We start from the raw sequence: 56,062 nt of genomic DNA on the forward strand, positions 1-56,062 counted from the left end.
TATCCACCGTTTGCGGTGGTCGTCCGGGCTACTTGTTAGCACCCCGCAGCTGAGTTACCGTTTTTGGAAAATTGTTCCTTGAGGCCAATCTTCAACCACAAATTCCCACCTGACTGTATTGAAAGCGCTTTCATCTTTTTTGCCTTGCGCTTCAATATGGATGGTTTCTCGTAATAACCAAATCTTCGCTTGTGCCAGCGTCGGTCTGTCTCGTGCTTTACTTTTTTCTTGAGCTTGCGTAGTGCAACCTCAATTGGCTCACCATCTTCTACGTTGATTGATACTGTCATCTTTGTGTTTTAAGGACTGATACTTTTCCATCTTTGGTTTCTAACACCTTGGCTCGGAGGCCGATTTGGAGGAGGTGGACAGACTTATTTTCAGGCTGGTGGCGCTGTGTCGTAAAATCTGTCCCCATTTTTCCTACGCTTGGCCCCCGCTACGCGAACTACAGAATGGCCAGGGCGGTAGCGCCCACAACAGGCCGGATATACGAATGCAACCGCGCTGTCGATAGGTTCGAAAAGCTATTGCTCACTGCTTGTGGGGTGAGTCCATATACATTGTTAGGCGGGCTCAAAGGGGCCAGTGCTTTTTAATTAACCAGTCGAGGTCATCTCTGTCGATAAAAAAGACGCTACCAGATAGCCTTGGGTCAATTTTGCTGTTGATTTTCTTTACTGCGTTCTCACTAATTTTTCCGCTAGAGATGATGAGCATGTCAGATATATGGTAGGTCTTCGATTGTCCTGCCCCTTGTACTGGCATTGAGAAAGCATCATCAATTTGAGAGATTATTGTGTCAATTAATGAATTTGCGCCGCCTTTAATGTCGCCTACTTTAACTTGTGCCGCTAGTCGGCGGATGTTTCCGAGCTTGTCTGGCTCGCTAAAAAGAATGTCTCGACCATATTCTGATGGGCCGTGGTTGTACCGGACATGCATGAAGCCCATTTTTTGAATTAGTGGAATTACAAGCTCTTTTGTGAAGAGATCTTCGTTAGTGTTGTAATCATTTTTCCACTTGAAGCCAAGGAGGCGGCTCTCAGCGGTATCAATTAACTCCTGAGCCAGAATTAGTGTTTCTGTAATTAATTCGTAAGTGTCTTCCTGGGTGTCGTGAAAATTTGAAAATATATATATCTCACTGTCTGAGTACTCGATACCTATACGCCCATCTAGCTTCTTTTCGGAGAGGATTTCTGAAATTTCTCGATAGATGGCTTTATTAGATAATTTTTCTCCCCAGGCTCCGGGCTCATGGCCAAAAAATATGGTGAATGCAAAGCTTTCAGCCTCTTGATCTCTGTGGATCATAAACATTCTCGCGTTTTGTACGAGTATGCCTGTATCAATATTTACTCTTGCGATTAATAAGTTTGGAAAATCCGAGGTGTTAACTTCTTTTAGATCTGATAGGTTGCACTCAATTTCCGTTTCAATTATCTCGCTGTAATATTTCAGAGTGACTTTTTTGTTGTTTATATATGCTTCAGGAGGGTTTTCTGTTATTCGGAACATAGTAAGCCTAACAGTGATTAGATAGTCTTCCGTACTAATTCAATAGCATGGAGGGCGGTATAACTCCGAAAATTGAAAGCTGAAGAATTAGAAAAGTTTAAATCTTTCAATAGTTTAGAAGGCGGAGCATGCGCCAGCACGTATTCGCTTGACTTCCACACGTCGCGCTTTCATTACTACTGGATAGGTATACACAAAGGCACTGGAAAGGTGCAAGGCGCGCGAGCGACTGTGTCGAAGTTAACGGTCGACACAGAGTTGCTGCGCGTAGGTTGGATGACACTTTTCTCATCCACCGTTGGCAGCGGATGTTCAGGCTACCGACTATCGAAAGCATCGCCGCTGAAGCGCCTCCCACGGTGCGGTGGATGTTCCTGTGCCTGTGGGAGGGGCTTTTGGCTCTGGCATTCTGCTTCGCTCTATCTCCTGCATCCATGCAGTCTCGGCCGTGACTGGTGGCGGGCAAAGCTCCCCGGATTGCATGCGGGCTGCGAAAAATTTTCCGCCTCGCTGTAACGCCCGCACCCCCGCCTCGTCCATTGCTGCGAGGGTGCCAATCCGGCCCCGCATTCGAAACCGATGGAGAGATGCCATGAAACAACTCAATACCCTGACCGCTACCCTGGGCGCCGCGCTGCTGACTTCCGTTGCATTCACCGCTCATGCCGCGAGCAACCCGTTCGCCGCTCAGGAGCTGTCCAGCGGCTATAGCCTGGCAGCTGCCGAGAAGGCGCAGGAAGGTTCCTGTGGCGAAGGCAAATGCGGTGGCGAGATGAAAGCCGACAAGGAAGGCTCCTGCGGTGGCGATAAGAAAGGCGACGCCGAGGGCAAATGCGGCGAAGGCAAGTGCGGCGGCGAAAAGAGCGAGTAAGGGCAGGGGGATAGATCATGCAACTCGCACACCTCACTGGCGCCGGTCTCGGCCTGCGTCGCGGGCTGCTCGCCGAGCTGACCGGCGATGGTGCAAACGGCGCCGACTTTCTCGAAGTGGCGCCGGAGAACTGGATCGGTGTCGGCGGTCGACTGGGCAAGCAGTTGCGTGCCCTGAGCGAGCGCCGGCCGCTGCTGTGCCATGGTCTGTCCCTCAACCTCGGCGGCTTCGCGCCGCTGAACCCGGAGCTGCTGCACGCCATCAAGGGTTTTCTCGACGCGCATGGCGTGCTGGCCTACAGCGAGCATCTGTCGGCCTGTGCCGACGATGGCCAGCTGTATGACCTGATGCCGCTGCCGTTTTCCGAAGAGTCGGTGGCGCGCATCGCCGAGCGCGTGCGCATCGTCCAGGACGTGCTGGAGCGGCCGCTGATCATCGAGAACGTCTCGGCCTACGCGCGTCTGCCTGGCGAGCTGGACGAGGCGGATTTCGTTTGCGCCGTGCTGGAGCGTGCCGATTGCCAACTGCTGCTGGACGTCAACAACGTCTACGTCAACAGCCTGAATTTCGGCTTCGATGCCGATACCTACATTGCCGCGATGCCCAGCGAGCGCATCGCCTATTTGCACGTCGCCGGTCATTACGACCAGGCGGCGGATTTGAAGATCGACACCCACGGCGCGCCGGTCATCGATCCGGTGTGGGCGCTGTTGAGCAACACCTATGCACAACATGGCGTACGCCCGACGCTGCTGGAACGTGATTTCAACTTCCCGCCACTGGCCGAGCTTTACGTCGAGCTGGCGCATATCCGCAGCCTGCAACAGGCCGCGCAACCGCTGAGCAGGTACGGCACATGAGCGGTGTTCAGCAGCAGCGCGACTTCGCCTCGCGTATTCGCCAGCCCGCGGCGCAGCCATTGCTACCGGGCATCAGCGCCGAGCGCATGGCGATTTATGAAGAGCTGTTCTTCAACAATGTCGCCAGCCTGGTCGGTGGCGCCTTTCCGGTGCTGCGCGGCATTCTTGGGGGCGAGCGCTGGCAACGGCTGCTGAAGGTGTTCTTCGCCGAGCACCAAGCAGGCACGCCGTACTTTCTCGAGATCAGCCAGGAGTTCATCGCCTGGCTGCAGCAGGGTTATCGGTCCGAGCCTGGCGATCCTGCGTTCATGCTCGAGCTGGCGCATTACGAGTGGGTCGAGCTGGCGCTGGATGTCAGCGATGCGCAGTTGCCGGCGCGCGGCTGGTCACCACTGGCCTGGCCGTTGGCGTATTGCTGGCCGGTGCAGAGGATAGGTGTCGATCACTGCCCTGAGCAGCCGCCTGCCGAGCCGACCTGTCTTCTGGTTTGGCGCGATCGCCAGGATCAGGTGCGCTTCATGCAACTGACGCCCTTCGCTTATCAGCTGGCGCTGCGCCTGCAGGCCGGCGAGCCACCCGTGCAGGCGCAGCTGGAGTTGGCCACGGCCCATGGCCTGGCCGCCGATCGCGCCTATTTCGACAATGCCCGCGCGCTGCTGGCTGACTGGCAGGCGCGCGATATCTGGTTTCCCCATTCCGAGGACTGACCGTCATGATCGCTTTGCTCAATCGCTTCCAGGATGCGCTGGAGGCTACCCGGCGCCTGGATTTTCTCGGCCCATTGCTGCTACGCCTGTATCTGGTGCCGGTGTTCTGGATGGCCGGCACGCAGAAACTGTCCGACATCGACGCCACCGCCGCCTGGTTCGGCAACCCGGACTGGGGCCTTGGTCTGCCGTTCCCTGAACTGCTGGCGTGGGCCGCTGCACTGACCGAGGCTGGCGGCGCGATTCTGCTGCTGTTCGGCTTTGCCGTGCGTTGGATCAGCATCCCGCTGATCGTCACCATGCTGGTGGCGATTTTCGCCGTGCACTGGCCTTACGGCTGGCAGGCGATTGCCGACCCCTCGGCGCCGTTCGCCAACGAGCGCGTGCAGGCAGCGGCGGAGAAACTCGAGCGGGCGCGCAGCATCCTGCGTGAGCATGGCAACTACGACTGGCTGACCGGTAGTGGCAAGTTCGTGGTGCTGAACAACGGCATCGAGTTCGCTGCCACTTACCTGGTGATGCTGGTGGCGTTGTTCTTCAGTGGGGCAGGGCGCTGGTTGAGCCTGGATTACTGGCTGGCGCGACGCTTCAGGGCGCCACGCTAGCCCAGTGGATTGTCCCGACGCCGGCGCTCGCGGAATTCGCCCGGCGTCTGCCCGGTCCAGCTCTTGAAACTGCGGTGGAACGAGCGTGACTCGGTGAAGCCCAGGTAGCAGGCGATGTCCTGAATCGCCAGGTCGCTGCGCAGCAGGTAGTGCTCGGCCAGCTCCTGACGCAGCTCGTCGAGGATCTGCTGGTAGCTGGTGCCGGCCTGTTGCAGATGGCGCTGCAGGGTGCGCACAGTCATGTCGAACCGTTCGGCTACCCGTTCCTTGCGCGGCAGGCCGTCTTTGAGCAGCAGGCGCAGGGCATTCTTCACCCGATGCGGCAGCGGCTCGTCGTCGTCCAGCCCGGCTATCAGGGTCAGGGCGTGTTCTTCCAGCGTGCGCAGCAGGTTGGCGTCGGCCTGGCGCAGCGGTACGCCAAGGTAGTCCAGCGGCACCAGCAGGGCGTTGCAGCTTTGCTCGAACAATACCGGGCAGCCGAACAGCTGCTGGTATTCCTCCAGCTCGGTGCCGGCCGGTTGCACGTGCTCGAACCAGACTTCGCGCGGCGAATGCTCGGAGTCGGCGATCCAGCGCGCGTACAGCAGCCAGGAGGCGAGCACGTTCTCCACCATGTGCCGGCGCACCTGCGGCGCCTGATGACGGCAGCTCCAGATCAGCCGCACGTGATCCTCGGCGGCTTCGAGACGGCTGGTGCCCATGTCGCCCACCAGTTTCTCGTACGGCACGATGCGGCCCATGGCTTCACCCAGGGTGGCGCAGTTCATGGCGATGTAGCCGAGCACGCTCCACGAACCGGGCTGCACGAAACGCGCGGCGTGCAGGCCGAACAGCGGGTCGCCGGACACCTCCAGCAGATGCGCCAGCAGGCGTTCGTGCACCTCGCTGGGAATCCGCTTGCCGTTGTCGGCCAGATCCTGCGCCTGGACACCGGCGGCCGCCAGCGCACGGTCGATATCCAGACCGAGTTGTTCGGCCTGGCGCAGGTACTTGAGCAGAGCGGGAACCGAGGTGTAGCCGAGGTTTTCCATGGATTCTTCTTGTTCTGGGTGAAATGGTGCTCAGCCTGTCTCGATTGGCGACAGCGACTGTCACGATCCGTCAGTGACGGAATTTGGCGGCTGGCTAGTATAGGCAGCCATGAGCGCTGATCGGAATGGGGAACGCAATGCGACGCTGGAACGGATGGGGTGACGAGGCGACCGAAGTGGAATTGCCGGCGCATGGCGAGGCCTTTCTCGCCGAACGGGTCGGGCCGGGGCAGCGCCTGGCCGATGCCAGCCTGCAGGAGGTACTGGCGCGGGTGCCGGCTTCGCGCTTGCCCCCCAATCCGCTGGTCAGCCAGGATGCCGAGATGCGTGTACGCCACGCCCGCGGCCAGAGCCTGCCGGACTGGCTGGCCATGCGCTCCGGTGACTTCGGCCTGTTTCCCGACGGTGTCGCCTGCCCGGAAAGCGCCGAGCAGATCCGCGAGTTGCTGGCCTGGGTGCAGCACCACGACGTCACCCTGATTCCCTATGGTGGCGGCACTTCGGTGGCCGGCCACATCAACCCGCAGGCCGGGCAGCGCCCGGTGCTGACCCTGTCGCTGGAACGCATGACGCGCCTGCTGGATATCGACGAGGACAGCCTGATCGCCACCTTCGGCCCTGGCGCCAACGGTCCGCAGGTGGAAAGCCAGTTGCGCGCGCGCGGCTATACGCTGGGCCACTTCCCGCAATCCTGGGAGCTGTCGACCCTCGGCGGCTGGGTCGCCAGTCGTTCCAGTGGCCAGCAGTCGCTACGCTACGGACGCATCGAGCAACTGTTCGCCGGCGGCAAGCTGGAAACCTTCGCCGGTACGCTGGAGATTCCGACCTTCCCGGCATCGGCCGCCGGCCCCGATCTGCGCGAGCTGGTGCTGGGTTCGGAAGGGCGCTTCGGGGTGATCTCCGAGGTGCGCGTGCGCATCAGCCGCCTGGCCGAGCAGGAGCGCTTCTTTGCCGTGTTCCTGCCCGACTGGCAGCAGGCGCTGAGCGCCGTCCGCACCTTGGCCCAGGCGCGTGTGCCGCTGTCCATGCTGCGCCTGTCCAACGCCATCGAAACCCGCACCCAGTTGGCCCTGGCCGGCCACCCGCAGCAGATCGCCCTGCTGGAGAAATACCTGGCCCTGCGCGGCGCCCGCGACGGCAAATGCATGCTGACCTTCGGTGTCACCGGTAGCCGCGTGCAGAACGCCGCCTCCTTGAAACAGGCACGGCGCCTGCTGAAAGGCTTCGGCGGTGTGTTCACCGGCACCCTGCTGGGCAAGAAGTGGGAGCAGAACCGCTTCCGCTTCCCCTATCTGCGTCATGGCCTGTGGGAGCGCGGCTACCTGGTGGACACCCTGGAAACCGCCACCGACTGGTCGAACGTCGACAATCTGCTGAACAAGGTCGAGGCCAGCCTGCGTGACGAGCTGGCCGGCGACGGCGAGCGGGTGCACGTGTTCACCCACCTGTCGCACGTCTACGGCGAAGGGTCGAGCATCTACACCACCTATGTGTTTCGCCCCGGCGCCGACTACGCCGCCGCCATGGCGCGCTGGCAGCGGCTCAAGGCGGCAGCCAGCCGTACCATCGCCGAGAATCGCGGCACCATCAGCCATCAGCACGGCGTCGGTCGCGACCATGCGCCGTATCTGGCGGCGGAGAAGGGCGAGCTGGGCATGGCCACGCTGCGCAGTCTGGCCACGCATTTCGATCCCGACCAACGCCTGGCGCCCGGCGTGTTGTTGCAGGACTGAGGATGGAAGCCTGGAGCGCCGCCTGGCGCGAGCGTGCACTGCCTGAGCTGGCCGCGCGCGACTGGGATCTGCTGGTGATCGGCGGCGGCATCTGCGGCGCCGGCATCCTCCGTGAGGCGGCGCGGCGCGGCTGGCGCTGCCTGTTGCTGGAGCAGCGCGACTTTGCCTGGGGCACCTCCAGTCGCTCGTCGAAGATGGTCCACGGCGGCCTGCGCTACGTCGCCAAGGGCCAGCTGGGTTTGACCCGCGACTCGGTGCGCGAGCGCCAGCGCCTGCTCGGCGAGGCGCCGGGGCTGGTGGAGCCGCTGAGCTTCGTCATGCCGCATTATCGTGGCGGGTTTCCCGGGCCGAAGGTATTCGGCGGTCTGCTCAGCCTGTACGACGCCCTGGCCGGCAAACGCAACCATCTGTTTTACCCGCTGCAGCAGCTGCGCTACCTGGCGCCGGGCCTGCGCGAGGAAGGTTTGCTCGGTGGTACGCGCTTCTTCGATGCGGTGACCGACGATGCCCGCCTGGTGCTGCGCGTGCTGGGTGAGGCGCGCGCCGAGGGTGGCGAGGCGCTCAATGGCATGCGCGTGATCGAGCTGCTGCGCGAGGCGGACAAGGTAACCGGCGTGCTTGTCGAAGATACGCAGACGGGCGCGCGCTATCGGTTGCGCAGTCGCGCCGTGGCGCAAGCTACTGGCGCCTGGGCCGATCGCCTGCGTCAGCCCGGCAATGGCCGCATTCGTCCGCTGCGTGGCAGTCATCTGCTACTGCCGGGCTGGCGCCTGCCGGTGGCGCATGCCTTCAGCTTCATGCATGGCACTGATGGCCGGCCGGTGTTCGTTTTTCCCTGGGAAGGCGCGACGGTGATCGGCACCACCGACCTGGATCACGACGGCGATCTGGACGCCGAGGCGGCGATCAGCAGCGAGGAGGCCGATTACCTGCTGGCCGCCTGTGGCCAGCAGTTTCCCACTGCCCAGGTGACGCGTGGCGACGTGCTGTCGACCTGGGCCGGCGTGCGCCCGGTGGTGAGCGACGGCAGCACCGGACTCAAGCCCTCGGACGAGAAGCGCGAACATGCGCTATGGATCGAACCAGGCAGCGTGACTCTGGCCGGCGGCAAGCTGACCACCTTTCGCCTGCTGGCGCTGGAGGTACTGCGCGCCTGCGCGGGCTTCGTCGGCAAAGCGGTGGACGATCAGGGCGGCGCGGTCTTCGCTTCGAGTACACCGACGCCGATGCCGGCATTGACTCCGGCGCAGCAACGCCGGCTGGCCGGTCGCCATGGCCGCCAGCTGGGCGAGGTACTGCGCCTGATCGACGAGGTGGGCGGCGATTGCGTCGCGGGTACGAACGCCCTGTGGGCCGAGCTGGCCTGGGCCGCCGAGGGCGAGCTGGTACTGCACCTGGACGACCTGCTGCTGCGCCGCACGCGCCTGGGCCTGCTCTTGGCCGAAGGCGGCCGCGCCGAACTGCCGCGCATCCGCGCGCTGTGCCAGCCGCGCCTGGGTTGGAACGATGCGCGCTGGCAGCAGGAGGAGGCGGATTACCTGGCGTTGTGGCGGCGTTGCTATAGCCTGCCGGATGACAGCGAATGATGTGCGTAGGGTGCACCGTGGGCAACGGCAATCCGCTGCTACCCGAGCCGGTCGCTTGTAGCCCGGATGCAATCCGGGGATGAACGACGATGCAGCTCCCGGATTTCATCCGGGCTACGTAGCTAGATTGCGGCAACTCCGATCAGCTCCCTCTCCCGCTTGCGGGAGAGGGAACGCGTTTATTCGCAGGCCACCTGGCTCAGACGAAACACCCTCTCCCCCCGCCCCTCTCCCATGAATGGGAGAGGGGAGACATAACAAAAGGGCCACACCTTGAGCGAACCAAGCTACCTGCTGAGCATCGACAACGGCACCCAGAGCGTGCGCGCGCTGTTGTTCGATACCCAGGGCAATCTGCTCGCCAAGGGCAAGGTGGAGCTTGATCCCTATTTCTCCACTCAGCCGGGCTGGGCCGAGCAGGACCCGGAATATTACTGGGCCAGTCTCGGCGAAGCCTGCCGCCTGCTGTGGCAGCAAGTGGATATCGACCGCCGTCTGATCAAGGGCGTGGCCGTGACCACTCAGCGTGGCAGCGTTATTCATGTCGACGAACGAGGGACGCCTCTGCGTCCGGCGATTCTCTGGCTCGATCAGCGTCGTGCCGAGGTGCACGGACGTATCAAGGGTCTTTGGGGATGGCTGTTCAAGTTGGTCCGCGCCGAGGAGGCGGTCGATCACTTCCGTGGTCAGGCCGAGGTCAACTGGGTCGCCCAGCACCAGCCGGACATCGCGAAACGTGCACACAAGGTGCTGCTGCTTTCGGGGTTTCTCACTCATCGTCTGTGCGGCCGTTTCGTCGACTCCACCAGCAGTTGCGTGGCCTACCTGCCGTTCGACTACAAGCGTTTGCGCTGGGCAGCGCCCGGCGACTGGAAGTGGCAGGCGCTGGCGGTGCGGCGTGAACAGTTACCCGAGCTGTTCAAGCCGGGCGAGCACCTTGGTCATGTCTCGGCCCAGGCGAGCCGTCATACCGGTATCCCGGAAGGCCTGCCGCTGATCGCCGCCGGTGCCGACAAGGCGTGCGAAGTGCTCGGCTCCGGTGCGCTGGAGGCCAGCACGGCCTGCCTGTCCTACGGAACCACCGCGACCATCAACACCACGCGCAGCCGCTATCTGGAAACCATTCGGCTGATCCCACCCTATCCGGCGGCGTTGCCGGATCACTTCAACACCGAGGTGATGATCTACCGCGGTTTCTGGATGGTCAGCTGGTTCAAGCGCGAGTTCGGCCTGCGTGAGATGCAGCGGGCCGAGGCGCTGGGCGTGCCGCCCGAGGCGCTGTTCGATGAGTTGGTCAACGCCGTGCCACCCGGCTCGATGGGGCTGATGCTGCAGCCCTACTGGACGCCGGGCATCCGCGAGCCCGGCCTGGAAGCCAAGGGCTCGATCATCGGATTCGGGGATGTACATACCCGCGCGCACCTGTATCGCGCGATTCTCGAGGGGTTGGCCTACGCCCTGCGCCAGGGCAAGGAGCGCATCGAGAAGCGCTCCGGAACGTCCATCGAGCGCCTGCGCGTCTCCGGTGGTGGTTCGCAGAGTGACGCGGCGATGCAGCTGACCGCCGATATCTTCGGTTTGCCAGCCGAGCGCCCACATCTCTATGAGACCAGCGGTCTGGGCGCGGCGATCAACTGTGCAGTAGGCCTGGGGCTGCACGCCGATTACCAGACGGCAATCGCCGCCATGACCCGCGTCGGCCAGGTATTCCAGCCCAACCCGTCTGCGCAGCGCACCTATGAGCAGCTTTACAGGCAGGTCTACCAGCGTATGTATCGCCAGCTGAAACCGCTGTACCAGCGTATTCGCAAGATCACTGGTTATCCGGAGTAGGCTGAAGGTGATGAACATTGTGGGAGGGGCCGGGCGGCGCTCCGCTTTAGTCACGACCGAGCAATACCCAGGTCGCGGCTAAAGCCCCTCCTACAGAAAACAAGTCGCCCTCCAGAGTGGAGGGCGATTGGTTAGGCATCAGGCGACATCTACCAGCACGATCTCGCTGTCTTCCTGTGCCTTGATGCGGATCAGCGCCTCATCGGCGATAGCCACGCCATCACGGGCCTTGACGTCCACGCCGTTGACGCTGAAGGCACCAGTGGCCCCGACGAGGTACGCCTTGCGCCCCGGCTGCAGAGCATATTCGGCGCTCTGCCCAGCCTTGACGGTGGCGGCTACCAGCCGGGCATCGGTGCGGATACGCAGGGCATCGACGTCGTCCTCGTAACCGCTGGCCAGTGTAACGAAGGCCCCCGAACGGTCGCCTTTCGGGAATGGTTTGGCACCCCAGGAAGGCGGCAGGCCAGCCTGATTGGGCTGAATCCAGATCTGGAAGATCTTGGTGGTTTCATCCTCCAGGTTGTACTCGCTGTGGGCGATGCCGGTGCCGGCACTCATTACCTGCACATCACCAGCCTCGGTGCGGCCCTTGTTGCCCAGGTTGTCCTCATGGCTGATCGCCCCCTCGCGAACGTAGGTAATGATCTCCATGTCGCGATGTGGGTGCGGTGGGAAGCCTGAGTGTGGCGCAATCTCATCGTCATTCCAGACACGCAGGTTGCCCCAGCTCATGCGCTGCGGGTCGTAATATTCGGCGAAGGAAAAATGATGGCGGGCGTTGAGCCAGCCATGGTGAGCGCCACCGAGTTGTGCGAACGGACGTACATCGATCATGGTCAATCCTCCTGTCGTGCCGGGGTTGAGTTCTCGGCAGTGTCGATGGCGAGATGATCCGTTTTGACGGGTCGATTTAAAAGCGCAATATTTTCTGTGTTTTTATCTAAAATATCGATTAATTGGGCGAGAGCCAGCCACTAGGCTTTCGCTGAACCTTTCAAGGAGGAGTGTTATGGGCGAGCGCAAGGCGTGGCTGATTCTGCATGGCAAGCAGGCCCTGAACGAAGAGGTCAGGGCTGCGGTGAATGGTCTGCGTGAGCGTGGCTGGGATCTGGCCGTGCGCCTGACTTGGGAAAGCGGCGACGCCGAGCGGCTGGTCGAGGAGGGACTGGCGGCGGGTTATCCGACGCTGATCGCCGGTGGGGGCGACGGGACGCTGCGCGATGTGGTCGAGGCCCTGGTGAAGGCGCAGAGCGATGCGAGCCTGGCCTTGCTGCCACTGGGCACCGCCAATGATTTCGCCCACGCTGCTGGCGTGCCTCTGACTCCCGCCGCCGCGCTGGCCTTGCTTGAGGTCGAACCGGTGGCGGTGGACGTCGGGATGGCAGGCGAGCGCGCTTTCCTCAATATGGCGACCGGTGGTTTTGGCTCCAACGTCACGGCCAATACGCCGGAGGAACTTAAGAAAGTGCTCGGTGGCGCCGCCTACCTGTTGACCGGGCTCAGCCGTTTCTCTGAGGTGCGTGCTGCCACAGGGCATTTTCACGGGCCTGATTTCGAATGGCAGGGTGAGTTTCTCGCGCTGGGTATCGGTAACGGGCGGCAGGCCGGAGGCGGGCATATGCTTTGTCCGGCAGCGACTATCAATGACGGATTGCTGGATGTGAGCATCGTGCCTGCCGCGCAGGATGTGGTGAGCACGCTGGGCACCTTGCTTTCCGGTGGGATGCACGGTCTGCAGAGCGTCGCGATCAATGCACGGTTGCCCTGGCTGGAGGTAGAAGCGCAGGAGGGGCTGGATTTGAACCTCGATGGCGAGCCGATGGAAAGCAAGCATCTGCGCTTCAGCGCACAACCTGGTGCTTTGCGTTTGCATCTGCCCAGGCATTCACCGCTGCTTGCTGGTCAGGGGAGGAGCCCTGAGGCATGATGGCCGTGCGCCAGCAACGCTTCAGTCTGCCGGCAGCCCGCCGATAACCGCAATGGCAGGCTAGACTCACTAAACACAATGGGAGCGCATGATGGCCGGCATTCTTGATTCAGTAGATCAACGCACGCAACTGGTCGGCGAGAACCGTCTGGAAATTCTCATGTTCCGCCTGGGCGGTCGGCAGTTGTTCGCCATCAACGTGTTCAAGGTGCAGGAAGTCCTGCAAATGCCCAAGTTGACGCTGATGCCGCAGCGTCACCGCTTCGTCTGTGGCGTCGTCAATCTGCGTGGCCAGACACTGCCGGTGATCGACCTGTCGCAGGCCATCGGCATGCGCCCGCTGGTGCCGGATGAGCGCAGTACCATCATCGTCACCGAGTACAACCGTTCGGTGCAGGCCTTCCTGGTTGGCAGTGTGGACCGCATTCTCAACCTCAACTGGGAGTCGATTCAGCCACCGCCTGGTGGTGCCGGTCGTCAGCACTACCTGACTGCGATCACCAAGGTCGACGAGCAAATCGTCGAGGTGATCGACGTCGAGAAGGTACTGGCCGAAATCGTGCCGATGAGTACCAAGGTCTCGGCGGAGAAGCTGGCCGATCCGCTGCTGGAGAAAGCGCGTGGGCGTGAGGTGCTGCTGGTCGATGATTCCAGTGTTGCCCTCAGCCAGTTGCGCGACACCCTTTCGCAACTGGGCATCCGTATGCATATGGCCAGCGACGGCCTAAAGGCACTCAACCTGCTGAAGAAGTGGGCCGATAGCGGTGAGGTGATGACTGACAAGCTGCTGATGATCTTCACCGATGCCGAGATGCCTGAGATGGACGGCTATCGACTCACCAGCGAGATCCGCAGCGATGTACGCCTGCGTGATTTGTATGTGGTGCTGCACACGTCGTTGTCCGGCAGCTTCAACGAAGCCATGGTGAAAAAGGTCGGTTGCGACAACTTCCTTTCCAAATTCCAGCCGGACAAGCTGGTCGATGTGATTCGCCAGCGTCTTGAGCTGGACGAGTCCCGCTAGGGATCGTTGCCGTTTCGGTTCGCTGTTGGGCGGGGGCAACCCGCCGAGCGCCGCTGCTGGAGTGGTGGGCTGAAGCCATCCTACGCCTAATGCCAGTCAGTTAAGCCTCAATACGTCGAACATGTAGGAGCGGCGCCCCGCCGCGAACCCGTACGACGCGGACTCTAAGCGCTTCGCCCCGGGGCGGGGCTCTTACGCAAAGCGGCTTGGCGAGCCTTATCTGGTCAGCATTAACCCTACGCCCACTTTGCCGATTCACGTCCACCCGCTTGCCCTGGTGCTTGTGAGCATCGCTGTCAGCTCGTATAACGGCGTTTTGCCGACAGGAGCTGAGCCATGTTGAGTCTTTCGGAGCTGTATCGTTATCCGCTCAAGTCAGGGCGCGGCGAGGCGCTGCAGCGCAGTGCTGTCGACGCTCTGGGCCTCAACGGCGATCGCCGTTGGATGGTGGTGGATGCTGATAACGGTCGCTTCATCACTCAACGCCTGTTGCCACAAATGAGTCAGCTGAGTGCTCTCTACGACGTCCGAGGTGGTCTGACGCTGAGCGCTCCGGGTGTCGACGATCTGTCCGTGGCCCTGCCTGACCCCGAGCAGGCGCTGCGTGGCGTGACTGTCTGGCGCGACAGTCTGCGCGTGCCGGATGCCGGCGATGAGGCGGCCGCATGGCTCAGCGCGCTGTTGGGCAAATCCTGTCGCCTGGTGCAGGTGCCGGAAGAGCGCACTCGCCAGGTCGATACCGCCTATGCACAGCCTGGCGACCGTGTGGCGTTCGCCGATGGTTTTCCGCTGCTGCTGATCGGTCAGGCGTCCCTGGACGATCTCTCGCAACGGGTCGGGCAGCCGCTGTCGATGATGCGCTTCCGCCCCAATCTGGTCGTCACCGGTAGTGAGCCTTACGCAGAGGACAGCTGGAAACGCGTGCGCATCGGTGAGGTGGAATTCGAGGTGGCCAAGGGCTGTTCGCGTTGCATCCTCACCACCATCGATCCGCAGACCGGTGAGCGCAACGCCCAGCGAGAGCCACTGGCGACTCTCAAGACCTATCGCGAGCGCGATGGCGACGTGTACTTCGGCCAGAACCTGCTGCCGCGCGGTGTTGGTGAACTGCAGATAGGGATGACGGTCGAGGTGCTGGAGTAATCCGGCAGCGACACTTTGGCGACGTGAAGCCCCGATCGGATGCGCATCTGATTGGGGCTTCAGTTTTTACTGATCGTCGAAAAAGCGCTCGTTCCACGCCACCAGCGGGTGTGGCGCATCGAGTTTCTGACCATAGATGACCGAGTAGGACAGGACGTTCTGTACGTACTGGCGGGTTTCGTCGAAGGGAATGTTTTCCACCCAGACGTCGTAGCTCAGGTGGTTGGCGCCGCGCAGCCATTGCCGCACGCGGCCGGGGCCGGCGTTGTACGCTGCCGAGGCGAGCACGCGGTTGCCGTTGAACTGGCCGTAGACCTGGCTCAGGTAGGCAGCGCCCAGCTGGATGTTGGTATCCGGGTTGAGTGCCTGTTGTGGCGATGCCAGGGGAATACCGAACTTGCGCGCTGTTTCCCGTGCGGTGGCGGGCATCAGCTGCATCAGGCCCATTGCGCCAGCGTGAGAACGGGCATCGGCCATGAAGGCGCTTTCTTGCCGGGTAATGGCGAACACCCAGCTGGAGTGCAGCTCGCGCCGACGCGCCTCGCGTACCAGTTCATCGCGGTGAGCCATGGGAAAGCGAACTTCCAGGTCGTCCCAGTACTGGGCCTGGCTGATGGTACGAATGGCCGGAAAGTACCACTCCATCTCATAGGCCAGGCGCGCCTGAGCCACCAGTTCATCGCGGCTGAACAGGCGACTGACGTGATACCACTCACGTCGGCCATCGACGATCTGCCCCATGGCGTGAAACTCCATGGCACGGCGGATGCCGGCAGTATTGCGGACTTTCTGGATGACCTTGGGGTCCACGCTCAGTGGCTGGTTGTTCAACTGGTAGGGCGCCTTGACCTGGTCGGCCGCCATGAAGCCGTAGAAGTCCCGCTCCTTGGCCAGGGCCTGGAACAGTACCGCCGGTTGCTGGCTGTTGGGCTGAGCCAATTGCAGGCTGCGTGCATTCCAGTAGCGCCAGCGGTTGCTGCTGGCCAGATCCGAGGGCATGCGCTGGGTCAGCTGGTAGGCCTCTTCCCAGCGACCGTTACGCAATAGCAGACGTGCGCGCCACTCGCTGACGCTGTTGTCGCGCAGCTCCGGGTCGTACTTGGCCATCACCTGCAGCCCGCGCATATCGAAGCGCTTGGCCAGGGTCAGGCCGATCTGCCGGGCGATGGCGACCTTTTCGTCTGCCGAGAACTTCATGCGTTGTGCATAGCTGTCCAGCAGGGGCAGGGCGTCTTCTGGGCTCTGCCGGGCCAGGCGGCGCAGGCCGAGACCGACCACGTCGCCCATGGCCTCATCGGCGGGCGCGAAGCGCGCAGTTTGCTTCAGTATCTGGGGTTTCTGCGCCACCTCGAGCATCAGCTTGCCGTGGCCGCTCAGCGTGGATAGACCCTTGACCAAATAGTTGGCCAGGCCATAGTTGCCGGCCTCGACAGCCAGCTTGGTGCGTTGCCAGCGGCGATTTTCGGTGAGTTGGCCGTTGGCCGCCCAGCGCTCGAACAGCGGGTCGCAGGCATTGGGCTGCGATTTACCCACCAGCCAGAGCTTCTCGGCGGTGGCGTTGCCTTCGGCAACCTGCCCATGGCTCATCTGGTACTGGCCGTAGAGGCAGTCCAGTTCGGTGAAGTTCAGGTCGGGGTCGTAATGTGCGAGAAATGGCTTCCAGTCTCCACGTTCGGCCAGCCAGCGCAGCCAGCGCAGTTTCATCCAGCTGGCTTGCGGCAGATCGCCATGTTCGGCGAGAAATTTTTCGATCTCGGCGTTGCTGGCAGACTTGAGCCGGCTGGTCAGCTCTTCATAGGCCAGATAAGGCGTCAGCGGGTAGTCACGAAGAGCCGCCTGATAATTGCGGTAGGGCCCACTGTCACCCTTGGCCAACGCGCGCCTGGCTTCGTCGTAGTACTGGCGCTGTTGGGCGAGGCTGGCGGCTTCGGCGCTGGCGACGCCTGCAGTGGTGAGGATCAGACAGGAGATGACGGAGAGAAAGCGACTGCGCATGGTATATCCAGGGGCAAGCGGGTGATGGGGCAACACGGTCCGTGTCGTTGCATACCTCTAGCTTAGCGCTTCATCAAGGCAGGGTGAATGGCGCTACGCCGGACGGACATATGCAGCAAATAAAGCGGAGCCCTGCCGCATACCGCTTGAAAAAGTGCAGCGCTGCTGCCGGCGCGAAACGGCAACAGCCTGCCTGCATCTCGGGTAGAATGCGCCCCCTGTTTCTGGAGGTGCCCATGACCCTGCTCAAGTTCGCTGACGTATCCCTCGCTTACGGCGCCATGCCCCTGCTCGACGGGGTGTCGTGGCAGATTGCACGGGGTGAGCGGGTGTGCATCATCGGTCGCAACGGTACTGGCAAGTCGAGCATGCTGCGCCTGGTCAAGGGTGACCAGATGCCTGACGACGGCGAAATCTGGCGCGCGCCTGGGTTGAAGATCGGTGAATTGCCGCAGGAGCTGCCGCGAGCCGATGAGCGCACGGTGTTCGATGTCGTCGCCGAAGGTCTGGCCGGGGTCGGCGAGTTGCTGGCGCGCTATCACCATCTGGCGCAAAACATCCATGGCGATGAAGACCTGGAAAAACTCATGCACGTCCAGCAGGAGCTGGAGGCGAAGGACGGCTGGCGTCTGCAGCAACTGGTCGACAGCACCCTGAGCCGCCTGCAACTGCCGGCCGACAAGACCCTGGCCGAGCTGTCCGGTGGCTGGCGCCGCCGCGTGCTGCTGGCCCAGGCGCTGGTGTCCGAGCCTGATCTGTTGCTGCTCGACGAGCCAACCAACCACCTCGACATCGGCGCTATCGCCTGGCTGGAAGAGGCGCTCAAGGACTTCGGCGGCGCAGTGCTGTTCATCACCCACGACCGCTCCTTCCTGCAGAACCTGGCCACGCGCATTCTCGAGCTCGACCGTGGCGGGTTGATCGACTGGAATGGCGACTACGCCAGCTTCCTCGTGCACAAGGAGCAGCAACTGGCCGCCGAGGAAACCGCCAACGCGTTGTTCGACAAACGCCTGGCTCAGGAAGAAGTGTGGATTCGCCAGGGCATCAAGGCTCGCCGTACCCGCAATGAAGGGCGTGTACGTGCGCTCAAGGCCATGCGCGCCGAGCGCGCGGAGCGCCGCGAGCGTCAGGGCAAGGCAACCATCCAGCTGGAGACTGCAGACAAGTCGGGCAAACAGGTGATGGTGGCGGAGCATGTCAGCTTTGCCCATGCCGGCGGCCCGTTCCTGGTCAAGGACTTCTCCATGGTATTGCAGCGCGGCGACCGTATCGGTCTGCTCGGTGCCAACGGCACTGGCAAGACCACGCTGCTCAAATTGTTGTTGGGTGACCTGCAGCCGAGTTCGGGCAGCATCGAAGTCGGCACCAAACTGGAAGTGGCGTATTTCGACCAATTGCGTCACCAGCTCGAGCCGGAAAAAACGGTGATCGACAACGTCGCCGAAGGGCGTGATTTCATCACCATCGATGGTCAGAACCGTCACGTGCTGAGCTACCTGGGCGACTTTCTGTTCAGCCCGCAGCGTGCGCGTACGCCGGTAAAGGCTCTGTCGGGCGGCGAACGGGCACGACTGTTGCTCGCGAAGTTGTTCAGCAAGCCGGCCAACCTGCTGGTGCTCGACGAACCGACCAACGACCTGGATGTGGAAACTCTGGAACTGCTTGAAGAAGTCCTGCTTAACTTCCCAGGTACCGTGCTGATGGTCAGCCACGACCGGGCCTTCCTCGACAATGTGGTGACCAGCACCCTGGTGTTCGAGGGCGATGGCAAAGTACGTGAGTACGTCGGTGGCTATCAGGACTGGCTGCGCCAGGGCGGCTCGCCGCGTCTGCTCGGGGTCGGTGAAAGCAAGTCGGGCAAAGCCGAGCTGGCCAGTGCCGTCGTCGAGGCGCCGGCGGCAGCGGCGCCGCAACCGGTGCAGGACAGCAGTGAGCCGGCGAAGAAGAAGCTCAGCTACAAGTTGCAGCGCGAGCTCGAAGCAATCCCCGGGCAGATCGATGCGCTGGAGCAGGAGATGGCTGTGTTGCAGGAGCAGATCGCTGACCCTGGCTTCTACCAGCAGCCGTCACCGGTCACCACGGAGGTGTTGGTGCGTTTCGAAAACTTGCAGAAGGAAATGGACAGCTTGCTTGAGCGCTGGGCAGAGCTGGAAGGCTGACGAAGGAACGAACAGGTATGGCCATCGAGTACCGTATCACCCTGGATGACAACCACCAGTTCAGCTACCGGATCGAGCTGAATCGAGAGTACGACCCCGGGCAGGCGCAGCAGGCGCCGGCCTGGACGCGTCTCGGACACCAGCAATGCAGCAACTGCCCGCTCAGCCGTGAGCAGTTCAGCAATTGCCCGGCTGCGGTGGATCTGCATCGGGTCATCGAGGATTTTCGCGGTCTGCCGGCGTTCAAGAAGGCCAGCGTCTGGGTACGCACACCTGAGCGTGAATACACCAAGCACCTAGGGCTGGAGGAGGGGTTGCGCGCTTTGCTGGGGGTGATCATGGCTACCAGCGCCTGCCCGCTTCTGGGGCGGCTGCGACCAATGGCTCAAAACCACTTGCCGTTTGCCAGCAACCAGGAGTTCATCCTGCGTGCGGTGTCGCTCTACCTGACGCGGCAGTATTTCAACATGCGTGAAGGACGCCTGGCGGATTGGGAGCTCAAGGGACTGGTGCGACTGTTCCAGCAACTGAAACTGGTCAACCAGGCGTTCTGGCAGCGTATTCACGATACCTGTGAAGGTGACTCCAACCTCAAGGCCTTCCTGACCTTCTTCTCCATGTCGTCGAGCATGACGGTGTCGCTGGAGACCCAGCTGCAAAAAATTCGCCCGCTGGTCATGAGTGCGGGCGAGTCGTTCGAATAAGGCATCGGCGGCTTACGCAGGGTGCGCCGCGCGCACCGCTGCTGCGAAGGTCCCGAGTGTCAGTGCTGTGTCCGGTGCGCATGGCGCACCCTACGCTTAAGCGCCTTTTTCCGGTTTCTTCAGACGTACCGCGAGCACGTCGCAGGGGGCGCCATGCAGCACGTCGTTGGCTGTGGAGCCCAGTAGCAGTGCCAGGCCGTGACGGCCATGGCTGCCCACCACGATCAGATCGCAACCTTGTTCTTCGGCCAGGCGATGAATCTCCTGGCGCGGCTGTCCGTAGGCCAGGTGACGCTGATCTGCAGTCAGTTCGGGGTATTTGCCGGAGAAGCTGTCCAGGCGTTCGCGGGCCTGTTCGAACTGCTGTTGCTGCAGCATCGACAGGTCCATCGGTACGTCGCCGCCGAAGGCCATGGCCATGGGCTCGACTATGTGCACCAATGACATTTTCGCTCCGCTGGCTTGTGCCAGTTTCTGCGCGCGGACCACTACGGGATCGCACTCTTCGGTCAGGTCTACGGCGACCAGAATATGCTGGTAGGGCATGGTGAACTCCTCCTTAAGGGGCAAATAGCGCTGTATCAAGTATGGCCCCATTGCGTGAGATAGGGCGACCGAACATGAAAAGAAAAGCCCGGTGCGAGCACCGGGCAGAGGGGGCCAGGCAGGCCGGAATGCAGGGCATCAATGCTGGCTGGCGGCATATTGCGCTGATACGCCTTCCAGACCTTCGATGATGCTGTCGGAGTACTTGCTGATCAGAAAGGGCACGGTGTTTTCGTTGTAGTTGTGCAGGGATTTCTCGATGTAACGCCATTTGGTGCCAATGGCGTTCAAGGCTGCACTGATCTGCGGAGTGTTCTGCTGCGCGCTGCTAAGGCTATCGAGCTTGTTGGCGAACTCTCCGGCCAGTTCGTCGATTGCCCGCTCCTCGCCGCCGCCAAAGAAGCTGGCGCCGACCGACGCGCTACGCGAAGCATAGTCTAGGGCGATGTTTTGCATCAGCAGGCTCTGCTCGCGGCTCTTCTGAGTAAGCGGTGGGACGGCGTGACCGCTTTCCTGTTGAATTTTCTGATACAGCTCCTGACTAATGGCCATGAGGTGTTGATTGCTGTCAGCCAGGTCTGCGACGGGTTGAAGGTCGGTATAGCCTTTCGTGCGCATGGCGTCCATCAAGGCTTGCAGCGAGTTTCGGTACGTCTGCCAGTTGTGCTGTAGCTGCGCACGCAGTGCTTTGCTGGCATCGCCGGGCATGTCGCCCAGCGCATTGAGGTGCGCCTCAACCTGCTGCAGGGATTCGCCAATCATGCGCGCATAGCGCTGGTCGCCCTCCATGCCGTTGTACATGTAGAAGTCGCCGAGACTTTTCTGGGTTGCCAGGCGCAATTGGTGCAGGCGCAGCAAATCGTCGGCTGGCGCGGCCTGGAGCGCGGAAGAGGAGAGCAGCGTGATAATCAAAACGAGCAGTGTGCTCAGTGGAAATGCAAGCGAACGGCGGCTCGACATTGGCAACTCCGTTTGGCCCGTCATGGGGCTCGATTTGTTGTTGTATTAGCAGACGGGTGGCGCTGTGCCAGCCGAAAGTGAGACGACTGTACCCGGAGCATGGGCGTTTGGCTAGGCATCCGGGAGTGCCCTCAACGGGCACGAAAACGCCGGCAATGGCGCGATATTGACGCTATTTATCGGAGTCGCCTGGAGGCCGCGCGTGACCGGGGTTGCAGAAATCGTCGGAAAAACGTCGAAACGAGGCCAATTGACAAGCGCGGGCTTTTCCCCGAAGGTGTGCACACCCAAATCAAACGGGCGTATGAATTGAGCGTTTGCCTGGTCAGGCGCGCCAACACAGCCCGAATATCGCGTCGGCGGGTGTGTCGTACCGATTGGGGCTATGCTCGACGGCTGTGTCGCGGGCAGGCCTGCCGGTTGGCTCCGATGTGTACTGTTCAGCTTCCATACCGTGGAGATCAGTTGATGATTTACGAAGGTAAAGCCATCACGGTTAAGGCTCTTGAGAGCGGCATCGTCGAATTGAATTTCGACCTCAAGGGTGAGTCCGTCAACAAATTCAACCGTCTTACCCTCAACGAGCTGCGCGCTTCCGTCGACGCGATCAAGGCTGACGGTTCGATCAAGGGCGTGATTGTCACCAGTGGCAAGGACGTATTCATCGTCGGCGCCGATATCACCGAGTTCGTCGACAACTTCAAACTGCCCGACGAAGAGCTGGTGGCTGGCAACCTGGAAGCCAACAAGATCTTCAGCGATTTCGAAGACCTCGCCGTGCCGACCGTGGTCGCCATCAACGGCATCGCCCTGGGTGGCGGCTTCGAAATGTGCCTGGCCGGTGACTACCGGGTGATGAGCGAGACCGCCAAGATCGGTCTGCCGGAAGTCAAACTGGGCATCTACCCGGGCTTCGGCGGCACGGTGCGTCTGCCGCGCGTGATCGGTACCGATAACGCGGTCGAGTGGATCGCCTCGGGCAAGGAAAACCGTGCTGACGATGCGCTGAAAGTCGGCGCCGTCGACGCCGTCGTCGCCCCTGCCAAGCTCAAGGATGCTGCACTGGACCTGGTCAAGCGCGCCATCTCCGGCGAGCTGGACTACAAGGCCAAGCGTCAGCCCAAGCTGGAAAAGCTCAAGCTCAACGCCATCGAGCAGATGATGTGCTTCGAAACCGCCAAGGGCTTCGTCGCCGGCCAGGCTGGCCCGAACTACCCGGCTCCGGTCGAGGCGATCAAGTCGATTCAGAAAGCTGCCAACTTCGGTCGTGACAAAGCGCTGGAAGTCGAGGCCGCCGGCTTCGTCAAACTGGCCAAGACCTCGGTTGCCGAGAGCCTGATTGGTCTGTTCCTGAATGACCAGGAGCTGAAGAAGAAGGCCAAGCACCACGACGAAATCGCCCGCGACGTGAAACTGGCTGCCGTACTCGGCGCCGGTATCATGGGCGGCGGTATCGCCTACCAGTCGGCCTCCAAGGGTACGCCGATCCTGATGAAGGATATCCGTGAAGAGGGTATCCAGATGGGCCTTTCCGAGGCGTCCAAGCTGCTCGGCAAGCGCGTCGAGAAGGGCCGCATGACGCCGGCGAAGATGGCCGAGGCCCTCAACGCCATTCGTCCGACCATGTCCTACGGTGATTTCGGCAACGTCGATATCGTCGTCGAAGCCGTGGTCGAGAACCCCAAGGTCAAGCAGATCGTGCTGGCCGAAGTGGAAGGCGTGGTGCGTGAAGACGCCATCCTGGCTTCCAACACTTCGACCATCTCCATCAGTCTGCTGGCCCAGGCGCTCAAGCGTCCGGAAAACTTCGTCGGCATGCACTTCTTCAACCCGGTGCACATGATGCCGCTGGTCGAAGTCATCCGTGGCGAGAAGTCCAGCGAAGTGGCCGTGGCCACCACCGTTGCCTACGCCAAGAAAATGGGCAAGAACCCGATCGTGGTCAATGACTGCCCAGGCTTCCTGGTCAACCGCGTGCTGTTCCCGTACTTCGGTGGCTTCTCCAAGCTGCTGGGCTTCGGTGTCGACTTCGTGCGTATCGACAAGGTGATGGAGAAGTTCGGCTGGCCCATGGGCCCGGCGTACCTGTCCGACGTGGTTGGTATCGACACCGGTCACCACGGTCGTGACGTGATGGCTGAAGGCTTCCCGGATCGTATGGCCGTGGAAGGCAAGACCGCCGTCGACGTGATGTACGAAGCCGACCGCCTGGGCCAGAAGAATGGCAAGGGCTTCTACGCCTACGAGGCCGACAAGCGCGGCAAGCCGAAGAAGGTCTCCGACCCGGCTGCCTACGAGCTGCTCAAGTCGATCGTGGTCGAAGAGCGTGAAGTCACCGACGAGGACATCATCAACTTCATGATGATCCCGCTGTGCATGGAAACCGTTCGTTGCCTGGAAGACGGCATCGTCGACACCGCAGCTGAGGCCGACATGGGCCTGATCTACGGCATCGGCTTCCCTCCCTTCCGTGGCGGTGCGCTGCGCTACATCGATTCCATCGGTGTCGCCGAGTTCGTCGCCCTGGCCGACAAGTACGCCGACCTGGGCGCGCTGTACCACCCGACTGCAAAACTTCGCGAAATGGCCGCCAACGGCCAGAAGTTCTTCGGTTAAGCGCGCAACGACTAGAGCGAGAGTGAATTTATGAGCCTGAATCCTAGAGATGCAGTGATCGTCGACTTCGGTCGTACCCCGATGGGTCGTTCCAAGGGCGGCATGCACCGCAATACCCGCGCCGAGACCATGTCTGCGCACCTGATCAGCAAGCTGCTGGAGCGTAACGCCAAGGTCGATCCGGCCGAAGTCGAGGACGTGATCTGGGGCTGCGTCAACCAGACCCTGGAGCAGGGCTGGAACATCGCGCGCATGGCGTCGCTGATGACCCAGATCCCGCACACCAGTGCCGGCCAGACCGTCAGCCGTCTGTGCGGTTCGTCCATGAGCGCGCTGCACACTGCCGTGCAGGCGATCCAGACCGGCAACGGTGACGTGTTCGTCGTCGGTGGTGTGGAGCACATGGGCCACGTCGGCATGATGCATGGTGTCGACCCGAACCCGCACCTGTCGCTGTACGCCGCCAAGGCGTCCGGCATGATGGGCCTGACCGCCGAGATGCTGGGCAAGATGCACGGCATCAGCCGTGAGGCGCAGGACGCCTTCGGTGAGCGTTCGCACCGTCTGGCGCACAAGGCCACCGTCGAAGGCAAGTTCAAGGATGAGATCATCCCGATGCAGGGCTACGACGAGAATGGTTTCCTCAAGATGTTCGACTATGACGAAACCATTCGTCCGGAAACCACCCTTGAAAGCCTGGCTACTCTGAAGCCTGCCTTCAACCCGAAAGGCGGCACCGTAACTGCGGGCACCTCCTCGCAGATCACCGACGGCGCTTCCTGCATGATCGTCATGAGCGCCCAGCGTGCTCAGGATCTGGGTATCCAGCCGATGGCCGTGGTACGTGCCATGGCCGTTGCTGGTGTCGACCCGGCGATCATGGGTTACGGCCCGGTGCCGTCCACGCAGAAAGCGCTCAAGCGCGCAGGTCTGAGCATGGCCGACATCGACTTCGTCGAACTCAACGAAGCCTTTGCAGCACAGGCCCTGCCGGTGCTGAAGGACCTGAAACTACTCGACAAGATGGAAGAGAAGGTCAACCTGCACGGCGGCGCGATCGCCCTGGGTCACCCCTTCGGTTGTTCCGGGGCCCGTATCTCCGGTACCCTGCTCAACGTCATGAAGCAGAACGGCGGCACCCTGGGTGTCTCCACCATGTGCGTGGGCCTTGGCCAAGGCATCACCACCGTCTTCGAGCGCGTTTAAGCGCTAGCGGACACGAAACCGGGGCCCAGTGCCCCGGTTTTGCTTTTTAAGGCTTTTTTATCGGGAACCTCTCAATGCAGTTGCAGCCAGGACTCTATCGCCACTACAAAGGCCCGCAATACCGTGTATTCGGTGTGGCACGTCATTCCGAAACCGAGGAAGAGGTGGTGGTTTATCAGGCGCTGTACGGCGAATTCGGCCTTTGGGTGCGGCCGCTGAGCATGTTCTGCGAAGAGGTCGAGGTGGACGGCAAGCGCGTTCCACGCTTTGCTTTGATTCAGGCTGAGGCCAGCCCCATTGGGGCGCATCAAGTCTGATTGCGCAGACCCTGCGCTTGACCTTCGCTTGGTCACCACTATATATAGCGGGGCCTTGGAGGGCGTCTACAAATCGCTGCACTCGGCCATGCTGCGCTGAAACCAGCCTCAAAATGCTCATGTACAACCCGTACACTGCGCTTTTTCGACTGTTTTCGCCTTGCCTGACCTTCGCTCGCTGCTTTGTAAACACCCTCGGCTCCGTGCCTTCTATATTTCGCAATTCAGGAATTTTCTGATCCATGGGCAAATCGCTGGTCATCGTGGAATCCCCGGCCAAGGCCAAGACCATCAACAAGTATCTGGGCAGCCAGTACGTGGTGAAGTCGAGCATCGGCCACATCCGTGACCTGCCTACCAGCGGCTCGGCAAGCGCCGCCAAGGAGCCAGCCAAGCGCGGCAAGGCCGCTGCTGGCGAAGCACCGGCGCTGTCGCCCAAGGAAAAGGCCAAACGTCAGCTGTTCGCCCGCATGGGCGTCGACCCCGAGCACGGCTGGAAGGCCAAGTACGAGATCCTGCCCGGCAAGGAAAAGGTGATCGACGAGCTGCGCCGCCTGGCCAAGGATGCCGACACCATCTATCTCGCGACCGACTTGGACCGCGAAGGGGAAGCCATCGCCTGGCACCTGCGCGAGTCCATCGGTGGTGATGACGCCCGCTACAAGCGCGTGGTGTTCAACGAAATCACCAAGAAGGCGATTCAGGATGCCTTCTCCAAGCCTGGTGATCTCGATATCAACCGCGTCAACGCGCAACAGGCGCGGCGCTTCCTCGACCGCGTGGTGGGCTACATGGTTTCGCCGCTGCTGTGGGCGAAGATCGCCCGTGGCCTGTCTGCCGGCCGCGTGCAGTCGGTTGCGGTGAAGCTGGTGGTAGCGCGTGAGAAAGAAATCCGCGCTTTCGTACCGGAAGAATACTGGGAAGTGCACGCCGACCTTGGCACCGCGAAGAACGCTAAGGTGCGTTTCGAGGTGGTACGCGAGAAGGGCTCGGCCTTCAAGCCGGTCAACGAAGCCCAGGCCATGGCCGCGCTGGAGAAGCTCAAGGCTTCCAGCTACAGCGTGGCCAAGCGCGAGGATCGTCCGACCAGCAGCAAACCATCGGCGCCCTTCATCACCTCGACCCTGCAGCAGGCCGCCAGCAACCGCCTGGGCTTTGGTGTGAAGAAGACCATGATGATGGCCCAGCGTCTCTACGAGGCCGGCTACATCACCTATATGCGTACCGACTCGACCAACCTCTCGGCCGATGCCGTGGAGATGGTGCGCGGCTTCATCGGCAGCGAGTACGGCGACAAGTACCTGCCGGGCAAACCCAACCTCTACTCGAGCAAGGAAGGCGCTCAGGAAGCGCACGAAGCGATTCGTCCGTCCGACGTCAACCTGCGTCCGACCCAGCTGTCCGGTATGGAACGCGATGCCGAGCGCCTGTATGACCTGATCTGGCGCCAGTTCGTGGCCTGCCAGATGCCGCCGGCCGAATACCTGTCCACCAGCGTCACTGTGGCGGCTGGCGACTTCGAGCTGCGCGCCAAGGGCCGCATCCTCAAGTTCGACGGTTACACCCGTGTGCTGCCGCAGCAGAGCAAGCCCGGTGAAGACGACGTGCTGCCGGAAATGAAGGAAGGCGAGGGCCTCAAGCTGATCCAGCTCGACCCCAGCCAGCATTTCACCAAGCCGCCGGCGCGCTACTCCGAAGCCAGCCTGGTCAAGGAACTGGAAAAGCGCGGCATCGGCCGGCCTTCCACCTACGCGGCGATCATTTCCACCATTCAGGACCGTGGTTACGTGACGGTGCACAACCGCCGTTTCTACGCCGAGAAAATGGGCGACATCGTTACCGAGCGTCTCGACGAGAGCTTCGCCAACCTGATGGATTACAGCTTTACCGCGACCATGGAAGAGCATCTCGACGATGTGGCTCAGGGTGAGCGCGAGTGGAAGCACCTGCTCGACGAGTTTTACGCCGACTTCAAGAAGAAACTTGAAGTGGCCGAAGCAGGCGAGGGCGGCATGCGTGCCAACCAACCGACCCTGACCGATATTCCCTGCCGCGAGTGCGGTCGGCCGATGATGATCCGTACCGCTTCCACTGGCGTGTTCCTCGGCTGTTCCGGCTATGCATTGCCGCCGAAGGAGCGCTGCAAGGCCACCATCAACCTGGTGCCGGGCGACGAGATCGCCGCAGACGACGAGGGCGAGTCCGAGTCCCGCGTGCTGCTGGGCAAGCATCGCTGCCCGATCTGCTCCACAGCCATGGATGCCTACTTGTTGGACGAAACCCGCAAGCTGCACATCTGTGGCAATAACCCGGATTGCACCGGTTACGAGATCGAGCAGGGCCAGTACCGCATCAAGGGCTACGAAGGGCCGAGCCTGGAATGCGACAAGTGCGGCAGCGAAATGCAGCTCAAGACCGGTCGCTTCGGCAAGTTCTTCGGTTGCACCAATGCCAGCTGCAAGAACACCCGCAAGCTGCTCAAGAATGGTGAAGCGGCGCCGCCGAAAATGGACAAGGTGGAGATGCCTGAGCTCAAGTGCGAGAAGGTGGATGACACCTACGTGCTGCGCGACGGCGCCTCGGGCCTCTTCCTCGCGGCCAGCCAGTTCCCGAAGAACCGCGAGACCCGTGCTCCGCTGGTGTTGGAAATCGTGCCGCACAAGCAGGAGATCGATCCCAAGTACCATTTCCTCTGCGACGCCCCGCAGAAGGACCCGGACGGCCGCCCTGCAGTGATTCGCTACAGCCGCAAGACCAAGGAGCAGTACGTGCAGTCTGAGGTCGACGGTAAGCCGACCGGCTGGCGTGCCTTCTTCGATGGTGGCAAGTGGAAGGTCGAGGACAAGCGCTGATTTCAGCGCCCTGACGAAATGCGCGCCGGCACGAGCTGGCGCGCGTACCATGGCTCGATCTGCAGTGGAGGTCGCCGCAATGGCAAAAGAAATCTATACCCGCACCAATCAGAAGATCTTCTTCGCTGGCCTCGCCCTGGATAACTGGCGCAAGGCCGAAGCTTCGGCGGCGTTCAATGTGCAGGCGCTGGTGCAGGCTGAACGAGAGGCAGCGCTGTTTCATCTGTATGGCGCGGTTCTCAGTCTGTGCCATGAGATCGCCGGCTATTACCGTATGAACGACCTTGCGCCTTCGCGCGTAGATGCATTTGTTCATCAGGTGGTACTTGATGGCGCGCCCAGTCCGGAGCTGGCTGAGCTGATCGAGTTCGCGCAGCAGCGTGAAACCTGGCTGGCGCAGCTGCTGGCAGCATACAGCGAGTTGTTCCTGCCGCCACGCGAGGAGCGCAAGGCCAAGGTCGATCCGGCGATGCCTTTGATCACGGCGGTCAGTGTTGGTGAAGAGCCGGTGGTGCTGACGCCAGGCGTCGATGACATCGACGCCTGGCGTCAGCAGCTCAAGACCCTGGTCTTGCGTTTTCGCGAAGGCCTCAGTGAGTGCTGATTGGGTTTAACTGGACCAGTGGGCTGGGGATGATCCCTGCTGGCTGTTACAATGTCGTGTTTTCGTACAGAGACTGAGCCATGCCTACATCCTTTCTGGAAATCGTCGAGCTGCCTGATGGGCGTATTGCCCTGCGTCGTGCAGAGGATGAGGAGGCGTTGGTGACTCTGGATTTCTCCGCCGATGCCAAGGCTTTCCTGCAGGGGCAGCACATTGAAGTTGCCAAGGCCATGCTGAACGTGGGTGTGCAGATGGCCGGCCGAATGGCTGAAGGCGATTTCGTCAGTGAAGAAGAGGAACCGCGCGTCTTGCATTGATCGCTGGCGGTGAATCAACGAAAACGGGGCTCCAATGGAGCCCCGTTTTCGTTGTGCTTGGGTATCTAACCCAGGCTGATATTCAGGCTTTGTGCCTCGCCGGCGTGAGCGGCCTGCGCAAGTCGCTGACGGGTGCTGCGTTCCACTGGGTGCAACCAGCTGATCACCGTATGGCTTCGGCCGAGCCTGAGGGCTTCCTCGGCAAGCTCCAGGGCGCTTTGGCCAAGGCGTGGCTGCAGCAGTAGGATGCATTCGCGATTCAGGCCAGCATCACGCAGCCAGGTTTGTGTAAGAGCTGCTGGCGGTGCGACCAGCGTCAGCCAGCGCGCGTCCTGGTTCTGGCTCAATTCACGCAGAATGGGGGCTAACAAGTGCAGGCAATGACCGGCTGTGCCTCGGAGTGCCAGCTCGCTGAATGCCTGATCGTCCTCACAAGGAGCCGTTCCAGTGGTTTCCAGGGAGGGCTCACTTGGGGCGTCGGCGAGAAAGGCGTTGAACAGGGGAAGCTGCGAACGCTCGAACGACTGCTGCACTTGCATGGCGTCTCCTTTAGCGGCGAATTACGCCGACACTCAAGCCTTCGATGACCAGATCCTGATGTTCCAGGTCCACCTCGATCGGGGCGAATTCAGGGTTCTCCGCGATCAGCCAAACCTTGCTGCCTTCGCGCTTGAAGCGTTTGACCGTCACTTCGTCATCGATGCGGGCGACCACGATCTGCCCGTTACGTGCTTCGCGGGTGGTATGCACTGCAAGCAGATCACCGTCGAAGATGCCGATGTCCTTCATGCTCATACCGCGTACGCGCAACAGGTAGTCGGCCTTGGGTTGAAAGAAGGCTGGGTTGATCTGGCAGGATTCTTCGACATGTTGCTGGGCCAGAATCGGTGCGCCTGCGGCAACCCGGCCAATCACTGGCAGGCCTTCGTCTTCGTTGGCAGCGCCGGCCTCGAAGCCTGGAATGCGAATGCCGCGTGAAGCACCTGGGGTCATTTCGATCGCGCCTTTGCGAGCGAGAGCCTTAAGGTGTTCCTCTGCTGCATTGGGCGACTTGAAGCCCAGTTCCTGGGCGATCTCCGCTCGAGTCGGTGGATAGCCGTTATCTTCCAGGCAGCGTTTGATGAAGGCGAGAATCTCGGCTTGGCGGGGCGTCAGTTTCAGCATGGCTGGGCTCTGTCTTTATATACAGTGACTGGGATTATATACAGTAAGCCGTGGTTAGCAACGATCAATTTTTCTATCGCGCTCGCGCAGTCTGTTACCCGTGCGAAGCCATAAGCGTCTGTGCTGTTGTAAGCTGTGACCGGTCGGCCAAAAGGCGGCTCATGCGGCTTGACAATTCGATGGGCTGAAACGTATGTTTCAAACAAGTGTTTGTCAGGTGATAGCTCATGGCCCAGTCGGAAACCGTTGAACGCATTCTCGATGCTGCAGAACAGCTGTTCGCGGAAAAAGGTTTCGCCGAGACCTCACTTCGTCTGATCACCAGTAAGGCTGGGGTCAACCTGGCCGCCGTCAACTATCACTTCGGTTCCAAGAAGGCGCTGATTCAGGCGGTCTTCTCGCGTTTTCTCGGGCCGTTCTGTGCCAGCCTGGAAAAGGAACTGGATCGTCGCCAGGCCAAGGCGGAAGGCCAGGCCACACTCGAAGAGTTGCTGGAGCTTCTGGTCGAGCAGGCCCTGGCGGTGAAGCCGCGCAGCGGTAACGACCTGTCCATCTTCATGCGTTTGCTTGGCCTGGCTTTCAGTCAGAGCCAGGGGCACCTGCGCAAGTATCTGGAAGAGGTGTACGGCAAGGTATTCCGCCGCTACATGTTGCTGGTGCATGAAACCGCGCCACGCATTCCTCCGTTGGAGCTGTTCTGGCGCGTGCACTTCATGCTGGGTGCGGCAGCGTTCAGCATGTCGGGTATAAAGGCACTGCGTGCGATGGCCGAGACCGATTTTGGCGTGAACACTTCCATCGAGCAGGTGATGCGCATGATGGTGCCGTTCCTTGCGGCTGGCATGCGTTCTGAAACCGGAATCAACGATCCCGCACTGGCTGGAGCGCAGCTCAAGCCCCGCAGCAAGACGCCGAGCGCTACCGCCAAGGTTTGACGCCTCGGCAGTTGGGCTTGGCTTGGCCCTTCGGCTAAGCTAGCGGCCCATGTCCGATCTCGATTTACTCCATATCTCCATTGCCGATCAGGCGCTCTATGGCCTCAGCGACGGGCAGGTCCTACTACGGGTGCCCGTCTCCACCGCCTTGAACGGCGCTGGTGAGCGCAACGGCTCCGGCTGTACGCCACGCGGCCTGCATCAGGTGCGGGCAAAGATCGGCGCCGGCCTGCCGCTGGCTGCAGTGCTGCGCGGCAGGCGCTGGACCGGTGAGGTCTGGTCCGCGCAACTGCATCAGCAGTTTCCCGGCCGCGACTGGATTCTCACCCGTATTCTCTGGCTCAGCGGCTTGGAGCCCGCCCGCAACCGGCTCGGCGAGGTGGACACCTTTCGTCGTTATATCTATCTGCATGGTACGCCGGATACGGAACCCATGGGCACGCCGCTGTCCCATGGCTGCATCCGGCTGCGTAATGCCGACATGTTGGCGTTGTTCGAGCGTGTACCCGTGCATTGCCGGGTGCGTATCGACGAGGCGCCATGCCCGCAGTGGGCTGCGGACCACGATTTTCAGTAAGGAATACCTGCATGCAAGGCTCGTTGATGATGGATGTTGCTGGCACCTGGCTGACCGCCGAGGATCGCCAGATGCTGCGCCAGCCCGAAGTGGGTGGCCTGATCATTTTTGCCCGCAATATCGAATCGCCGCGCCAGGTGCGTGAGCTGTGCCAGAGCATCCGTGCCGTGCGCCCGGACCTGCTGCTGGCCGTGGATCAGGAAGGCGGGCGGGTGCAGCGCCTGCGCCAGGGCTTTCTGCGCCTGCCGGCGATGCGCGCCATCGCCGATAATCACAGCGCCGAGGAGCTGGCCGAGCATTGCGGCTGGCTGATGGCGACCGAGGTGCTGGCCGTCGGTCTGGACCTCAGCTTCGCGCCGGTGCTCGACCTCGATCACCAGCGCAGCGCGGTGGTCGGCAGCCGTGCCTTCGAGGGTGATCCGCAGCGTGCCACGCAGCTGGCCGGCGCCTTCATTCGCGGCATGCACCAGGCCGGCATGGCCGCCACCGGCAAGCATTTCCCCGGGCACGGCTGGGCCGAGGCCGATTCCCATGTGGCGATCCCGGTCGATGAGCGCAGCCTGGAGGACATTCGCGCCTGTGACATGCAGCCGTTCAAGCAACTAGGTGGCCAGTTCGATGCGGTGATGCCGGCGCATGTGATCTACCCTCAGGTGGACGAGCAGCCGGCCGGTTTCTCTCGCCGCTGGCTGCAGGACATCCTGCGCGGTGAGCTGGGTTTCGATGGGGTGATCTTCAGCGACGACCTGTCCATGGCCGGGGCGCATGTCGCCGGGGATGCGGGCAAGCGTATCGAGGCCGCGCTCAGCGCCGGTTGCGACATGGGCCTGGTGTGCAACGATCGTGGCTCGGCCGAGTTGGCCCTTGCTGCGCTGCAGCGTTTGCAAGTGCGGCCGGCCGAACGACTGCAACGAATGCGCGGACGTGCTCATGCGTGCACCGACTATCGCCAGGCGCCGCGCTGGTCCCGGGCGGTAGCGGCGCTCAGAACCGCGCAGTTACTGGATTGAGGGCGCTGCCATGAGCGTTCTTGCCATCATCGGCGGTACCGGCCTGACCCAGTTGCCGGGCCTTGAGATCCGTCAGGCGGTTTCCGTGGATACACCTTACGGAGCTCCCTCGGCCGATATCCTGCGGGGTGAGTATGCCGGGCGTGAGGTGCTGTTTCTTGCCCGGCATGGTCAGCCGCATCGCATTGCGCCGCATCAGATCAACTACCGCGCCAATCTCTGGGCGCTGAAGCAGGTCGGCGCCAGTGCTGTCGTCGCGGTCAATGCGGTCGGCGGCATTCACGCGGCGATGGGCGCAGGGCATTTCTGCGTGCCGCACCAGATCATCGACTACACCTACGGGCGGGCGCACACCTTGTTCGAGGGTGAGCTGGAGTACGTGACCCACGTGGACTTCAGCCATCCCTATGACGAGGCATGGCGTGAGCGGTTGATTGCTGCGCTGCGTGATGAAGGGGCCGCCTGCAGCAGTCATGGCGTCTACGGCTGCACCCAGGGGCCGCGTCTGGAGACAGCGGCGGAGATCGTCAGAATGGAGCGTGATGGCTGCGATCTGGTCGGCATGACGGGCATGCCCGAGGCGGCCCTGGCGCGTGAGTTGGCGTTGCCCTATGCCTATCTGGCGCTGGTGGTCAATCCGGCTGCGGGCAAGGCGCCGGGGTTGATCACCATGGCGGAGATCGAGCGCGTGCTGGAGCAGGGGATGGGAACGGTCAAGGCCGTGTTGGCGCGAGTGTTGAGCGCCTAGTTTTGATCCTTGTAATAAGAAAGGGCCGCTTAGCGGCCAATGCCAGTCAGTTAAGCCTCAACGTACCAAACCTGTAGGAGCGGCGCCCCGCCGCGAACCTGTACGACGCTGCTCTCGAAGTGCTTCGCCCCGGGGGGGGCTCCTACGGAAAGCGGCTTGTGCAACCTTATCTGATCAGCATTATGCTTAGCGGCTCTTTTGCGTTGTGCGCTCACAGTGGGCTGATGCGTACCAGTGCGCCAAGGCTGCCATGGTCCAGATAGGTCAGGCTGTTGTCCTTCAGGCGCTGGGCGACTTTCATGTGTTCGCTGCTGTCGAGCAGGCCGTCGGCGCTGAAGTGGTTGATCCACAGCTCCAGATCCATATCGGCGAAGCGCTCCTGAGTGAAGGTCAGCGTACCTTCGACCGGATGGTGGCCGAAGTGCCCGTCGCCAGTGCTGACGGCGACGCGGCTCGGGGTGCTGCCCAGCGTCTGGCTCCAGGCCTTGTGCAGCAGGACCTGATAGCCGTTGCCGGGGTTGAGCTTGGCGGCCTCGTTGTTGAGGGCGGTGGCGCGTTCGTTGCCGTCGATCGGCAGAGCGGTGCCGGCCCAGTCGTCGGGGGCGATCTTCGGCGCGATCACGGGTTCGCCGGCCTGGCGAAACACCAGCAGTTCGACCTGGTAGAGGCGTTCGGCGAAAGCGCTCGGTGCCAACAGGCAGAGCAGCAGGGCGATCAGGTGCAATGGGCGCATGGTCAGGTCCTTCAGGTGGTGGGCGCGAGGCGCTCGAACAGGGCTTCCAGGGTATTGAAGCGCTCTTCCGCGCGCTCCATCGGCACCTGGATCTTGAAGACGGTAGCGCCTTCGAATTTGTAGCGTTTCGGTTGGGCCTGGATCAGTTTGATCAGCGTCAGCGGGTCGACGCAGGTCTCTGCGGCGAACTCGATACGGCCGCCCTGCGGTCCCGCGTCGACCTTGCTGATGCCGAGCTTCTCGGCCTGCAGCTTGAGCAGGGTCAGGCGCATCAGATGCTTGGTTGGCTCCGGCAGCAGGCCGAAGCGGTCGATCATCTCGACCTGCAGCTCCTTCAGGCCGTCTTCGTCAGAGGCTGAGGAAATGCGTTTGTAGAGGATCAGGCGTGCATGCACGTCGGGCAGGTAATCCTCGGGGATCAGCGCCGGCACACGCAGGTTGATCTCCGGGCCGCCGCCCAGCGGCTGGTCGAGGTTGGGCTGTTCGCCTTTCTGGATCGCCTTGACCGCGCGTTCGAGCATTTCCATGTACAAGGTGAAGCCCACGGCCTGAATCTGCCCACTCTGGCCGTCGCCGAGCAGCTCGCCGGCGCCACGGATTTCCAGGTCGTGGGTGGCGAGGATGAAGCCGGCGCCGAGGTCCTGGGCGCCGGCGATGGCTTCCAGGCGCTTCTGCGCATCTTCGGTCATGTTCTTGCGTGGCGGCGTTAGCAGGTAGGCGTAGGCCTGGTGGTGGCTGCGGCCGACGCGGCCACGCAGCTGGTGCAGCTGGGCCAGGCCGAACTTGTCGGCGCGCTCGATGATGATGGTGTTGGCGCTGGGCACGTCGATGCCGGTCTCGATGATGGTCGAGGCTACCAGCACGTTGAAGCGCTTGTGGTAGAAGTCGCTCATCACCTGTTCCAGCTCGCGCTCGCGCATCTGCCCGTGGCCGATGCCGATACGCGCTTCCGGCACCAGTTCGGCGAGGTCGGCGGCGCACTTCTCGATGCTCTTCACGTCGTTGTGCAGGTAGTACACCTGGCCGCCACGCAGCAGTTCGCGCAGCAGCGCTTCCTTGATGGTCGGCTTGTTCTCCTCCATGACGAAGGTGCGTACCGACAGGCGGCGTGCCGGCGGGGTGGCGATGATCGACAGGTCGCGCATGCCGGCCACGGCCATGTTCAGGGTGCGCGGGATCGGCGTGGCGGTCAGGGTGAGGATGTCCACCTCGCTGCGCAGCGCCTTGAGCTGTTCCTTCTGGCGCACGCCGAAGCGGTGTTCCTCGTCGATGATGACCAGGCCCAGATTGTGGAACTTCACATCGTCCTGCAGCAGCTTGTGGGTGCCGATGACGATGTCGACCTTGCCTTCGGCCATCTGCTGCACCGCGCCTTCGACTTCCTTGGCGCTCTTGAAGCGGCTCATCACCTCGACCTTGACCGGCCAGTCGGCGAAGCGGTCGCGGAAGCTGTTGTAGTGCTGCTGGGCGAGCAGGGTGGTGGGCACCAGCACCGCCACCTGCTTGCCGCTGTGCACGGCGATGAAGGCGGCGCGCATGGCCACTTCGGTCTTGCCGAAGCCGACATCGCCGCAGACCAGGCGGTCCATCGGCTTGCCGGCGAGCATGTCGCCGCGCACGGCGTCGATGGCGGTCTGCTGGTCCGGGGTTTCCTCGAAGGGGAAGCCGGCGCTGAAGGTGGCGTAGTCCACCGCTGGGTCCTGGAAGGCGAAACCTTCGCGGGCGGCGCGGCGGGCGTAGATGTCGAGCAGTTCGGCGGCCACATCGCGCACCTGTTCGGCGGCCTTGCGCTTGGCCTTCTGCCAGACCTCCGAGCCGAGCCGGTGCAGCGGCGCGAGGGCATCGTCGCTGCCGCTGTAGCGGGCGATCAGGTGCAGGCTGGCCACCGGCACGTAGAGCTTGGCCTCGTCGGCGTACTGCAGGGTGAGGAACTCGGCGGCCTGGCCGTCGAACTCCATGGTCACCAGGCCCAGGTAGCGGCCGACGCCGTGATCGATATGCACCACCGGTGCGCCTTCGCGCAGCTCGGTGAGGTTCTTGATCACGTTGTCGCCACCTTCGCGGCCTTTCTCACGGCGCCGGCGCTGCATCACGCGCTGGCCGAACAGCGGGCTTTCGGCGATCAGTGCCAGGTCATCGAGCAGCAGGCCTTCATCCAGCGGGGCAATACAGATATTCAGGCGCTCGCCGCTTTCGACGAAGGCTGGCCAGCCGTCGACTTCCTTGGGCTTGAGCTTGAGGCGGGCGAGCAGTTCCAGCAGTACTTCGCGGCGGCCGGCCGACTCGGCGCAGAACAGTACGCGGCCCTGATATTCCTCGATGAAGCGGCGCAGTGCGGCGAGTGGCTCGCCGGCCTTGGCCTGGATCGCCAGGTCGGGCAGGGCGCGGGCGTCGAAGCGGGTGTTGCCGACGCCGGGCTCGATGTCTTCGGGGTTGACCACTACGCGTGGCCAGCTTTTCAGCTGGGCGAAGCAGTCTTCCACCGGCAGGAAGATGTCGGCCGGCGGCAACAGCGGGCGCTCCGGATCGACGCGACGGTCTTCATAACGGTTGCGCGCGTCCAGCCAGAACTGCTCGGCGGATTTTTCGATGCCGGGCAGGGAAAATACCTGGGTGTCGCCGGGTAGGTAGTCGAACAGAGTGCCGCTGGCTTCGAAGAACAGCGGCAGGTAGTACTCGATGCCGGCCGGGGTGATGCCGGACGACAGATCCTGGTAAATCGGGCAGCGGCGGAAATCGACGTCGAAGCGCTCGCGAAAGCGTCCGCGAAAATCGGTGACGGCTTTTTTCTCCAGCGGGAACTCGCGTGCCGGCAGCAGGCGGATCGATTCGACCTTGTCTACCGAACGTTGGGTTTCCGGGTCGAAGGTACGCAGGGTTTCGATCTCGTCGTCAAACAGATCGATACGGTACGGCGTGTCGCTGCCCATCGGGTAGAGGTCGATCAGTGCGCCACGCACGGCGAACTCGCCATGTTCGTAGACGGTGTCGACGCAGCGGTAGCCGGCGGCCTCCAGGCGTGTGCGCGTTTCTTCCACATTGAGCTTCTGGCCGATGTCGAGTACCAGGCTGCTGCCAAGCAGAAAGTTCTTCGGCGCCAGGCGGTGTAGGGCGGTACTGATCGGCACTACCAGAATGCCGCGCTTGAGTTGCGGCAACTGATACAGCGTGGCTATGCGCTGGGAAATGATGTCCTGATGTGGCGAAAAGACGTCGTAGGGCAGGGTTTCCCAGTCGGGAAAATGCAGCACAGGCAGGCTTGGGGCGAAGAAAGCCAGTTCTTCCTGCAGGCGTTCGGCACTCTGGCTGCCCTCGGTCAGCACCAAGGTGAAACGCTCAGCGTTGCTGGCTGCCTCGGCAATGGCCAGGGAGAGGGCGGCGCCAGGCAGGTTGCCCCATTGCTGTTTGCCGGCGCTGGCCGGCAGAGACGGAAGACGCAGTACGGACACGGGCGGCTCGCGGTCGTGACAAAAGGCCGGGAATTGTAGCGGGGCTTTAGGGTCAATGTCAGTCGCGACAGGCGCGCATTGCTCCCGCACGCGAGCGCCGTCATAATGTAGCCCCTTTTTTCAGCCCCTACATGTGGAAGGTACTGCCCGTGACTCAGAAGCCCGACCAGTGTCTCGGTGAATGGATCGATCGTGAAGCCCTCGCGGAAGCGATGATTCCGCTGATTGGTCAGCTCTATCGCAACAACAATGTGGTGACCTCGATCTACGGCCGTGGCCTGATCAACCGTTCGGTCATCGACATCCTCAAGGCTCACCGCTTCGCCCGTCATCGTCTGGCTGACGAAGTCGAGCTCTCGGTGCACGACACCTTCCCGATGCTCAAGGCCATGAGCGAGCTCAAGCTGGGCGCCGCTTCCGTGGATCTGGGCAAGCTGGTTGCCAAGTTCAAGGCCGAAGGCGCTGGTCGCAGCGTCGAGCAGTTCGTCAAGGACGAGCTGGAAGAGGTCGTTGGCAAGCAGAATGGTGCCGCTCGCGAAGGCACCGACGTGGTTCTGTACGGCTTTGGCCGTATTGGCCGTCTGCTGGCGCGCATCCTGATCGAGAAAACCGGTGGTGGTGATGGCCTGCGTCTGCGTGCCATCGTTGTGCGCAAGGGTGCCGAAAACGATCTGGTCAAGCGCGCCAGCCTGCTGCGCCGCGACTCGGTACACGGCAAGTTCAATGGCACCATCACCATTGATGAGGCCAGCAACACCCTGACTGCCAACGGCAATCTGATCCAGATCATCTACTCCAACGACCCGGCGTCCATCGACTACACCCAGTACGGCATCAAGAATGCCCTGCTGGTGGATAACACCGGTAAATGGCGTGATGCCGAAGGCCTGGGTCAGCACCTGCAGTGCCCGGGCGTTGATCGTGTGGTTCTGACCGCGCCTGGCAAGGGTGCGCTGAAGAACATCGTGCACGGCATCAACCATGGCGAGATCAGTGCTGACGACAAGATCATCTCTGCGGCCTCCTGCACCACCAACGCCATCGTGCCGGTGCTCAAGGCGGTGAATGATCAGTACGGTATCGTCAACGGTCACGTGGAGACCGTTCACTCGTACACCAACGACCAGAACCTGATCGACAACTTCCACAAGGGCAGTCGTCGTGGTCGTAGCGCCGCGCTGAACATGGTCATCACCGAGACTGGTGCTGCCACCGCAGCTGCCAAGGCGCTGCCGGTACTGAAAGGCAAACTGACTGGCAATGCCATTCGCGTGCCGACGCCGAACGTGTCGATGGCCATCCTGAACCTGAATCTGGAGAAGGCCACCACTCGCGAAGAGATCAACGAGTACCTGCGCCAGATGGCCATGCACTCGGATCTGCAGAAGCAGATCGACTTCGTCAGCTCGCAGGAAGTGGTTTCCACCGACTTCGTCGGTTCGCGCCACGCCGGTGTGGTCGACGCCGAGGCGACCATCGCCAACGACAACCGTGTTGTCCTGTACGTCTGGTACGACAACGAGTTCGGTTACAGCTGCCAGGTGGTTCGCGTGATGGAAGACATGGCTGGGGTCAACCCGCCGGCCTTCCCGCGCTAAGCGCAGGCTGATGAAAAAACGGGAGCTTCGGCTCCCGTTTTTTTTGCTTCGGCTTGCCGGCCTGGATCGCCGAGGGCGCAGGGGGATCGTCTGTTTCACGTTGCGCGACCATAGTCGTATGTACAGCTGTAGTCGCTAATGCATGGCTCCGCTGGTGGTCGTCCGGGGTGCGACAATCTGTTGCTTGCTGTTACTGAAAGGTCAAAAAAAGCAAGCGCTTGGGTGGCCAGTCCAAGGGGCCATCTTTATAATCGAGCAGATTTTTTACCCAGGACCGGCACCTTCATTCACGCCAGCGACACGCTGGGGTGGCTGACCCTATTGGGTTCGCGAGTGTTGCCCCCTGTCCTATAAAAAGCTTTCTAAATCAGTGGTTAGGCAAACCTATGATCAAACTAAAGCATGGGCTCGATTTGCCCATAACGGGTGCGCCGGCGCAGCGTATCGAGGCCGCAAGGCCCGTACGCAGTGTCGCCGTCATCGGCTTCGACTATCACGGGATGAAGCCGACGATGGAAGTGCAGGTCGGTGATCGGGTCAAGCTCGGTCAATTGCTGTTTACCGACAAGAAGACAGCAGGTGTGCGTTATACCGCTCCCGCTGCTGGCGTTATCAGCGCCATTCACCGTGGCGAGAAGCGTGTCCTGCAATCGGTGGTCATCGACGTCGATGGCGACGAGCAGGAAGTCTTTACTCAGTATGCTGCCGACAAGCTCGAGTCGCTGAGCGACGCCGAGGTTCGCGAGAACCTGCAGCAGTCAGGTCTATGGACCGCGCTGCGCACACGTCCGTTCAGTAAAGTACCGGCGCTGGATGCAGTGCCCAGTTCGATTTTCGTGACAGCGATCGATACCAGCCCCCTGGCTGCTGATCCAGCGGTCATCATTGGCGAGCATGCCGCTGACTTCGAGAATGGCCTGAAGGTGCTCGGCAATCTGGCCAAGATTTTCCTGTGCAAGGCCGATGGCGCCAATCTGCCCGGCGAGAAGCTGGCGAAGGTGCAGGGCGAGGCCTTCGCGGGTCCGCACCCGGCGGGGCTGCCGGGCACCCATATTCATTTCCTCGATCCGGTCAGTGCCAGCAAGAGCGTATGGCAGATCGGTTACCAGGACGTCATCGCCGTTGGCAAGCTGTTCACCACGGGTCAGCTGTTCGTCGAGCGCGTCGTTGCACTGGGCGGCCCGGTTGCAGAGCAGCCGCGTCTGCTGCGTACCCGCCTTGGCGCCAACCTGGAAGAACTCTGCGCCGGTGAACTCAAGCCCGGCTTCAATCGGGTGATTTCCGGCTCGGTGTTCGGTGGGCGTACCGCTCAGGGCGCTTTCGCCTTCCTCGGTCGCTACCACAACCAGGTGTCCTGCCTGGGTGAGGGTAATGAGCGCGAAATGCTGCACTACCTGCGTGCCGGCGTTAACAAGCACTCGGTGCTGAACGTCTTCGTTTCCAAACTGGCAGGCGGCCGCCTGTTCAACTTCACCACCACTACCAACGGCAGCCCACGCGCCATGGTTCCGGTCGGCAACTACGAGGCGGTGATGCCGCTGGATATTCTGCCGACCCAACTGCTGCGCTACCTGATCGTCGGTGATACCGAGATGGCGCAGAAACTCGGCTGCCTCGAGCTGGACGAAGAAGACCTGGCGCTGTGTACCTATGTGTGCGCCGGCAAGTATGAATACGGCCCGATCCTGCGGGATAACCTCGCCCGTATCGAGAAGGAGGGTTAATCCGTGGGTATCCGTGCATTCCTCGACAAGATCGAGCACAACTTCGAAAAGGGCGGCAAGTACGAGAAGTGGTACGCCCTCTACGAAGCCATCGACACCTTCTTCTACCGTCCTGGCAGTGTGACCAAGACCACCGCTCACGTGCGTGATGGCATCGACCTCAAGCGCATGATGATCACCGTGTGGCTGTGCACCTTCCCGGCCATGTTCTTCGGTATGTGGAACACCGGCTACCAGGCCAACCTGATCTTCGCGCAGAACCCTGAGCTGTTGGCGGCTCAGGAAGGCTGGCGCTTCGCGCTGATCGGCTCGCTGGCTGGCTTCGATCCGAGCAGCCTGTGGGACAACTTCATCCAGGGTGCAGCCTACTTCCTGCCTGTCTACGCGGTGACCTTCATCGTCGGTGGCTTCTGGGAAGTGCTGTTCGCCTCGATCCGTCGTCACGAGGTCAATGAAGGCTTCTTCGTCACCTCCGTGCTGTTCGCCCTGATCCTGCCGCCGAGCATTCCGCTGTGGCAGGTCGCCCTGGGCATCAGCTTCGGCGTAGTGATCGGCAAGGAAGTGTTCGGTGGTACCGGCAAGAACTTCCTCAACCCGGCGCTGACCGGCCGTGCCTTCCTGTTCTTCGCCTACCCGGCGCAGATGTCGGGTGACGCGGTGTGGACTGCTGTCGATGGTTTCGCTGGCGCTACTTCGCTGAGCCTGGCGGCTTCCGGCGGCGTGGAGAACGTGATCAACAACGGCATCACCTGGATGGACGCCTTCGTTGGCACCATTCACGGTTCGATGGGCGAAACCAGCACCCTGGCCATTGCCATCGGTGGTCTGGTCCTGCTGCTGACCCGCATCGCGTCCTGGCGCATCGTCGTCGGTGTGATGCTCGGCATGATTGGCCTGAGTCTGCTGCTCAACGCCATCGGCTCGAACTCCAACCCGATGTTCGCCATGCCCTGGTACTGGCATCTGGTCGTCGGTGGTTTTGCCTTCGGCATGTTCTTCATGGCCACCGACCCGGTGTCGGCTTCCATGACCAACACCGGCAAGTGGATCTTCGGTGCCCTGATCGGCGTGATGGTGGTGTTGATCCGTGTGGTCAACCCGGCCTTCCCAGAGGGCATGATGCTGGCGATTCTGTTCGCCAACCTGTTCGCACCGCTGATCGACCACTTCGTCGTTCAGGCCAATATCAAGCGGAGGCTGGCACGCAATGTCTAGTCAAAAAGAATCCACCGTCCGCACGCTGACGGTGGCCGTGCTGGTGTGTCTGGTGTGCTCGGTGTTCGTCGCCGGCGCGGCCATTGCACTGAAGCCGACCCAGGTCGAGAACCGTCTGCTGGACAAGCAGCGCAGCATCCTGGCCATCGCTGGTCTGGGGCAGCCAGGCATGTCGTCCGCGCAGGTCAAGGATCTGTTCGATGGCACCATCACTGCCAAACTGGTTGATCTGGAGAGCGGCAAGTTCTCCGACGCCTTCGACCCGATCACCTTCGACCCGCTCAAGGCTGCCAAGGACCCTCAGCTGTCCACTGCGCTGAGCAGCAGCGAGGATGTCGCCGGCATCAAGCGTCAGGAGCGTTACACCACCGTCTATATGGTGGAGAAGGACGGCCAGGTGGAAACCCTGATCCTGCCGGTGCGTGGCTACGGCCTGTGGTCGACCCTGCACGGCTTCATCGCGGTCAAGGGTGATCTCAATACCGTGGTCGGCATGGGCTTCTACCAGCACGGCGAAACGCCGGGCCTGGGTGGTGAAGTCGATAATCCGAAGTGGAAAGGCCAGTGGCCGGGCAAGACCCTGTTCGACGAAGACGGCGAGCTCGCTGTGCAGGTCGTCAAGGGTGGTGTCGACCCACAGAGCCCGCAAGCGAACCATCAGGTCGATGCACTCGCTGGCGCCACGCTCACCAGTAACGGGGTGGATCATCTGTTGAAGTTCTGGCTCGGCCAGAACGGCTTCGGTCCGTTTATCGCTAACCTGCGCGCAGGGGAGGCCTGATCATGTCGCAGCCGACTATCAAAGAAGTCCTGCTCAACCCGATCTTCAATAACAACCCCATTGGCCTGCAGATCCTTGGTATCTGTTCGGCTCTGGCGGTCACGTCCAACCTGCAGACCGCGCTGGTGATGTCCGCCGCGCTGACGCTGGTGACCGGGTTCTCCAACCTGTTCATCTCGATGATCCGCAGCCAGATCCCGGGCTCGATCCGCATGATCGTGCAGATGGTGATCATCGCGTCCTTGGTGATCGTGGTCGATCAGGTGCTCAAGGCCTACGCCTTCAGTCTGTCCAAACAGCTGTCGGTGTTCGTCGGTCTGATCATCACCAACTGCATCGTGATGGGTCGTGCCGAAGCGTTCGCCATGCAGAACCCGCCCGTGCTGTCGTTCTTCGACGGTATCGGTAACGGTCTGGGCTACAGCGCCATGCTGATTGCACTGGGTGTGATCCGCGAGTTGTTCGGCGCCGGCAAGCTGATGGGCTACGAAATCTTCTCCGTGGTCAACGACGGTGGCTGGTACCAGCCTAACGGCATGCTGCTGCTGCCGCCTTCGGCATTCTTCCTGATCGGCCTGTTCATCTGGGCCATTCGTAGCTGGAAGAAAGACCAGGTCGAGGCCAATGCCTACAAGATGGCGCCTCAGGTATCCAGCAAGGAGGCCTATTAATGGAACATTACATCAGCCTGTTCGTCCGTGCGGTGTTCGTCGAGAACATGGCGCTGGCGTTCTTCCTCGGCATGTGTACCTTCATCGCCATCTCCAAGAAGGTGGAAACCGCCATCGGCCTCGGCATCGCCGTGGTCGTGGTGCTGGGTATCACCATGCCGGTGAACAACCTGATCTACGCCAACATCCTCAAGGATGGTGCGCTGGCCTGGGCCGGTCTGCCTGATGTCGACCTGTCCTTCCTCGGCCTGCTGACCTTCATCGGCGTGATCGCGGCCATCGTGCAGATCCTGGAAATGACCCTGGATAAGTACGTGCCCTCGCTCTACAACGCCCTGGGTGTGTTCCTGCCGCTGATCACCGTGAACTGCGCCATCATGGGTGGCTCGCTGTTCATGGTCGAGCGTGACTACAACCTCGCCGAAAGCACCGTCTACGGTGTCGGCGCGGGCGTGTCCTGGGCACTGGCCATCGCCGCACTGGCGGGCATCCGCGAGAAGCTCAAGTACAGCGATGTACCGGCTGGCCTGCAGGGTCTGGGCATCACCTTCATCACCATCGGTCTGATGTCGCTGGGCTTCATGTCCTTCTCCGGCGTGCAGCTGTAAGGAAAGGATGAACAGATGAATTACGAAATTTTCCTCGCCATCGGCATGTTCACCGCCATCGTGCTCGCGCTGGTGCTGATCATCCTCGCTGCGCGCGCCAAGCTGGTCTCCAGCGGCGACGTGAGCATCGAGATCAACGGCGAAAAAACCATCGTGGTACCGGCCGGCGGCAAGCTGCTGCAAACCCTGGCCGACAACAACATCTTCCTGTCTTCCGCCTGCGGTGGCGGCGGTACCTGCGCGCAGTGCAAGTGCGTCGTAGAGAGCGGTGGCGGCGAGATGCTGTCCACCGAGGAGTCGCATTTCACCCGTCGCGAGGCTCGCGAGGGCTGGCGTCTGTCCTGCCAGACGCCGGTCAAGCAGGACATGAAGATCGAAGTCCCGGAAGAGGTCTTCGGTGTCAAGAAGTGGGAGTGCACCGTCGAGTCCAACCCCAACGTCGCGACCTTCATCAAGGAGTTGACGCTGAAACTGCCGGAAGGCGAGAACGTCGACTTCCGCGCCGGTGGCTATGTGCAGCTGGAATGCCCGCCGCACACCGTCAACTACAAGGACTTCGACATTCAGGAGGAGTACCGCGGCGACTGGGACAAGTTCAACCAGTGGAAGTACGTGTCCAAGGTCGACGAGACCGTGATCCGTGCCTATTCCATGGCCAACTACCCGGAAGAGCGCGGCCTGGTGAAGTTCAACATCCGTATCGCCTCGCCGCCTCCAGGCAAGGACGATCTGCCGCCGGGCAAGATGTCTTCCTACGTGTTCAGTCTCAAGCCGGGCGACAAGATCACCGTGTACGGACCGTTCGGTGAGTTCTTCGCCAAGGACACCGATGCGGAGATGGTCTTCATTGGTGGTGGTGCCGGCATGGCGCCGATGCGTTCGCACATCTTCGATCAGCTCAAGCGCCTGAAATCCACGCGCAAGATCAGCTTCTGGTACGGCGCGCGCTCCATGCGCGAGTCCTTCTACAACGAAGAGTACGACCAGCTGCAGGCCGAGAACCCGAACTTCCAGTGGCACCTGGCGCTGTCCGATCCGCAGCCGGAAGACAACTGGACCGGCCTCACCGGCTTCATCCACAACGTGCTGTACGAGAACTACCTGAAGGACCACCCGGCTCCGGAAGACTGCGAGTTCTACATGTGCGGCCCACCCATGATGAACGCTGCGGTGATCAAGATGCTGACCGACCTGGGTGTCGAGCCGGAGAACATCCTCCTCGACGACTTCGGCGGCTAAGCATGAGGTCAGCTGTACTTCAGCCCGTTATTGCTGTCGCCCTGGCGGCAGCCCTAACGGGCTGCTTGCATTCTGAACGGATCGAAGAGTTCGGTGGCCCGACCATGGGCAGCACCTATTCGATCAAATACGTCCGCAGTGAAGGTGTCGCGCCACAAGCCGAACTCAAGGCCGCGACCGAGGCGATCCTCGCCGAGATCGACCTGCAGATGTCCACCTACCGTGACGACTCGCTGATCGAGCAGTTCAACCGTGCACCGGCCGGGGCCTGTCAGGCCATGCCGCAGGGTGTGCTGGATCTGGTGCGCGCCGGTGATCGTCTGCACGAACAGAGCCAGGGCTATTTCGACCTGACCCTCGAACCGCTGCTCGATCTCTGGGGTTTCGGCCCGAGAGGGCAGGGCGAGGCGGTGCCGAGCGAGGAACAGCTCGCCGAAGTGCGTCAGCGCGTCGGCCAGCAGCACTTGCGCATCGACGGTGAGCGGCTGTGCAAAGACGCTGACGTGCAGGTCGACTTCAACAGCATCGCCGCCGGCTATGCGGTCGAGCGTATCGTTGCGCGCCTACGCGAACTGGGCGTCACCAGTTATCTGGTCGAGGCCACGGGTGAGCTCAAGGCAGCCGGCTTCAAGCCAGATGGCAGCCACTGGCGCATTGGCCTGGAGGCGCCACGTGACGACAAGCGTGTGGCGCAGCGCGTGCTGCAACTCGATGGCTACGGTATTTCCACCTCGGGTGATTACCGCAACTACTTCGAGGAGAATGGCCAGCGTTACTCGCACACGCTCGATCCACTCACCGGCAAGCCTGTCAGTCACAAGCTGGCAGCTGTCACGGTGGCCGATCGATCGACCTTGCGCGCCGATGGCTTGTCTACCCTATTGATGGTGCTTGGACCCGACGCCGGTATGGCGTTTGCCGAGCGCAACGCTATCGCGGCGTTTTTCGTGACGCGTGAGGGCGAGGGTTTCGTCACACATGGCACGGCCGCATTCGAGCAGCTATTCGCTGCAGGAGATGAGCAATGACGTTTCTAGTGGTATTTCTGACCATGGTTCTGGTCGTCGGCATGATGGCCGTCGGCGTGATCATGGGGCGCAAGCCCATCGCCGGTTCGTGCGGTGGTATCGCCAATCTGGGCATCGAGAAGGAATGCTCGATCTGTGGCGGTAGCCGCGAGAAGTGCGAAGAGGTCAACCGCGAAAACGGCGAAGCGCCGAACAGCGACCTGGCTTACGACGCGAGCAAACGCTGAGCGAACCAGTCGTTAGAGATTGACAGCCGGCAGCCGTATCCGTTGCCGGCCCTGCCGAGGGTGCGCCACAAGCGCTCCGGCCTGATCTGAGGAGTAAACATGGCGGTCTACAACTACGATGTGGTGGTGCTGGGCTCCGGCCCGGCGGGTGAGGGCGCGGCGATGAACGCGGCCAAGGCCGGGCGCAAGGTGGCGGTGGTGGACAACCGTCCGCTGGTCGGCGGTAACTGCACCCACCTGGGCACCATTCCTTCCAAGGCGCTGCGCCATTCGGTGCGGCAGATCATGCAGTTCAACACCAACCCGATGTTCCGCCAGATCGGCGAGCCGCGCTGGTTCTCCTTCCCTGACGTGCTGAAAAGCGCTGAGAAGGTGATCGCCAAGCAGGTCACCTCGCGCACTGGATACTACGCGCGCAATCGCATCGATACCTATTTCGGGACAGCCAGTTTCGCTGACGAACAGACCATCGAAGTGGTCTGCCTCAACGGCGTGATGGAAAAACTGGTAGCCAAGCAAATCGTCATCGCCACGGGCTCGCGTCCCTATCGTCCGGCCGATATCGACTTCAACCACCCGCGTATCTACGACAGCGACACCATCCTCAGCCTAGGCCACACGCCGCGTCGGCTGATTATCTGCGGCGCCGGGGTGATCGGCTGTGAATACGCCTCGATCTTCAGCGGTCTGGGCGTGCTGGTTGACCTGATCGATAACCGCGATCAGTTGCTCAGCTTCCTCGACGACGAAATCTCCGATGCGCTGAGCTACCACCTGCGCAATAACAATGTGCTGGTTCGCCACAACGAGGACTACGAGCGCATCGAAGGCCTGGAGAACGGTGTCATCCTGCATCTGAAGTCGGGTAAGAAGATCAAGGCCGACGCCCTGCTGTGGTGTAACGGCCGTACCGGCAATACCGACAAGCTGGGTCTGGAGAACATCGGCATCGGCGTCAACAGCCGTGGCCAGATTCAGGTCGACGAGCACTACCGCACCGAGGTCAGCAACATCTACGCGGCCGGTGACGTGATCGGCTGGCCGAGCCTGGCCAGTGCCGCCTCCGACCAGGGCCGTTCGGCTGCCGGCAGCATCGTCGACAACGGCAGCTGGCGTTTCGTCGATGACGTGCCGACCGGCATCTACACCATTCCGGAGATCAGCTCGATCGGCAAGAATGAGCGCGAACTGACTCAGGCGAAAGTGCCATACGAAGTAGGCAAAGCCTTCTTCAAGGGCATGGCACGTGCGCAGATTTCGGTCGAGCCGGTGGGCATGCTGAAGATCCTCTTCCACCGTGAAACCCTGGAAGTGCTGGGCGTGCACTGCTTCGGCTACCAGGCCTCGGAGATCGTGCACATCGGTCAGGCGATCATGAACCAGAAGGGCGAGGCCAATACGGTCAAGTACTTCATCAACACCACCTTCAACTACCCGACCATGGCCGAGGCCTATCGCGTCGCCGCGTTCGACGGCCTCAACCGGCTTTTTTGAGCGGCACCGGCCGGCGGCCTGAGCCGGTCGGGGAGTCAGGCTGGATAGCGGCTTCCGAATGGCGCTGGCCGAATCGGGAGAGCTTCTAGCGTCTCAGGCGGCAGCAAACGACAAAACCGGCCCTTGGGCCGGTTTTTCGTTGTTGGGCGTTGTATTCGCAGCCCGGATGCCGAGCTAGAGCATCCCCGGATTGTATCCCGCTGCACGGCCTCGATACGTCACTCGGGATGCTTGTGCGTTAGGTGTTGGCCGCGTATCGCGGATAAATCCGCTCCTACAGAGTCAGAGCGCCTCAGTCCGTAGGGTGCGGCGCGCACCGCTCGTTCGAGCGAGGCCAGGTGCGCATGGCGCACCCTACGAGTTTCAAGCTCGCAGCGTCTGTACGGCCAGACCGGGGAAGTCGGTGATGATGCTGTCGGCGCCGAAGTCGGCGAGGCGGCGCATCAGCGCAGCCTCGTTCACTGTCCACACCGATACGTGCAGGCCCTGTTTCTGCGCCTTGAGCAGACGTTCCGGGGTGCACAGCGTCCAGTTCAGTGCCAGCAGGTGGCAGTCGTAGTGTGCTGCAACCTTGAGCGGGTCGAGCCAGGCATATTCGGCCACCAGGCCCACCTGCAGTTGTGGTGTCAGTTCGCGGGCGGCCTTGAGTACCTCGCGGGAGCTGGAGGTGATGGTGACGCGCTCGCGCAGGCCGAAACGCTCGGCGAGTTCGGCGATGGCCAGCACGGTGCGGGCCGAACGGATTTTCGAGGCGCTTTTTACCTCCAGTTGCCAATGTTCGAACGGGCATTGCTCGAACAGCTCGGCGAGGCGCGGAATCGGGCAGGGACGAACCCAGCCTGGCCCGCCTTTGCGCGCATCGTACTTCACCAGTTCGGCCGCATCGTGTTCGACCACCTTGCCACGCAAGCCGGTGGTGCGTTTGAGGGTAGGATCGTGAATAACCATCAGCTCGCCATCGCGTGACAGGTGCAGGTCCAGTTCGCAACGGGTGACGCCGTGTTCCAGGCAGCGCTGGAAGCTGGCGAGGGTGTTTTCCGGGGCTTCGCCCTTGGCGCCGCGATGGCCGTAGATGAGGGTCACTGTTGCTCCTTGGCGGTCTCTGGGTGGCGTGGCTGATGATGGCGCACGCTGTTGATCACGTGATCGTATTCGAAGTAGACACTGAATTCGCGGTAGTCCCAGCGGGTGATTGGCGGCTGCCCGACGGGCTTGTGCTCTTCATCTGCCAGGCCGAAGCGCTCCAGTACCGCGCGCTTGGACTGGCCCTTGTGCGGCAGGTTGGCGTTATCGATATCGGCGCCTTGGCTGCCGACTGGGATGGTCAGCGTCTCGGCGTGAAGAGAAACGGGGGCGAGCAGGGCGATCAGCAGAGCAAGACGATGCATGTGGATTCCTTGGCGGCGTTCATTCGCGGGCCTGGCGACGTTCCAGAGCCTGTTTCTGCAGGATATGCCTGGCGAGCAATTGGCGCTGTGCGTCGGTCAACGCTTCGAACTCCGTACCTATCTCGTACTGGCCATCGGTGCGCTGGCTGCAGTGTACGACTTGGGCGCGCAGTAACAGGCCGAGTGCCTGTGGCATCAGCACCATCTTGATCGCCAGGTGGCTGCCGGGCGCCAAGGCCTGCGCATGATTGAAACTGATGCCGCCTTCGGACAGCGAGACCTGGCGTGGTGCGCCGATATCGCGCAGCAGGCTCTGTGCTACGGCCTGGCCAAGCAGGTCGATGCGCTTGTTGATCACCTTCAGGTAGTTGGCCAGGGTACGGTCGCGCTCGCTGATGTGGCGCAGCAGATGCTGCGACTCGAAGTCCATCAGGTGCAGATCGCTAAGCAGGTTGAACAGTGGTGAGGGATCGTGAAGCTCGTCGCCGGCCAGGGCTTCGGCGCCTGACAGCAGGGTGAATTCCAGTGCGATCGTATCTTCGATGCGATAGTATTCGCGGCGATCTTCTACATCGTTTGTCGACATGGCGAACCCATGAAAGCGGTGGTGGTCGAAGACCCTGTTGAAAGTCTCGCGAGCTGGATGCATGCAAGGCCAGAGTCGCTGAGGATGCGCAGTTCACTCAGGTGAACCAGCCTTCGAGTCGACTTCAACACAGCAGGCTCGTCATGCAGCGGACTTTGACTTGTTTCTGAGTGTAAGGCCGCTGATCAGACCCCGCCACAAGGACGTTTTTCTTTCTCCCGAATCTCTCCGACATGTTCAGACCTCTGTTCGTATTCATCGGTACGCGTTACACGCGGGCCAAACGGCGCAGCCACTTCGTTTCCTTCATCTCCCTGACATCCATGCTCGGCCTCACGCTCGGCGTGATGGTGATGATCCTGGTGCTGTCGGTGATGAATGGTTTCGACCATGAAATGCGCACGCGCGTGCTCGGCATGATTCCTCATGCCACCGTCGAGTCGCCGACTCCAGTCAGCGATTGGCAGGCGCTGGCGCGTCAGGTCGAGCAACACCCGCGCGTCGAGGCGCTGGCCCCCTTTACCCAGATGCAGGGGCTGCTGACGCATGACGGCAAGGTGCAGAAGGTGCTGATCAATGCCGTCGACCCGGAGCAGGAGCGCAAGGTGTCGATCATCGACGGCTTCTTCCAGCAGGGCAGCCTGGACAGCTTGCAGCCCGGCGATTTCGCCATGGTCATCGGCGACAAGGCTGCGGCCAAGCTGGGGGTGAAGCTGGGCGACAAGATCACCTTCGTCGCGCCCGAGGTGACGGTCACACCGGCCGGCATGTTCCCGCGGCTGAAGCGTTTCACCGTCACCGGCATCTTTCATGTCGGCGCCGGCGAGATCGACGGTGCGCTGGCGCTCGCCAATATCACCGACCTGGCGCGCCTGCATCGCTGGAAGCCGGATCAGGTGCAGGGCCTGCGTCTGAAGTTCGATGATCTGTTCCAGGCGCCACGCAGTGCCTGGGAGATCGCCCAGACCCTCGACGGCGACTTCTATGCCCGCGACTGGACCCGGACCCACGGCAACCTGTACCAGGCCATCCGCATGGAGAAGACCATGATCGGCCTGTTGCTGCTGCTGATCGTCGCCGTCGCCGCCTTCAACATCATCTCCACGCTGGTGATGGTGGTGACCGACAAGAAAGGCGATATCGCCATCCTGCGCACACTGGGCGCGACGCCGCGGCAGATCATGGCCATTTTCATGGTCCAGGGCACGGTCATCGGTGTGGTCGGTACCTTCATTGGCGCACTGCTGGGTATCCTCGCCGCACTGAATGTCAGCGGCCTGATCGCTGCCATCGAGAAGCTGCTGGGTATCAAGTTTCTCAACGCCGATGTCTATTTCATCGACTACCTGCCTTCGCAGTTGCAGAGCGCTGACGTGATCATGGTTTGTACCGCGGCGCTGCTGCTGAGTTTCTTCGCCACCCTGTATCCAGCCTGGCGTGCCGCGCGCACCCAGCCCGCCGAGGCCCTGCGTTATGAGTGAGTCCATCGCCATGAAACAGCAAAATGCCGTGCTCAGCTGTCGTAACCTGAGCAAGCGCTATGACGAAGGCCCCGAGTCGGTGGTCGTGCTTGACGGTCTGGAACTTGAGCTTTTTGCCGGTGAACGCGTGGCCATCGTCGGCAGTTCAGGTTCCGGCAAAAGCACCCTGCTGAACATGCTTGGCGGTCTGGATACGCCCAGTGAAGGCAGCGTCTGGCTGGCGGGTGAGCAACTGTCGGCGCTGAGCGAAACCGCGCGTGGTCTACTGCGCAATCGCGCGCTGGGCTTTGTCTACCAGTTTCACCACCTGCTGGCCGAGTTCACCGCGCTGGAGAACGTCTGCATGCCATTGCTGATCGGCAAGACGCCGATCGCCGAGGCGCGTGAGCGCGCTACCAAGCTGCTCGAGCGTGTCGGTCTGGGCCATCGTCTCAACCACAAACCAGCCGAGCTGTCCGGGGGGGAGCGCCAGCGCGTGGCGATTGCCCGTGCGCTGGTCAACCGTCCGGGGTTGGTGCTGCTCGATGAGCCCACCGGTAACCTCGATCAGCACACCGCCGAAGGCATCCAGGAGCTGATGCGCGAGCTCAGTCGCGACTCCAACACTGCCTTCCTGGTGGTGACCCACGACATGCAACTGGCACGGCAGATGGATCGTGTGCTCAGCCTGCAGGATGGCAAACTGGTGAGCATCTGATGTTTCGTCCGCTGAGTATCTTCATCGGCGCTCGCTACACACGGGCCAAGCGCCGAAATCATTTCATCTCCTTCATTTCACTGACTTCGATGATCGGTCTGGGCCTTGGCGTGCTGGCGATGATCGTGGTGCTGTCGGTGATGAACGGTTTCCAGAAGGAAATGAGCTCGCGCATCCTCGGCATGGTGCCGCACGCCATGCTCTACGGTGAGCAACCTGTGGCGGACTGGCGCGCCCTGGCCAACAAGGCCATGACCAATCCGCAGGTGTTGGCTGCCGCACCCTACGCGGAACTGGAGGGCATGCTCTCGCATCGCGGGGTGATGCAGCCGATCCAGATCCACGGCATCGACCCGGCGGAGGAGGGCAAGGTGTCGATCCTGCCCGAACATATCCGCCAGGGCAGCCTGAGCAATCTGCAGCCTGGAGAGTTCGGCGTGGTGATCGGCGATATCACTGCGCACCGTTTCGGCCTGCAGGTCGGCGACAAGCTGACGCTGATCATCCCTGAATTGAGCAACGCACCAGGAGGCGTAACACCGCGCATGCAGCGTTTGAACGTGGCGGCGATCTTCAAGGTTGGCGCTGAACTGGACAGCTCGCTGGCCCTGATCAATGTCGCCGATGCTGCCAGCATGCAGCGCCTGCCGGAAGGCACGGTGCCGGGCATCCGCCTGGCGCTGAAGGACCTGTACCAGGCACCACAGGTGTCCAAGGCGCTGGTCGCCGATCTGGGAGGCGGGTACCGTGCCGATGACTGGACTCACACCCAGGGCAGCCTGTTCAGCGCAATGAAGATGGAAAAGACCATGATCGGTCTGCTGTTGCTGCTGATCGTCGCGGTAGCTGCCTTCAACATCATCGCCACGCTGATCATGGTGGTGGCCGACAAGGGCGCCGATATCGCCATCCTGCGTACCCTGGGCGCCACGCCGCGGCAGATCATGGCCATCTTCATGGTGCAGGGTTCGGTGATCGGCCTGGTGGGCACGCTGATCGGTACCGTGCTGGGTGTGCTGGCCGCACTGAATGTCAGTGCGCTGGTGGCCTGGCTGGAGTCTTTCGCCGGGGAGCAGGTGCTGAGCTCCGACGTGTACTTCATCAGTAGCCTGCCATCGGAGCTGCAGTGGCTGGACGTCGTGCTGATCTGCTCGGCGGCACTGATCCTCAGCTTCCTCGCCACGCTATATCCATCCTGGCGAGCCGCGCAGGTGCAGCCTGCCGAAGCGTTACGTTACGAGTGAAAGCAAAAAAGCCGTCGATCCGACGGCTTTTGTTTTTCTAGCTCTGGACTTCCCGACGACGCTCCTGGCGCTTGCGCCAGCTACGCTGTACCCACCAGCGCCAGTACAGCATGGTCAGCACGTAACCGAGTGCCGCGAGGATCAGGCCGGAGACGAACGAACCCAGCAGCAGTGGCTTCCACAGCATCGACAGCTCGGCGGTTATCCACTCCAGGCTGAGATGACTGGGCAAGCGCACAGCGGGTGAGTTGCTCAGCCAGGCGCCGAACTTGTAGGTGCAGTAGAACACCGGCGGCATGGTGATCGGGTTGGTCAGCCAGACCAGGCCGATGGAGATCGGCAGGTTGGCGCGCAGGGGAATGGCCACCGCAGCGGCCGCCAGCATCTGCATGGGCATGGGAATCATCGCCCAGAACAGGCCGATGGCCATACCCCGGGCAACCGAATGACGATTGAGATGCCAGAGATTGGGGTCGTGAATGAGTTTGCCGAGAAAGCGCAGGGACTTGTTACCCTTGATACTGTCGGGAGTGGGCAAGTAGCGCTTGAATAAACGACGCGGCATGAAGAGTCTCTGGGCAGGCAAAAGCGCCGATATTATGCACTGATTCCTCATCGCCAGCGTTTCCATATTGTGACGGAAGGTGAGCGCTGGATGCGCTCGGTGAAACAGGGGGAGCGATGCGTACAGGGATGTTGGCGCTGGCCTTGGGCTTGTTGACGCTACGCTTTCTGCCAAGCCTGCCGCCGGGCTGGTTGCTGCTCGTCGCGGCCTGTTGCGGGCTGGCACTGCTGTTTTCGCGTCTTTTCCCCCTGGGCTTCTTTCTGCTCGGGCTGGCCTGGGCCTGCTGCTCTACGCAATGGGCGCTGGACGATCGCCTGGCTGTCGAGCTGGATGGCCGGACGCTGTGGTTGGAGGGGCGGATCGTCGGCCTGCCCGAGGTCGCCGATGGCGTCGTGCGTTTCCAGTTACAGGACGCTCATTCGCGGCGCGCTGAATTGCCGAAACGCTTGCGTCTGGCCTGGTATGGCGGGCCGCCTCTGCACGCAGGTGAACGTTGGCGTCTGGCGGTCAATCTCAAACGTCCGCATGGCCTGGTCAATCCGCAGAGCTTCGACTACGAGGCCTGGTTGTTGGTGCAGCGTATTGGCGCCACTGGCACGATCAAGGCTGGCGAGCGGCTGGAGGCGGCCAGCGGAGTCGCGAGCTGGCGCGATGCCTTGCGTCAGCGCTTGTTGGCAGTGCCGGCCTGGGGGCGTGAAGGTGGGGTCGCTGCATTGGTCCTTGGCGATGGTTCCGGCCTGACGGCCCAAGACTGGCGGCTGTTACAGCACACCGGCACCGTCCACCTGATGGTCATTTCCGGGCAGCACATCGCCTTGCTGTCCGGTTTTCTCTATGGATTGGTCGCGCTGCTGGCGCGGTTCGGCGCCTGGCCGCGACGTTGGCCCTGGTTGCCCTGCGCTTGTGCATTGGCATTGAGTGGTGCGTTGCTCTACGGCTGGCTGGCAGGATTCGAAGTCCCGGTGCGCAGAGCCTGTGTGATGGTCGCCCTGGTCTTGCTGTGGCGTCTGCGCTTTCGTCATCTGGGCCCTGGTTGGCCTCTGCTGAGCGCCATGCTGGTGGTCTTGTTGCTGGAGCCTCTGGCGTCCCTGCAGCCAGGTTTCTGGTTGTCGTTCTCGGCTGTCGCCATTCTTGCGCTGGTGTTTGCCGGTCGCCTGGGCGTATGGGGTTGGTGGCGTGGGCTGACGCGTGCGCAGTGGACCATGGCCCTCGGGCTTTTGCCGATGATGTTGATCCTTGGTTTGCCGGTCAGCAACAGCGGGCCGCTGGCGAATCTGTTCGCCGTACCCTGGGTGGGACTAGTAGTGGTGCCGTTGGCGTTGCTGGGCACGCTGTTGTTGCCCGTGCCCTGGCTTGGAGAAAGCTTGCTGTGGTTGGCCGGTGGGGCATTGCACCTACTCTTCGAGCTGCTAGGCATGATTGCCAGTTGGCTGCCTGCCTGGCTGCCCAGCGAGTTACCGCTGTGGGCCTGGGCATTGGCTGCCCTGGGCGCCTTGTTATTGTTGCTGCCAACTGGTGTACCGCTGCGCCTGCCGGGTGTGGCGCTGTTGCTGCCGGCCTTGCTGCTGCCGGCGCAGCACCTCGAGGAGGGCAGGGCCGAAGTCTGGGTGCTTGACGTCGGCCAGGGGCTATCCGTCCTGGTGCGTACCCGTGAGCACAGCCTGCTGTATGACGCCGGGCCTCGTTTCGGCGATTTCGATACGGGCGAGCGTATCGTCCTGCCTTCATTGCGCGCTCTGAACCTGCGCCGTCTGGACGTCATGCTGCTCAGTCACGC

At 61.8% G+C, this 56,062-nt stretch carries 51 protein-coding genes (1 of these 51 cut by a window edge); 36 read left to right on the forward strand and 15 right to left on the reverse strand.

Going from position 1 to position 56,062, the window contains the following annotated elements:
• Positions 1-35: 35 nt before the first annotated feature.
• Complete coding sequence (gene rpsU / locus ACJRW5_RS09460) at positions 36-290, reverse strand: 30S ribosomal protein S21 (protein ID WP_484570272.1); 255 nt, start codon at positions 288-290, stop codon at positions 36-38.
• A gap of 286 nt (positions 291-576) precedes the next feature.
• Complete coding sequence (locus tag ACJRW5_RS09465) at positions 577-1,521, reverse strand: hypothetical protein (protein ID WP_484570273.1); 945 nt, start codon at positions 1,519-1,521, stop codon at positions 577-579.
• Positions 1,522-2,113: 592 nt separating this feature from the next.
• On the opposite strand from ACJRW5_RS09465, the gene ACJRW5_RS09470 reads away from it, so the two are divergent.
• The 4 genes from ACJRW5_RS09470 to ACJRW5_RS09485 are packed head-to-tail and all read left to right on the forward strand — an operon-like array spanning position 2,114 to position 4,564.
• Positions 2,114-2,392 (forward strand): HvfA family oxazolone/thioamide-modified RiPP metallophore, encoded by a 279-nt coding sequence (locus ACJRW5_RS09470; protein WP_484570274.1) that lies wholly within the window; start codon positions 2,114-2,116, stop codon positions 2,390-2,392.
• A gap of 17 nt (positions 2,393-2,409) precedes the next feature.
• A complete protein-coding gene (locus ACJRW5_RS09475) occupies positions 2,410-3,252 on the forward strand; it encodes an HvfB family MNIO-type RiPP peptide maturase (RefSeq protein WP_484570275.1) in 843 nt (280 codons plus the stop codon).
• A complete protein-coding gene (locus ACJRW5_RS09480) occupies positions 3,249-3,959 on the forward strand; it encodes an HvfC family RiPP maturation protein (protein WP_484570276.1) in 711 nt (236 codons plus the stop codon). The genes ACJRW5_RS09475 and ACJRW5_RS09480 overlap by 4 nt, the downstream gene beginning before the upstream one ends.
• A gap of 5 nt (positions 3,960-3,964) precedes the next feature.
• Positions 3,965-4,564 (forward strand): HvfX family Cu-binding RiPP maturation protein, encoded by a 600-nt coding sequence (locus ACJRW5_RS09485; RefSeq protein ID WP_484570277.1) that lies wholly within the window; start codon positions 3,965-3,967, stop codon positions 4,562-4,564.
• Here the strand turns inward: ACJRW5_RS09485 and gliR are convergent.
• On the reverse strand, positions 4,561-5,595 hold the full coding sequence (gene gliR, locus ACJRW5_RS09490; protein ID WP_484570278.1) for an AraC family transcriptional regulator GliR: 1,035 nt from the start codon (positions 5,593-5,595) through the stop codon (positions 4,561-4,563). The genes ACJRW5_RS09485 and gliR overlap by 4 nt on opposite strands.
• Before the next feature lie 137 nt (positions 5,596-5,732).
• Between gliR and ACJRW5_RS09495 the strand changes: the two genes are divergently transcribed.
• From ACJRW5_RS09495 to ACJRW5_RS09505, 3 genes are all read left to right on the forward strand, one after another.
• On the forward strand, positions 5,733-7,328 hold the full coding sequence (locus ACJRW5_RS09495) for an FAD-binding oxidoreductase (RefSeq protein WP_484570279.1): 1,596 nt from the start codon (positions 5,733-5,735) through the stop codon (positions 7,326-7,328).
• Positions 7,329-7,330: 2 nt separating this feature from the next.
• Positions 7,331-8,914 carry a glycerol-3-phosphate dehydrogenase/oxidase gene (locus ACJRW5_RS09500; RefSeq protein WP_484570280.1) on the forward strand — a complete coding sequence of 528 codons (1,584 nt, stop codon included), beginning with the start codon at positions 7,331-7,333 and terminating at the stop codon, positions 8,912-8,914.
• 273 nt (positions 8,915-9,187) lie between these two features.
• A complete protein-coding gene (locus tag ACJRW5_RS09505) occupies positions 9,188-10,747 on the forward strand; it encodes an FGGY-family carbohydrate kinase (protein ID WP_484570281.1) in 1,560 nt (519 codons plus the stop codon).
• A gap of 138 nt (positions 10,748-10,885) precedes the next feature.
• Here ACJRW5_RS09505 and ACJRW5_RS09510 read toward each other — a convergent pair whose 3' ends face one another.
• Complete coding sequence (locus ACJRW5_RS09510) at positions 10,886-11,584, reverse strand: pirin family protein (protein ID WP_484570282.1); 699 nt, start codon at positions 11,582-11,584, stop codon at positions 10,886-10,888.
• A gap of 175 nt (positions 11,585-11,759) precedes the next feature.
• Here ACJRW5_RS09510 and yegS point away from each other — a divergent pair, with 175 nt between their 5' ends.
• From yegS to ACJRW5_RS09525, 3 genes are all read left to right on the forward strand, one after another.
• The gene (gene yegS / locus ACJRW5_RS09515) at positions 11,760-12,677 is read left to right on the forward strand and encodes a lipid kinase YegS (RefSeq protein ID WP_484570283.1); all 918 of its coding nucleotides are present in this window, start codon (positions 11,760-11,762) and stop codon (positions 12,675-12,677) included.
• A 91-nt stretch (positions 12,678-12,768) separates the two neighbouring features.
• On the forward strand, positions 12,769-13,701 hold the full coding sequence (locus tag ACJRW5_RS09520) for a chemotaxis protein CheV (RefSeq protein WP_484570284.1): 933 nt from the start codon (positions 12,769-12,771) through the stop codon (positions 13,699-13,701).
• 336 nt (positions 13,702-14,037) lie between these two features.
• Positions 14,038-14,844 carry an MOSC domain-containing protein gene (locus ACJRW5_RS09525; protein ID WP_484570285.1) on the forward strand — a complete coding sequence of 269 codons (807 nt, stop codon included), beginning with the start codon at positions 14,038-14,040 and terminating at the stop codon, positions 14,842-14,844.
• Positions 14,845-14,910: 66 nt separating this feature from the next.
• On the opposite strand, the gene ACJRW5_RS09530 is transcribed toward ACJRW5_RS09525, so the two are convergent.
• Positions 14,911-16,839, reverse strand: a complete 1,929-nt coding sequence (locus ACJRW5_RS09530; protein WP_484570286.1) for a transglycosylase SLT domain-containing protein — start codon at positions 16,837-16,839, stop codon at positions 14,911-14,913.
• Positions 16,840-17,075: 236 nt separating this feature from the next.
• On the opposite strand from ACJRW5_RS09530, the gene ACJRW5_RS09535 reads away from it, so the two are divergent.
• Together ACJRW5_RS09535 and ACJRW5_RS09540 are read left to right on the forward strand one after the other, a co-directional pair.
• Positions 17,076-19,001 (forward strand): ATP-binding cassette domain-containing protein, encoded by a 1,926-nt coding sequence (locus ACJRW5_RS09535; RefSeq protein WP_484570287.1) that lies wholly within the window; start codon positions 17,076-17,078, stop codon positions 18,999-19,001.
• Between the two features lie 17 nt (positions 19,002-19,018).
• Positions 19,019-19,705: a DUF6901 family protein gene (locus ACJRW5_RS09540; protein WP_484570288.1), complete on the forward strand. Its 687-nt coding sequence runs from the start codon at positions 19,019-19,021 to the stop codon at positions 19,703-19,705.
• A 96-nt stretch (positions 19,706-19,801) separates the two neighbouring features.
• Here the strand turns inward: ACJRW5_RS09540 and ACJRW5_RS09545 are convergent, their stop codons facing one another.
• Complete coding sequence (locus ACJRW5_RS09545; RefSeq protein ID WP_484570289.1) at positions 19,802-20,251, reverse strand: universal stress protein; 450 nt, start codon at positions 20,249-20,251, stop codon at positions 19,802-19,804.
• Between the two features lie 138 nt (positions 20,252-20,389).
• Entirely contained in the window at positions 20,390-21,211 is an 822-nt protein-coding gene (locus tag ACJRW5_RS09550; protein ID WP_484570290.1) for a hypothetical protein, read from the reverse strand.
• 468 nt (positions 21,212-21,679) lie between these two features.
• On the opposite strand from ACJRW5_RS09550, the gene fadB reads away from it, so the two are divergent.
• The 6 genes from fadB (at position 21,680) to ACJRW5_RS09580 (ending at position 29,123) form a co-directional block, all read left to right on the forward strand.
• Positions 21,680-23,827 (forward strand): fatty acid oxidation complex subunit alpha FadB, encoded by a 2,148-nt coding sequence (gene fadB / locus ACJRW5_RS09555; RefSeq protein ID WP_484570291.1) that lies wholly within the window; start codon positions 21,680-21,682, stop codon positions 23,825-23,827.
• A gap of 30 nt (positions 23,828-23,857) precedes the next feature.
• Positions 23,858-25,033: an acetyl-CoA C-acyltransferase FadA gene (fadA, locus tag ACJRW5_RS09560; protein WP_484570292.1), complete on the forward strand. Its 1,176-nt coding sequence runs from the start codon at positions 23,858-23,860 to the stop codon at positions 25,031-25,033.
• 74 nt (positions 25,034-25,107) lie between these two features.
• Positions 25,108-25,350 (forward strand): DUF1653 domain-containing protein, encoded by a 243-nt coding sequence (locus ACJRW5_RS09565; protein WP_484570293.1) that lies wholly within the window; start codon positions 25,108-25,110, stop codon positions 25,348-25,350.
• Between the two features lie 242 nt (positions 25,351-25,592).
• Positions 25,593-28,202 carry a type I DNA topoisomerase gene (topA, locus tag ACJRW5_RS09570; protein WP_484570294.1) on the forward strand — a complete coding sequence of 870 codons (2,610 nt, stop codon included), beginning with the start codon at positions 25,593-25,595 and terminating at the stop codon, positions 28,200-28,202.
• A gap of 79 nt (positions 28,203-28,281) precedes the next feature.
• Positions 28,282-28,806: a DUF6586 family protein gene (locus ACJRW5_RS09575; RefSeq protein WP_484570295.1), complete on the forward strand. Its 525-nt coding sequence runs from the start codon at positions 28,282-28,284 to the stop codon at positions 28,804-28,806.
• A gap of 80 nt (positions 28,807-28,886) precedes the next feature.
• Positions 28,887-29,123 (forward strand): hypothetical protein, encoded by a 237-nt coding sequence (locus tag ACJRW5_RS09580; RefSeq protein ID WP_484570296.1) that lies wholly within the window; start codon positions 28,887-28,889, stop codon positions 29,121-29,123.
• A gap of 65 nt (positions 29,124-29,188) precedes the next feature.
• On the opposite strand, the gene sulA is transcribed toward ACJRW5_RS09580, so the two are convergent.
• Positions 29,189-29,662 (reverse strand): SOS-induced cell division inhibitor SulA, encoded by a 474-nt coding sequence (gene sulA, locus ACJRW5_RS09585; RefSeq protein WP_484570297.1) that lies wholly within the window; start codon positions 29,660-29,662, stop codon positions 29,189-29,191.
• Between the two features lie 10 nt (positions 29,663-29,672).
• Positions 29,673-30,287 (reverse strand): transcriptional repressor LexA, encoded by a 615-nt coding sequence (lexA, locus tag ACJRW5_RS09590; protein ID WP_310544471.1) that lies wholly within the window; start codon positions 30,285-30,287, stop codon positions 29,673-29,675.
• A 227-nt stretch (positions 30,288-30,514) separates the two neighbouring features.
• Here lexA and ACJRW5_RS09595 point away from each other — a divergent pair, with 227 nt between their 5' ends.
• From ACJRW5_RS09595 to ACJRW5_RS09610, 4 genes are read left to right on the forward strand one after another with little or no spacing between them, the layout of a single operon-like run.
• On the forward strand, positions 30,515-31,222 hold the full coding sequence (locus ACJRW5_RS09595) for a TetR/AcrR family transcriptional regulator (RefSeq protein WP_484570298.1): 708 nt from the start codon (positions 30,515-30,517) through the stop codon (positions 31,220-31,222).
• Positions 31,223-31,271: 49 nt separating this feature from the next.
• Positions 31,272-31,799, forward strand: coding sequence for a L,D-transpeptidase family protein (locus ACJRW5_RS09600; protein WP_484570299.1), 528 nt, complete (start codon positions 31,272-31,274; stop codon positions 31,797-31,799).
• A gap of 11 nt (positions 31,800-31,810) precedes the next feature.
• Positions 31,811-32,809, forward strand: a complete 999-nt coding sequence (gene nagZ, locus ACJRW5_RS09605; RefSeq protein ID WP_484570300.1) for a beta-N-acetylhexosaminidase — start codon at positions 31,811-31,813, stop codon at positions 32,807-32,809.
• Positions 32,810-32,819: 10 nt separating this feature from the next.
• On the forward strand, positions 32,820-33,557 hold the full coding sequence (locus ACJRW5_RS09610; protein ID WP_484570301.1) for an S-methyl-5'-thioinosine phosphorylase: 738 nt from the start codon (positions 32,820-32,822) through the stop codon (positions 33,555-33,557).
• Between the two features lie 211 nt (positions 33,558-33,768).
• Here ACJRW5_RS09610 and ACJRW5_RS09615 read toward each other — a convergent pair whose 3' ends face one another.
• Entirely contained in the window at positions 33,769-34,290 is a 522-nt protein-coding gene (locus ACJRW5_RS09615) for a CsiV family protein (RefSeq protein ID WP_484570302.1), read from the reverse strand.
• Positions 34,291-34,301: 11 nt separating this feature from the next.
• Positions 34,302-37,739, reverse strand: a complete 3,438-nt coding sequence (gene mfd, locus ACJRW5_RS09620) for a transcription-repair coupling factor (protein ID WP_484570303.1) — start codon at positions 37,737-37,739, stop codon at positions 34,302-34,304.
• A gap of 131 nt (positions 37,740-37,870) precedes the next feature.
• Between mfd and ACJRW5_RS09625 the strand changes: the two genes are divergently transcribed.
• The 10 genes from ACJRW5_RS09625 (at position 37,871) to sthA (ending at position 48,324) form a co-directional block, all read left to right on the forward strand.
• Entirely contained in the window at positions 37,871-39,337 is a 1,467-nt protein-coding gene (locus ACJRW5_RS09625) for a glyceraldehyde-3-phosphate dehydrogenase (protein WP_484570304.1), read from the forward strand.
• Between the two features lie 386 nt (positions 39,338-39,723).
• Complete coding sequence (locus tag ACJRW5_RS09630) at positions 39,724-41,061, forward strand: Na(+)-translocating NADH-quinone reductase subunit A (RefSeq protein ID WP_484570305.1); 1,338 nt, start codon at positions 39,724-39,726, stop codon at positions 41,059-41,061.
• A 3-nt stretch (positions 41,062-41,064) separates the two neighbouring features.
• The gene (locus tag ACJRW5_RS09635; protein WP_484570306.1) at positions 41,065-42,276 is read left to right on the forward strand and encodes an NADH:ubiquinone reductase (Na(+)-transporting) subunit B; all 1,212 of its coding nucleotides are present in this window, start codon (positions 41,065-41,067) and stop codon (positions 42,274-42,276) included.
• Positions 42,269-43,057, forward strand: a complete 789-nt coding sequence (locus ACJRW5_RS09640) for a Na(+)-translocating NADH-quinone reductase subunit C (RefSeq protein ID WP_484570307.1) — start codon at positions 42,269-42,271, stop codon at positions 43,055-43,057. Before ACJRW5_RS09635 ends, ACJRW5_RS09640 begins: the two co-directional genes overlap by 8 nt.
• Positions 43,054-43,728: an NADH:ubiquinone reductase (Na(+)-transporting) subunit D gene (locus tag ACJRW5_RS09645; protein WP_276489294.1), complete on the forward strand. Its 675-nt coding sequence runs from the start codon at positions 43,054-43,056 to the stop codon at positions 43,726-43,728. The genes ACJRW5_RS09640 and ACJRW5_RS09645 overlap by 4 nt, the downstream gene beginning before the upstream one ends.
• Positions 43,728-44,336 carry an NADH:ubiquinone reductase (Na(+)-transporting) subunit E gene (gene nqrE, locus ACJRW5_RS09650; protein ID WP_484570308.1) on the forward strand — a complete coding sequence of 203 codons (609 nt, stop codon included), beginning with the start codon at positions 43,728-43,730 and terminating at the stop codon, positions 44,334-44,336. The genes ACJRW5_RS09645 and nqrE overlap by 1 nt, the downstream gene beginning before the upstream one ends.
• Before the next feature lie 15 nt (positions 44,337-44,351).
• Entirely contained in the window at positions 44,352-45,575 is a 1,224-nt protein-coding gene (nqrF, locus tag ACJRW5_RS09655) for an NADH:ubiquinone reductase (Na(+)-transporting) subunit F (RefSeq protein WP_037048607.1), read from the forward strand.
• 2 nt (positions 45,576-45,577) lie between these two features.
• The gene (locus tag ACJRW5_RS09660) at positions 45,578-46,603 is read left to right on the forward strand and encodes an FAD:protein FMN transferase (protein ID WP_484570309.1); all 1,026 of its coding nucleotides are present in this window, start codon (positions 45,578-45,580) and stop codon (positions 46,601-46,603) included.
• Positions 46,600-46,830: a (Na+)-NQR maturation NqrM gene (gene nqrM / locus ACJRW5_RS09665; RefSeq protein ID WP_484570310.1), complete on the forward strand. Its 231-nt coding sequence runs from the start codon at positions 46,600-46,602 to the stop codon at positions 46,828-46,830. The genes ACJRW5_RS09660 and nqrM overlap by 4 nt, the downstream gene beginning before the upstream one ends.
• 99 nt (positions 46,831-46,929) lie before the next feature.
• Entirely contained in the window at positions 46,930-48,324 is a 1,395-nt protein-coding gene (sthA, locus tag ACJRW5_RS09670) for a Si-specific NAD(P)(+) transhydrogenase (RefSeq protein ID WP_484570311.1), read from the forward strand.
• Between the two features lie 363 nt (positions 48,325-48,687).
• Here sthA and ACJRW5_RS09675 read toward each other — a convergent pair whose 3' ends face one another.
• The 3 genes from ACJRW5_RS09675 to ACJRW5_RS09685 are packed head-to-tail and all read right to left on the reverse strand — an operon-like array spanning position 48,688 to position 50,298.
• Positions 48,688-49,407: a glycerophosphodiester phosphodiesterase gene (locus ACJRW5_RS09675; RefSeq protein WP_484570312.1), complete on the reverse strand. Its 720-nt coding sequence runs from the start codon at positions 49,405-49,407 to the stop codon at positions 48,688-48,690.
• A complete protein-coding gene (locus ACJRW5_RS09680) occupies positions 49,404-49,712 on the reverse strand; it encodes a phosphodiesterase (protein ID WP_484570313.1) in 309 nt (102 codons plus the stop codon). Before ACJRW5_RS09680 ends, ACJRW5_RS09675 begins: the two co-directional genes overlap by 4 nt.
• 19 nt (positions 49,713-49,731) lie before the next feature.
• Positions 49,732-50,298: a PilZ domain-containing protein gene (locus tag ACJRW5_RS09685; RefSeq protein WP_484570314.1), complete on the reverse strand. Its 567-nt coding sequence runs from the start codon at positions 50,296-50,298 to the stop codon at positions 49,732-49,734.
• Positions 50,299-50,531: 233 nt separating this feature from the next.
• On the opposite strand from ACJRW5_RS09685, the gene ACJRW5_RS09690 reads away from it, so the two are divergent.
• The 3 genes from ACJRW5_RS09690 to ACJRW5_RS09700 are packed head-to-tail and all read left to right on the forward strand — an operon-like array spanning position 50,532 to position 53,720.
• A complete protein-coding gene (locus ACJRW5_RS09690) occupies positions 50,532-51,779 on the forward strand; it encodes a lipoprotein-releasing ABC transporter permease subunit (protein WP_484570315.1) in 1,248 nt (415 codons plus the stop codon).
• Positions 51,780-51,789: 10 nt separating this feature from the next.
• Entirely contained in the window at positions 51,790-52,476 is a 687-nt protein-coding gene (lolD, locus tag ACJRW5_RS09695; protein WP_484570316.1) for a lipoprotein-releasing ABC transporter ATP-binding protein LolD, read from the forward strand.
• Positions 52,476-53,720, forward strand: coding sequence for a lipoprotein-releasing ABC transporter permease subunit (locus ACJRW5_RS09700; protein WP_484570317.1), 1,245 nt, complete (start codon positions 52,476-52,478; stop codon positions 53,718-53,720). Before lolD ends, ACJRW5_RS09700 begins: the two co-directional genes overlap by 1 nt.
• Positions 53,721-53,757: 37 nt before the next feature.
• Here ACJRW5_RS09700 and ACJRW5_RS09705 read toward each other — a convergent pair whose 3' ends face one another.
• A complete protein-coding gene (locus tag ACJRW5_RS09705; protein WP_484570318.1) occupies positions 53,758-54,285 on the reverse strand; it encodes a DUF2062 domain-containing protein in 528 nt (175 codons plus the stop codon).
• A 128-nt stretch (positions 54,286-54,413) separates the two neighbouring features.
• On the opposite strand from ACJRW5_RS09705, the gene ACJRW5_RS09710 reads away from it, so the two are divergent.
• A protein-coding gene (locus ACJRW5_RS09710) for a DNA internalization-related competence protein ComEC/Rec2 (protein ID WP_484570580.1) crosses the window boundary here: on the forward strand, positions 54,414-56,062 show its 5' portion. The gene runs 565 nt beyond the window's last position; only the first 1,649 of its 2,214 coding nucleotides appear in the window; its start codon is at positions 54,414-54,416; its stop codon lies beyond the right edge, outside the window.

The sequence above is a fragment of the Pseudomonas pichavaramensis genome (assembly GCF_050473265.1).
In the GTDB taxonomy this organism is placed as follows: domain Bacteria; phylum Pseudomonadota; class Gammaproteobacteria; order Pseudomonadales; family Pseudomonadaceae; genus Aquipseudomonas.

Excerpts from the sequence above, each read along its gene's own strand:
- rpsU (WP_484570272.1), bottom strand. The coding sequence starts at position 290 with ATGACAGTATCAATCAACGTAGAAGATGGTGAGCCAATTGAGGTTGCA.
- ACJRW5_RS09465 (WP_484570273.1), bottom strand. The coding sequence starts at position 1,521 with ATGTTCCGAATAACAGAAAACCCTCCTGAAGCATATATAAACAACAAA.
- ACJRW5_RS09470 (WP_484570274.1), top strand. The coding sequence starts at position 2,114 with ATGAAACAACTCAATACCCTGACCGCTACCCTGGGCGCCGCGCTGCTG.
- ACJRW5_RS09475 (WP_484570275.1), top strand. The coding sequence starts at position 2,410 with ATGCAACTCGCACACCTCACTGGCGCCGGTCTCGGCCTGCGTCGCGGG.
- ACJRW5_RS09480 (WP_484570276.1), top strand. The coding sequence starts at position 3,249 with ATGAGCGGTGTTCAGCAGCAGCGCGACTTCGCCTCGCGTATTCGCCAG.
- ACJRW5_RS09485 (WP_484570277.1), top strand. The coding sequence starts at position 3,965 with ATGATCGCTTTGCTCAATCGCTTCCAGGATGCGCTGGAGGCTACCCGG.
- gliR (WP_484570278.1), bottom strand. The coding sequence starts at position 5,595 with ATGGAAAACCTCGGCTACACCTCGGTTCCCGCTCTGCTCAAGTACCTG.
- ACJRW5_RS09495 (WP_484570279.1), top strand. The coding sequence starts at position 5,733 with ATGCGACGCTGGAACGGATGGGGTGACGAGGCGACCGAAGTGGAATTG.
- ACJRW5_RS09500 (WP_484570280.1), top strand. The coding sequence starts at position 7,331 with ATGGAAGCCTGGAGCGCCGCCTGGCGCGAGCGTGCACTGCCTGAGCTG.
- ACJRW5_RS09510 (WP_484570282.1), bottom strand. The coding sequence starts at position 11,584 with ATGATCGATGTACGTCCGTTCGCACAACTCGGTGGCGCTCACCATGGC.
- yegS (WP_484570283.1), top strand. The coding sequence starts at position 11,760 with ATGGGCGAGCGCAAGGCGTGGCTGATTCTGCATGGCAAGCAGGCCCTG.
- ACJRW5_RS09520 (WP_484570284.1), top strand. The coding sequence starts at position 12,769 with ATGGCCGGCATTCTTGATTCAGTAGATCAACGCACGCAACTGGTCGGC.
- ACJRW5_RS09525 (WP_484570285.1), top strand. The coding sequence starts at position 14,038 with ATGTTGAGTCTTTCGGAGCTGTATCGTTATCCGCTCAAGTCAGGGCGC.
- ACJRW5_RS09530 (WP_484570286.1), bottom strand. The coding sequence starts at position 16,839 with ATGCGCAGTCGCTTTCTCTCCGTCATCTCCTGTCTGATCCTCACCACT.
- ACJRW5_RS09535 (WP_484570287.1), top strand. The coding sequence starts at position 17,076 with ATGACCCTGCTCAAGTTCGCTGACGTATCCCTCGCTTACGGCGCCATG.
- ACJRW5_RS09540 (WP_484570288.1), top strand. The coding sequence starts at position 19,019 with ATGGCCATCGAGTACCGTATCACCCTGGATGACAACCACCAGTTCAGC.
- ACJRW5_RS09545 (WP_484570289.1), bottom strand. The coding sequence starts at position 20,251 with ATGCCCTACCAGCATATTCTGGTCGCCGTAGACCTGACCGAAGAGTGC.
- ACJRW5_RS09550 (WP_484570290.1), bottom strand. The coding sequence starts at position 21,211 with ATGTCGAGCCGCCGTTCGCTTGCATTTCCACTGAGCACACTGCTCGTT.
- fadB (WP_484570291.1), top strand. The coding sequence starts at position 21,680 with ATGATTTACGAAGGTAAAGCCATCACGGTTAAGGCTCTTGAGAGCGGC.
- fadA (WP_484570292.1), top strand. The coding sequence starts at position 23,858 with ATGAGCCTGAATCCTAGAGATGCAGTGATCGTCGACTTCGGTCGTACC.
- ACJRW5_RS09565 (WP_484570293.1), top strand. The coding sequence starts at position 25,108 with ATGCAGTTGCAGCCAGGACTCTATCGCCACTACAAAGGCCCGCAATAC.
- topA (WP_484570294.1), top strand. The coding sequence starts at position 25,593 with ATGGGCAAATCGCTGGTCATCGTGGAATCCCCGGCCAAGGCCAAGACC.
- ACJRW5_RS09575 (WP_484570295.1), top strand. The coding sequence starts at position 28,282 with ATGGCAAAAGAAATCTATACCCGCACCAATCAGAAGATCTTCTTCGCT.
- ACJRW5_RS09580 (WP_484570296.1), top strand. The coding sequence starts at position 28,887 with ATGCCTACATCCTTTCTGGAAATCGTCGAGCTGCCTGATGGGCGTATT.
- sulA (WP_484570297.1), bottom strand. The coding sequence starts at position 29,662 with ATGCAAGTGCAGCAGTCGTTCGAGCGTTCGCAGCTTCCCCTGTTCAAC.
- lexA (WP_310544471.1), bottom strand. The coding sequence starts at position 30,287 with ATGCTGAAACTGACGCCCCGCCAAGCCGAGATTCTCGCCTTCATCAAA.
- ACJRW5_RS09595 (WP_484570298.1), top strand. The coding sequence starts at position 30,515 with ATGGCCCAGTCGGAAACCGTTGAACGCATTCTCGATGCTGCAGAACAG.
- ACJRW5_RS09600 (WP_484570299.1), top strand. The coding sequence starts at position 31,272 with ATGTCCGATCTCGATTTACTCCATATCTCCATTGCCGATCAGGCGCTC.
- nagZ (WP_484570300.1), top strand. The coding sequence starts at position 31,811 with ATGCAAGGCTCGTTGATGATGGATGTTGCTGGCACCTGGCTGACCGCC.
- ACJRW5_RS09610 (WP_484570301.1), top strand. The coding sequence starts at position 32,820 with ATGAGCGTTCTTGCCATCATCGGCGGTACCGGCCTGACCCAGTTGCCG.
- ACJRW5_RS09615 (WP_484570302.1), bottom strand. The coding sequence starts at position 34,290 with ATGCGCCCATTGCACCTGATCGCCCTGCTGCTCTGCCTGTTGGCACCG.
- ACJRW5_RS09625 (WP_484570304.1), top strand. The coding sequence starts at position 37,871 with ATGTGGAAGGTACTGCCCGTGACTCAGAAGCCCGACCAGTGTCTCGGT.
- ACJRW5_RS09630 (WP_484570305.1), top strand. The coding sequence starts at position 39,724 with ATGATCAAACTAAAGCATGGGCTCGATTTGCCCATAACGGGTGCGCCG.
- ACJRW5_RS09640 (WP_484570307.1), top strand. The coding sequence starts at position 42,269 with ATGTCTAGTCAAAAAGAATCCACCGTCCGCACGCTGACGGTGGCCGTG.
- nqrE (WP_484570308.1), top strand. The coding sequence starts at position 43,728 with ATGGAACATTACATCAGCCTGTTCGTCCGTGCGGTGTTCGTCGAGAAC.
- nqrF (WP_037048607.1), top strand. The coding sequence starts at position 44,352 with ATGAATTACGAAATTTTCCTCGCCATCGGCATGTTCACCGCCATCGTG.
- ACJRW5_RS09660 (WP_484570309.1), top strand. The coding sequence starts at position 45,578 with ATGAGGTCAGCTGTACTTCAGCCCGTTATTGCTGTCGCCCTGGCGGCA.
- nqrM (WP_484570310.1), top strand. The coding sequence starts at position 46,600 with ATGACGTTTCTAGTGGTATTTCTGACCATGGTTCTGGTCGTCGGCATG.
- sthA (WP_484570311.1), top strand. The coding sequence starts at position 46,930 with ATGGCGGTCTACAACTACGATGTGGTGGTGCTGGGCTCCGGCCCGGCG.
- ACJRW5_RS09680 (WP_484570313.1), bottom strand. The coding sequence starts at position 49,712 with ATGCATCGTCTTGCTCTGCTGATCGCCCTGCTCGCCCCCGTTTCTCTT.
- ACJRW5_RS09685 (WP_484570314.1), bottom strand. The coding sequence starts at position 50,298 with ATGTCGACAAACGATGTAGAAGATCGCCGCGAATACTATCGCATCGAA.
- ACJRW5_RS09690 (WP_484570315.1), top strand. The coding sequence starts at position 50,532 with ATGTTCAGACCTCTGTTCGTATTCATCGGTACGCGTTACACGCGGGCC.
- lolD (WP_484570316.1), top strand. The coding sequence starts at position 51,790 with ATGAAACAGCAAAATGCCGTGCTCAGCTGTCGTAACCTGAGCAAGCGC.
- ACJRW5_RS09700 (WP_484570317.1), top strand. The coding sequence starts at position 52,476 with ATGTTTCGTCCGCTGAGTATCTTCATCGGCGCTCGCTACACACGGGCC.
- ACJRW5_RS09705 (WP_484570318.1), bottom strand. The coding sequence starts at position 54,285 with ATGCCGCGTCGTTTATTCAAGCGCTACTTGCCCACTCCCGACAGTATC.